The following is a 57,671-nucleotide window of genomic DNA, read 5'->3' as shown; positions in this document are numbered from 1 at the left end:
TTATTCGCTAAAAATCAATAGCGATTATTTCGCTAAGATATTCTTAGTTCGAGGTGAATAAGATGTATCAACGGATTCGAGATTTACGTGAAGATAAGGATTTGACTCAAACTCAAATGGCCGATTATCTGAATTGTAGCCAGCGGATATACAGCAATTATGAACGTGGGGAAATAGACATTCCAACGGAGATTTTAATTAGACTAGCTAATTTCCACCATACAAGCACAGACTATTTACTAAATAGAACGAAACAAATAAAGCCCTACCCGGCGGGATAACATTCCTAAGAAATAAATATAGGCTTAATCTAATTGTGCATTGTTTCAATAAATGTTTTTCAACCAACGCAAAATTCTCTTTTATTGTAGATTTCCCATCCTCCGTAATCAGTTTTACACCAAGAGTATGGGTCATTTTATTGGCTTTACGAAGGAACGAAGAAGGACCATCATAGTATAGTCTATGTACATACCCAACTCCCCTTAGGCGACAAGCCGTTCGCAGACACAGAGCATCAGTTGCTACTAGTTCTGGAGGATGGCGAAGTCGAACTACAGGCTGTCCAGTCTGGTGCGTATTGCACCTCATTTTTATAGTAAGATTGAATGCAAACACAAAGAGCATTGCCCTGTCGACAACATCGGCCTGGACAATGCTCCTTATTTTATTGCAACTGCCCTTGGGACAGCATCTTCTGTGCATTAAAGTTAGAAGTCATAACAAGAAAATTTTAAAAAAATCTCCACTAATTACCATATTACTGTGGAGGGAACGAATACTTTTTGCCACCCCAAGCCACGAGAAGCGCAAGGAATAAGAGTATGAATAACGCCCATGAAAATGATCCCGCACCAAAAGTTTCAAGTAAAATACCCCCAGCCATCCCACCGCCAGCGATAGCCAGATTCCATACGGTCGTGTTAATCGGCATAACCATATCCACTTTGCTCTCCCCTGCAGCCTGAGCAAGCGCCGTTTGCAACAGCGTTGCTGCGCCACCGAAAGTTAAACCCCATACCGTAACAATGATATAGATCATAAGGACATTGGAGTTGCTAAAGCTCATGGCAATAGAAATTAAGACGAAGGAAATAAGACTAATCAAAACAAGCTTACGCAGCCAACGGTCGATGAATACGCCAGTTATCCATATACCTACGAGAGCAGCAATGCCAAAGAAAGCCAGCGCCAGACCCACTCTCTCACCCATCCCATTGGAGGCAAGGAATGGAGCAATATAAGTATAGAGAATATTATGGGCTGTCATCCAGGTCAGAACAACTAATAGTATGGGCCGAATCCCCGGTGTAAGGAAGACTGCATAGATCGAAGTTTGCTTATCGGAGGACTGTCCCGGATAGTCCGGCACCTTCCAAAGCACCCACACAATCAATATAACAGTCAGTAGTGACATAATTCCAAAAACAGAACGCCAACCCATGAGGTTCCCCAGAAACGTCCCCGCTGGGACACCAATAGCCAAGGCGATCGGCGTTCCAACCATGGCAACGGCCATCCCCCTCCCCTTCAATGTAGCAGATACCATGCGGAGAGCGTAACCGCCGATCATCCCCCATAGAACTCCAGCCGAAACTCCTGCCAGTAGACGGGCAGCCAGCGTCAGTATGTAGCTGGAAGAAATCGCGGTGACACTGTTAAAAACCAGGAACCCGCAAATAGCCAGAAGTAACAGCGGACGCCTCCGCCATTGGCGGGTAACTATAGCTACAGGGATGGCAGCCACTAGGGAACCGATGGCATAGACAGTGACCAGTTGACCCGCCATTGCCTCTGAAATATAAAGTCCCTTGCTTATTTGCGGAAGCAAACCAGCCGGAATCGTTTCCGTCATAATACAGATGAATCCTGTCATAGCCAAAGCAAGCAGACCAAGCCAGGGAAAGCGCTCAGAGGAGGCGGAAGAAGCAATCTTTACAGTAGTAGAAGAGTTATTGCTGGACATTAGCGCAGCTCCTTAAAATTGATTTCAAAACAAGTTCAAGCGAAAAATCAAGCATATATGCCAATGATTTGCTCTCCTTTTATTTTACTTATGGATCGATCAATCCACATTTTAAAGATACCTCTCTGTCTTGTCAATTACTTTTGGATCGATTAGTATATAAGTACAAGATATAAGGAGGCGACTCCATGGTTAGAACCGGAAGACCACGTAAATTCTGTCGCGACGAAGCGATCTCCCAAGCTATGATGTTGTTTTGGGAGCATGGATTTGAATCAACCTCTTTGGCTCAACTCAAAAAGGCGATGGGCGGCATCTCCTCAGCCAGCTTTTATGCAGCTTTTGAATCAAAAGACGCATTATTCAAAGAAGCGCTGGACCGGTATTTGGCTACATACGGACAAGTATCGACAAGCCTTACAAACTATTCACTTTCATCGCGCACAGCTATTGAATTAGCCTTAAGAAGTTCAGCAATCATGCAGACTGAGCAGACCCATCCCTTGGGTTGTTTAGTCATATTCTCTGCAAATACATGTTCCCCAGAGAACACTCATATTCGAGAACTATTGATCAGGCAAAGAGCAGTGACTAGGAACAAGTTCTATGCTCGTATTGAGCGAGCTACCAAGAATGGAGAACTTCAAGAATCCACAAATGTTAGCATGTTAACCACACTATTCGTTACCTTTCTGGAAGGTATATCTACGGAAGCCAGAGATGGTGTGTCCCTAGACAACATTGATACAGCCATAACTAAATTGATGGAGCTTTGGGATACTTGTGCCTGAGACTTGAGACTTGAGACTTGAGACTTGAGACTTGCCCAGTCTTCATGAAAATAAGGGCATACAAATAGCAAAAGGCAATCCCCTTAAAAAAGGAGATTGCCTTTTTATTCAGGAAGATTGCTTCTCTCGTAAACGGCTTTATTCAGCTATCCTACACATCAGCTGACCTAATTGAGTATCGAAGTGTGTTTTGAGATAGAATCGATTATTAAATCCCAGTCGTCATAGTGAAGCTCATGCCCGGCACCTTCCAATGTCAGTAAAACCGCACGCGGAATTGCGTTAGCAAGATTTATTCCGTGTTCATAAGGGATAATCGAATCTTCAGTACCGTGTATAACCAGTGTAGGAACGTTTATTTCCCCTGTTCTAGCCAAATAGGATTCCCCGCCTGACAGCATAGCGTGATTATTCATACTGGCCATATTGTTGCTTCTTTTCCATTCTTCTTTTGCTAATTGATAAACCTTTTTCTCATTGAAAGGATGCTTTGAACCGACTAAAATTCTTGATCTACCCACCACAAAATCGACCACCGATTGTTCGTTCGACCAATCTATTGCTCCCATATTCGAGAAATAGTCCATAACCTTTTTCTCCATCGGTGGAAGATCGGAAGCAAAATTTGACGTTGCTAAAAGAGTCACGGTTAATACTCTGTCTGGATGTCGTAGAGCTATCAACTGAGTCAGCATACCGCCCATAGACATCCCTACGATATGCGCTTGCTCAATCTTATAAGCATCTAATACTCGAATCGCATCATCTGCCATGTCTTCGAAGGTATAGTCCGGTTGACCAGGTTCATAGGTTGTAGAACGTCCAACATCTCGGTTATCATAGCGAATGACAAAGCGACCTTTCTCAGCTAAACGCTGACAAAATTCTTGCTCCCACCAGACCAATGAGGATTGAGCCCCCATAATCAGTAATATTGCCGGGTTAACTTGCTCGCCGAAACTCTCACTACAGATTTCTATTCCATCGCTTTTTATGAGTTGTTCGTTCAGTAGAATTCCTCCCCTCAATGATATATAACAAAAAAACACCGAATATTACCTTCATCACTTATCCCCATAAAGTACTTACGGTGCCCCGCCTTAGGCAGACAGAAATTACCGATCTACTCGGTCGCTAGTTTAAATTATTTTGTTGCAAGAAATTCAGAAAATCTCTTTGCATAGAGCCAAGAGTAAGAATTTTTTTGATTATCCTAAACCTACAATGCTGGCCTTTGATTTTAAATGACCATATTGCAGAAGACAGGTGTCCAGAATGATATTTTTGTTCTTGTAAATCAGCAACTTCATATTCAACTTTTTGTACTACTTTTGTGGAAAATAGATTGAGGAAAAGGATAATAATCCTATCATTATTTAAGAGTAATATGGCTCGACTTGTATAAGCCGAAAAGCTCTGTGGAGTTGAATAGCAGACAAGCATGTCAGATTCTCTATAAGGTTCTGCTAGCTTATTGATCGTTTTTTTTGTAATAAATAGCATGATCAAATACCTCTCTATTTGGATGTTTAAATGAATTGATAGAAAAGAATATCCTTCAAAAGTATTATACTACACAAGTAAACTATTCCAAAAAAGGATAGTCATCTGTAGCCTATTTAAACATACTCCCTCCTCCTCACTTTAGATGTGACATATACTCAAATGCTCCAAACGTATATTTCATTGCCTTTTTTGCTCCAAAATGATGCACTGTGGATAATATGACGATATTGGTAGGGCCTGGTGTGAAGGTAGCAATAAAACAATAAATTAAAACTGATGTAATATTCATAAGGAAAACTCCTTTTAGCGTATTCTCATGAAATATTACATCTTAAGATAAATAGCATATAGTATGTTATTGCAGGTATTGTATCCTTCGTAGTCACGTTCTCCCATCATTTTTGCTTTTCCTCATCATACCAAGCCTTCAAAGAAAGAGAATAGCCTTTATCCTCCACCGTTGAAGATGTCATTGACCTTACCGACAACAACGCAATTATGGATTATTGTGGTATTATTTTGGATTATTGTTAATACTACGTATCTGAGGAGGGTGAAAATGAAGTTACATACCAAATTTTCAAGACAATTATGCCAGAATATTGATCTCATTTGTGACTTCATGGGAAACAGTTCGGATTTTGTTGTTCGTGAGATCACGACTGGCCATAAACACGCTGCTCTTTTTTATTTGGACGGCATGACTGACATGCAAAAGGTACAGGATAACGTGATCCGTCCGTTGCATGATCGTGTCTCCTCTGACGAGATCACTTTACCGTTATTGAAAAACGCAATTTTGGACATTGGTGAAGCAAACTTTACTCAAAACTTTGAAGATGCCTTGGAACAGATCCTCTCCGGTGGTCTTCTCCTACTCCTGAACGATATGGATGAAGGATTGGTCATTTCTTTGCCTGGATGGGAAGAACGCAGCATTTCGGACTCGAAGACACAGCCAGTGGTCAGAGGTCCGCAAGAAGCGTTTACAGAAACTTTACGTACGAATACGACTATGGTTCGTCGAAGGGTGAAGGATACAAGAGTACGTCTAACTACCCTAAAAGTTGGCAAAAAAACTAAGACCGATATATCGGTCATGTATTTACATGGGATCGCTGACCCAAAAAAGGTGCAGGACATGATATCCAAGTTAAAGAACATGCATGTGGAAGGCGTGCTTGAAAGCGAATATTTGGAAGAATGTCTCCATGAAGATAAACAATTCACGATATTTCCGCTCTTTTATAATTCTGATCGCCCAGACTCTATTGCAGCAGGAATTATGGAGGGGAAAATAGCGATATTTGTGGATGGATCTCCCTTCGCCATCCTTGCACCTGCGGTGTTTGCAGATTTCCTTCAATCCGCAGAAGACTATTATCAATCCTTTGTTTACAGTAGTATCATTCGAATATTAAGGTACATTTGCCTGGCAATCTGTATGTTGGCTCCGGCCATTTATGTCGCATTAACGACATTCCATCAGGATATGATTCCAACCGTTTTGTTATTAAGCTTATCCGCGCAACGTGAAGGAGTACCGTTTCCAGCATTTATTGAGGCGATGATCATGGAAGTGGTTTTTGAAATTCTGAGGGAGGCAGGTCTTCGTATGCCACGGACGGTCGGTCAAGCCGTTTCTATTGTCGGGTCAATAGTGATCGGCCAAGCAGCTGTAGAAGCAAACATCGTTTCGGCTGTTATGGTCATTGTTGTTGCAATAACTGCCATTTCGAGCTTTGTCATTCCCTCGTACACTTTTGCTATTCCAATCCGGATATTACGTTTCGCTTTCATAGGCATAGCCGCTATGTTTGGTGTGTACGGATTGACTGTTGGTATTCTCATGCTCTTTGTACATCTGAATGGGCTTCATTCATTCGGTGTACCGTATTTGAGCCCCTTTGCCAATTACAAATCGTCGGAGCAGAGGGACGCCATATTGCGTTTTCCATATAGAACTAAAAAACATCGTAAAAACTAAAGGAGTAAACCATCATGAACTCGTATCGATCCACCATTTTATTACTGTTTATGTGCATCTGGCTAATGGTGTTTCTTACGGGTTGCTGGAACAGTAAGGAATTGAGTGCAATTTCCGTCGTGATGGCTCTGGGCATTGATGCCGTTGATGACCAATATGAAGTCAGTTTACAAGTGGTTGACCCATCGAAAATGTCGCAGAATTCCCCCATGGAACGGACGCCAACGATCGTTTTTTCCAAGCGCGCCGATACCATATTTGAAGCTATTCGAAAATTAACAACGGAATCGTCCCGAAAAATGTATATGTCTCACTTAAAGTTTGTCATTTTTGATGAGAAAACGGCAAAAAAAGGAATCAAGGAGCCGCTGGACTTTCTGTTCCGTGATCATGAAGTTCGACCTGATTTCTATTTGGCCGTTGTCAGAGGAAACTCGGCAAAGGAGGCCGTTACTTTTGTAGCTCCAACCGAGATCTTGCCTGCAATGGATATGTATAAGGCATTAAGGCTTTCTGAAAAAGCATGGGCTCCAACTTCCGCGGTCAATGTGAAAGATATTTTAGAGAAATTTACAGAGGATGGCATTGAACCGGTTCTCACCGGTATTCGACTGACAAACGTAGAAAAAGGTCTAACTATTGATAATGTGACAAAGTCGCCCCAACATGTTAAATATTTTTTTACTGGAGTTGGTGTTTTCAAGGGCGACCGACTTATCAATTGGATGGATGATTCACAAAGTAAAGCCTTTACATATATATCCAACCGTGTTTCCAGCACCGTAGCTTCCATCGATTGTCCGAATTCCAAAGGGAAATTTGTTGTTGAAGTAATCCGTTCCAAAGTAAAGATGCGTCCAGAAATAATAGACCATGAGCCGCACATTTCTCTTATTGTGGATACAGAATCCAATATCGGAACGATCTCGTGCAATGCCAACCCTAAGAATGAAGAGACATTTAGAGATCTTCAAGAATCAGCTAAAGAGCATCTGCAACAGTCTTTGAAGAAAGGCATTTCGCACGCACAACAAATCGGTTCCGATATATTCGGGTTTGGAGAAGCTTTTCACCGCAAGTTCCCACGTGAATGGCATAGATGGAAAGAGGATTGGCCACAAAAATTTCAAACGCTTAAAGTGGATATTCAGCTCAACTATCGTTTAGTCCGGTTCGGAGACATTACCAGTCCAATTGATATGGGAATACACAATCAGGAGTGAATGCATATGCTTTATGTGATTCTCGTAACTTCCATTTTAACATCGTTGTATGAGTTTAAAAAATTTAAGGCCAAACAATATGTGCGTGAAATTGTATTCAGCTCGATATTGTTGATTATAGGCGTTATATTGATTATCCTACGGATCGCCAATATTAAACTGCCGACTCCACTGACGGGCATCCAAATCCTATTTCAACCGATAAGCCGGTTACTTACTGAAATATTATCTTAAGGAGGCATTGGGATGAATTCCAACCTGACCGTTCGACAAGCTATTATGTGGTTTGCATTATATCAAATAGGAAGCGCATATCTGGTACTCCCAGCGGCAATTACCGCTGTCGCTAAACAAGATGCCTGGCTCTCCATTCCAGTCTCCTTAGGTTTTCATCTGTTATTGATACCTTTATATGCGTCCATCGCTAGGCAAATACAGGGGAAATCTTTTGTAGAGCATCTCCGTTGCCTCTTCGGTCCCTTGGGCGGGGCGATCAGCATCGTTTTCATTTTTTTCTTTCCCTTTCTTGTGTTCATTATGACACTTCGAAATCTGGGCGACTTTATCACGATAGCTATTATGCCGGAAACTCCCTCCGAAGCGATATATTTCATCATGCTAATAGTCATTTATTTCGCCGTTCGATCAGGCCCTGCTGTAATTGGCCGTTGTGCGGAAATCCTATTTTTTTTCCTTCTTGCTCTGTATCTTTTGGTCAGGATTACCCTCCTTCCTGATACCAACATAGATAATGTGCTCCCTATTTTCGAGTATGGTTTGAACCCTATCGTTCTCGCTTCGTTCAATTTGTTTGCCTTTCCCTACCTTGAAGCAATTCTGTATCTTTTTTTTGCACAGTACATCCCCGATCCAAAAAAGTGGAGAAAGACAGTGATTACCTCTGCATTGATTAGCGGCGGCATGTATTTTTTCATGGTTCTACAAATAATCGCCGTGATGAGTGAAGGTGTTGTATCTAATTTGACATTTCCCACTTATTTTATTAGCCGAACAATCAGTAACGGGGAGTTTCTTCAACGGTTTGAAATTGTTGTTGCAGTGTTCTGGTTTGTCACCATATTTTTTCGACTCGCACTACTTTTATATGTTTCAGCGCAAGGGCTTGCAGATGCTTTTCGTCTTCGAAGCGCTAACTCTCTCTTAGTTCCTCTGATCCTAATCGCATTGGCAATGGTTCACTCTATTTGGCCAAATATGCAATTTTTAATCAAGTTTTTTTCAGTATGGCCTTTTTACGCCATGATTTTCGGTATCGTGTTTCCTATTGTGCTATGGCTGGTGGGTAAGAGGCGGCTCGCTAAAATTTCGTAAAAAGTATCACTAAAGTTGCGTTGGCCGTATGAACATACTGTCCTTCAAATAAACTTTTGTTGTACTTACTCATTATTGCAATTTAGCAAGAAGCAACTCCAGTTCCTCCCTCTCAAGATGTCTCCATTGCCCACGCTCCAGATGATCTAAGCTAATATTCATAATTCGAACACGTTCCAACTTGAGCACCCTGTACCCCAAGGCCTTACACATTCTGCGAATTTGCAAGTTCAGACCCTGCGTCAAAATAATGCGGAACTCGTATTCGCTTGTACGATCAACCTTGCACGGTTTGGTAATAACGTTCAATATTTCAACGCCACAAGACATAGCCTGCGTAAACTCGTTTGTAACAGGTTTGTCTACAGTTACTACATATTCCTTTTCATGACCATGCTCGGAACGCATCATTTGATTGACAATGCTTCCATCGTTGGTTAATAGAATGAGTCCCTCTGACGCTTTGTCCAGCCTGCCAATGGCAAAAATCCGCGAAGGGTAGTTAACATAACTAATAATATTACCAGCAACCTGTTCTGCTGCGGTACAAACAATGCCTATAGGCTTATTCAGAGCCAAATATACAGGTTCACTGGAATTATACGGAATAACTTCCCCATCAATCAGCACGATATCCTGTGGCTCTACTTCCGCGCCCGCTTCACAGACAATGCCATTAATCGTAATTCGTCCTGCTGCAATCAGTCTGTTGGTTTCCCGACGTGAGCAGAATCCTGTCTCACTGATGTACTTGTTAATTCTCACGATTCACCTGCTTCTGATTATAATATGTGAGTTTAAATAAAATAATTAAAAAAACACCTGATTGTTCTTGCTTAATCAGATGTTCGCCGTTTACGACAACTTATACTTTCCCGGCTTATTTGCTACTGTTACCGCCGTTTTTATTCCTTGTTGGTTTGGCAGTGCCGCCTTTTGTGCCACCTGCCGCTTTGCTTCCCGGTGCGCTTGTAGAAGCGCTTTTTGTCCTTACTGGCTTCGCAGTTTTGTTCCAGCGTGTCCATCCCTTACTACCTGTGCCTCTGCCGGTCCCGCCGCCCTTGCTTTTTCCACCCATATGATCACTCCATTACTAGTCGTTCAGATTTAACTAAGCTATCATACCATTACTTTGAATATAATGCCCATTTGTTTTAAAAATTGAACATGTTAAGCCGCAAATACTTTCGCAAAACGGATCTTACTGTATTTTTGTTAGTTTGCAGGTTAATAATGAAATAAGGCCATATAGTATGGAAAAATAATGATCCTTAAAGGAGTGAAACACATGTCTGTTGATGTTTATCTTAACTTTAATGGAAACTGTCGTGAAGCAGCGGAGTTTTACGCAGAGGCATTTGGGACTGAGAAACCACAAATTATGACGTTCGGTGAAGCACCGCCCAATCCCGATTATCCTCTACCAGAAGAAGCCAAAAATCTGGTCATGCACACGCGGCTTCAAATTGATGGTAGTAATGTCATGTTTTCAGACGTTTTTCCTGGTATGCCATTCGTAGCCGGAAACAACATCAGCCTCGCCATCGTCAATAAGGACGAAGAGAAAATTCGATCGTACTTTCATAAATTAAAAGAAGGAGGAACCGTAAACATGGAACTTCAAGAAACATTCTGGAGCAAATGTTACGGTAGCCTTAAAGATAAGTATGGAATTGAGTGGCAATTGAGCTATGACAACGGAATGACCGACAGTTAGTCTGTTATATTACCCTGCGATAGTGAAGCCCTCGCAAGCTAATACTTTGTGAGGGCTTAATATCAGCTTAAAGTTACTCTATACAGCAGCCTTAGAATTCTTCCAAAACCTTGAATTTGTCTCCATGAATCTTATCCAGGTGATCCTCTCCCCAGTAGCATAAATGGTCTAGCGCGGGTTTTAATCCCCAGCCGTAGTCCGTTAACTCATACTCTACTTTAGGAGGGATTTCATTATAAACCTTTCGTGTAACGATCTCATCCTTTTCTAGGCCTCTGAGCTGAGTGGTCAGCATTTTTTGTGTAATGCCGGGTATTAACCGACGAAACTCAGACGTTCGTTTCCGTCCTGTCATCAGATGGTAGATAATTAAAGGCTTCCATTTCCCTCCCATCACCTCTAAAGCGGCTTCCACTCCAACTTGATACTTCTTTTGAACCCTATTTTTTGTCTGTTCAGTCATTTCTTAATCCTCCTTTAGAAGGCTTCGTTTGCTCAGAACAACCCATCACTTCAATTCATTACTCAGATCAGTTTCTAGGGAATCTATCTAGGGCACTTCCATGTTCCTATGGCACCTGTATCATCCTATAGAACTTAGAAGTGCGTACTTCCAGATTATTTTTCTACTGTATATAATAGCATCAAGCATTGAGCATTCCTAGAAGTAAGCTATTGAGAAAGGTAGTGAAGAAGCATGAAAGTATTAACCGTTGTTTCACACCCGAGAAAAGATTCCTTGACCTTTAAGGTTGCTGATCGTTTCGTACAGGGTCTTGCCGATGCAGGCCACGATTATGAGATATTAGATTTGCATGGGATTGGTTTTGATCCTATTTTAAAAGGAGTAGATGAACCGGATTTGACAGTTGCGGAACAGTCCTTTTCCCCTGAAGTAGAAATGGAAATAAGGCGGATGAAGGAGCATGATGCATTGGCATTTATTTTTCCACTTTGGTGGTGGAATTTGCCAGCTATGCTGAAGGGTTATATTGACCGTGTATGGAACAATGGGTTTGCGTACGGTTCGAATCACCTGCATCATCAGCATATCTTGTGGCTTGGCTTGGCCGGCGTTTCGAAAGAACAGTTGAAAAAGCGTAACTATGATGAAATGATTACTCATTTGCTGAATGTGGGAATTGCAGATTATTGCGGAGTTTCCAATTCCAAGGTTGAATTCTTAGATGAGACCCTGAGTTCAAATTCCGGTCATTTTGTAATGCTGCTGGACCAAGCTTATCACTTTGGTTTGAATTATGGCAAGGATTAGGCTTTATTTACAATCCCCTCCGACACGAAGGCCGGAAATCCTAACAGAATGCGAGAAAGAATTATCTTTCCGCAAGGAGACCTAAGTAGTAACGCGAAAAAAGACGTTAACCCAGCCATATTTTGCATGGACAGGGGTAAGCGTCTTTTCATTATTCTGCATTTAACTAGCTTTCGACAGCAAGTAAAGGAAATAAGGGGTAACCAGTATGGTGATAATAATTCCGGTTGGAATATCTGCACCAAAGCTTATCGTCCGAGTAAGTGTGTCAGCAATCAAAATGACGAGTGCACCAACTAATGCTGTCGTAGGTAGCAATAGCTTATGATTGGGCCCTACTAGCTTGCGCGCTAGATGGGGACTGACCATGCCTACAAAAAAGAAATTCCCTCCAAGTGCCACGCTACCAGAAGCGAGCGCAACGGCAGCAATCGTCAAGCCGATAAACTCCCTTTTAATTGCTACACCGAGGCCCGATGCTGTCTGATTCCCCAAATTCAACGTATTGAGTGTGTTAGACCTGTAAAAAACGTAAAAACAGATGATAAACACCCACGGGAGCAGCACCATAATATAGCTCCAGTCGTCCCCCCACAGGTCTCCAGCCTGCCATCTCAGAGCAAAGTCATACTGTTGCTTGTCTAGCCGGAGTGTCAACATCAGAGATAATGCGCTGTAGCCACTCCCCATAGCGACACCGGTTAAAATTAGGCCTGTAGGCGAGATGTCTCTTCCCCGCCTGAAAGCAAACATAAAAATCAAGAAAGCTGCCGTGAGGCCGCCTGCAAAAGCTAACCCTGGAAGAAGAATCGGCGATAGCAATCCTTCACTAGCGAACAACGTAATATACATAAGTACAAATAGCCCCGAGCCTGAGCTGATGCCGAGTGTCCCGGGACTGGCCATGTCGTTTTTGAGCAAGCTTTGCATGATACAGCCTGATATCCCCATGCCAATACCTACCAATATAGAAAGCACAATACGTGGCAGTCGAAAGTCAAACACGATCAGGTTCTGTTTGCTCGTTCCTTCGCCCATGATGACCTTGAAAACTTCGAGTGGAGAAAGGTTCATTTTCCCAACATTCATACTGAGTATAGCCACTAACAGCGTCAGCACTACTAACAGTAAAATAATGCTAATACCCCTGCTATTGCGGGACAGCTTCAACTAAACTCCCTCCTTTGCTTGCGCACAAGGTAGAGAAAATAGGGTACGCCCACCAAGGCAAAAATAATGCCAAGGGGTGTTTCGTGAGGGCGATTGATCAGTCGTCCAAGTAAATCCGCTGCCAACAGAAAGACTGCTCCATACAAAGCTGAGGCCGGGATAATATACCGATAATCCGTTCCGACCAGATGGCGCATAATGTGTGGCACGATCAAACCCACGAAGCCAACAGGACCGACCACAATTACCGATAATCCTGTTAGAATTAATACAATTAGGGTTGAAAACAACTTAATCCTATTGGCACGAATACCCAAGCCTGATGCTACATCCTCCCCGAAGCTCAAAATCGTAATTGAGGGAGAAAGCGCGATGGCACAGACCAAACCCACTACAAACAGTGGAGCAATGAAAGCTAGTTCACCCCACTTGGCACTGGCTGTACCACCAGCAGACCAGTAATCAAGGGCTTGGCCAATCTCATACTTAATAGCGATAAACGTACTAAATGCACCAAAAAGCATGGAGATGGACATTCCTGCCAGTACCAGTCGCTGAGGCGTCATGCCTCGCTTGCCTATAGATGCGATGTAATACGTAATGCCCGTAGTGATTGCTGCACCTAGGCAAGAATACAGCATGGTTTCTCCGTAGGTGCGACCAGGCAAAAAGGCCATACATAACGCAATAGCAAATGTCGAGCCTGAGCTTATGCCAATGAGTCCCGAATCCGCTAGTGGATTACGAGTGGTTCCCTGCATAATCGCCCCACACACAGCCAAGCTACACCCTACCATGATATCTGCCACGGTGCGTGGAAACCGCAAGGTGTGAATAATCTGATGTTCCGTAATGTAGGGATCAAACTGAAATATAGCCCCCCACGCCAGCTTCAAGCTCATTTCAGCAGCACCAAAGGTAATGGATGCTGCGGTAACCACCAGAAGCAGGAACACGCCCACGATCATGCAGCCTATAAAATGAAATATTCCTTTTTTATTTGGTTCTTTGTGAGTAGACATCGATTACACCCTTAGTTGGTCAATTATGCATCATTACTTCGTCTGTTCCAGCAATTTGCTAATCATATAATCTAGCTGTCCCGTCATACTAGCAACGTCCGAATAATAGAACAGTCCTGCATATTTCGCTGGAATTTCGATGATATGTCCGTTTTTAACGGCTGGAATGCTGCTCCAGATTTTTGTCTTCGCATATTCGGATTCCTTGCCTTCCTGCTTAAACCAAAGGACATAATCTCCAAAGTATTCAGCAGCTACCTCGTAGGATAAAGAACCACGATTCTCTCCGGAGTTTTTAACCAATGTGTTGAGCTTTTCCGGTTTGTGAAGTCCAAGATAATTGTAAAGCAACGTTCCTCCGCGTGAGCCTGTTTCATAATAAATTCCGTAGGAGCCACTGCCCCAGTCCTCGAAAATGCTAAACGTTTTGTCCTTGAATATGTCGGAATTTAGTTTTTCTTTGGCCTGACTCAGCTTGCTTTCAAACAGTGAAATCACTTTGTCCGCTTCTGCTTCATGTCCTGTGGCCTGACCAAGAAATTTCAAACGTTCTAGGGAGGTCATTTTATCCTCAGGTATCACAAGAACAGGCGCAATTTTAGACAGCTTATCATAATCCTTTGTATCATATGTAATGATAAGATCAGGATCATACTTCATAATTCCCTCAGTTTCCCACTTTTCAATATTGGGGACGTCGTTAAACTTATCGTAAAAAGGCATCGTTTCTTGTTTCCACCCCATGACTGCGGCCGGCTTAATCCCTAGTGTAAATACATCACCAACATACCAGTTCACGACTACCCGTTGAGGATTAGCGGGCACCTTCACATCTCCTTTTACCGTAGAGACTGTACGTGTATCAGAATCACTGCTTACCTCTTCCTTCGTGGACGACGCGGATTTAGCAGATGAATCAGACGAGCTGCCAGCATTCCCACAACCTGAAATAACGAAAATCACTACGAATAGTGCACATAAAATCATGTGAAACTTCTTGTTCATCATACGATGCATGTTGCAAATCTCCTTTGAAATATAGTAAGTGCAAAGCATACTTAAAATTAATGATATTGATAATCATTATCACTGATATAAAATTGTAAATTTCACCTCACTGATTGTCAACTGTTTCTTGTTTTGTTTTACTTTAATGGGTTCTCCAGTGTTGCTCTTCTATTCGCTTCATGCCATTCCTGATAGATTCCTCCAATTTCATAAAATGCTTTGTTCATTGAAGTTGTCAGCTCCTTCATGATCTCCTTTGTATATTTTAAATGAGTATTTATGTTATCCACTTTATATTTGCGAAGCAGATTCAGATGGGCAATGATGTGAATTGTATCTTCGATGATCCAATAAATCACATCCTCTTCCTCTTTCGTAAGCTTGTTCAGCATCTGTATGCCTCTTTCATACATTTGGAGCGTATAACCCCGCTTGCTCACTTGCACATACGGACTCAGATCATCATAAAAATCCGTACAGAAAGGTCGTCTTACATATTGCTCATACTGCTCTTCATATATTGAAGTTTGTTCAAGCAGTTTAATCGTCATATCTATGAGTTCTTGTTCGCTATATATTTTTTTCATCAGATTTTCCCTTCCCTCTCTCTACTAAATAAATTCAAGTCATATGGACGAAAGCATCGGCTATTCTATGGGTAGTGGTATCCCTGATGTTCAATGGAACGTACGCGCTCGCAGCTTCAGCAACATCAACGTTTATCGTTACGTTTCAACAAGCAACCTTGGTATACAACGATCACGTAGGCACGATTAGGCCATTGCTGTCCAGGTGGCAGGTCAATCCATTAGTGAAGGTAACAGCGTAAAGGCCTCCTCCGTTTCTGCCAAAGGTTCTACCGTTAAGCTAAAAGTGACGATAATAGAATGCTAAAAAATAGACCGTCACTCCCAGGAGCAGCGGTCTTCATATTTACAAGTCGCGGTAACTGGGCAGGTACCATTTCGGTATATAGGATTGAAAGTCATCATATGCCTCCAATACCTCTTCAGCTCGTTGCACCATATCGTCTACCTCTTCTTTGCCAAATGGAATGGCCCAGTGGATCGATGAAAGCTGATTGCTTGCAATATACAGAGCCATTAATCTAAAAAATAAATCAGGTACATTGTTATTAAAATAACCGTGGATTCGGCCCGAAGCGAATAAAGGACTTAATGCTGCACACCAGGTAATTCTATTGAATTCTTCCCAAGGATCACCATAGTCCATTCTATTAAAATCGATGATACCCAGTTCACCAGATGGGGTAACCACCATATTGCCCACATGATAATCCCCATGCTGAAATGTTTGAGGACGATTTTCTAATAGATGACGGTTTTGCTCAATAAAGCTTATGGCTTGATCTGCTCCCTTTAAGAAAATACCGCATGACTTATAGTTTGTAATATACCTGTTGATTTTGCCATTATAATGCTCAGCCCATGGGACTCGATCTGGCTCTGCATGAATCTCATGCATTTTTTTCAATGCATCTCCCGCTTGAACTCCAAGTTGATACTGTTGTGCTGCAGCTAACGTGGGGATCATCTCTTCAGCATCTTTCCCTTCGATCCAGGTGAACAAGGAATATACAGATTGACCCTCATGACAAAGCCCAAATTCAAGCGGCCGGGACATGAACAGATTCTCCACGTGATTCAGCTTTTTTACAGCTTCAAACTCGCGTTTCTTTTTATCATAATGAACCATATCCGCCATTCTTAGCAGCAAGTCTCTACCATCAGTGGTTCGAATATAATATTTTTTGTCACTGGACCAGCCTCTATGAATCTCTTCCACGTTGCTCCACTTGCTGGCACCCGGTATTTCACTAAAGAGTTGATTCACGCTCATCCCCCCACGTTAAAATAGCCTTACTTACTAACTTACTATATGCTTTCCATAGTTTACCTTTGAAATGACAGAGGAATCAATCTTCTTCCAGAAAAAACTCAAATAAAAAAGGCTGAAAAGACAAGCTGTCTCTTCAACCTCAATATTCACTGAGTTGCCATCGTGAACACCCATCACTTATATTATAAAATCAGTAAGAATACGAAAACTCATGTTTAAATTCGTCTACCCGTTGAATGGTTTTGAGAATATTGCGACCTTCACGTGTACCATCAATAATACGACGAGCTTGTTTACTATCCCCAATATTAATAACTTCTACTTGATGTTTTTTACCATATTCGAGCAAGCTGTCCATCAGCGGACTGTATGAACGCATACCCAAGCATACGAATCCAAGATCAAAAGGAATCTCAAACTCCTGTTCTCCATGCTTTACTTTGAAACGGTCGCTACACACTTCTGTCAAAGCTGTTTCCGTATGGACGTTCACTTCCCGCTCCTCTACCATTTTCATCATGGAGATTCGGGTAATCATATCCAGATCTTTACCGAGTAGCGGCATCATCTCAATAATGGAAACCTCTTGTGCTCCACGCTCTGCGTAATATTCGACGACATCCAGTCCCACAGCCCCGCCACCAACTACAGCAATGCGTTTACCTTCAAACTCCTGGAATTTCTCCATGTTGTGCAAAAGATCAAAGATGGAGAACACTTTTGTCCCCGGTTTGCCCAGTTGCTCATGCAAACCTGCAATAGGCGGAAGAAGTGGTATGGCCCCCGTCGCATTGACAATAATATCAGGATTCAGGGCACTAATCATCGCCAAATCGGCTCGGCTCCCTGTTACAATGTTCAGATTGGTTAACTGTTTGGTGCGTTGAATCAGATAATCAGGGAAATCATTGATGCGTGTTTTGTCTGGCAAGCGGGCAATATCACGGGCCAAACCGCCCAACTCTGGTTTCTCCTCAAAGAGGGTTACTTTGCAGCCTACTTCGGCTGCCGTACATGCTGCTTCCATCCCAGCGGTACCCCCACCGATCACAACAACCTGAACATTGTTTTTAACACGTTGTTTCCGGTATTCAGCTTCCTTGAACAGATCCGGATTTACCGTACAGCAAATCGGTTTACTTTTGGAGATACGATGATCGGCACAACCAATGTTGCAAGAGATACATTTTCTAAGCAAATGTTCGTAGCCGTTTTGCACTTTAAGCACCCAGTTCGGTTCTGCAATCAAGCCTCTACCCATTGCCAGAAGATCCGCGTCACCTCTCACCAAAATATCCTGCGCAGCCTGTGGGCTCCGAATATTACCTGAGGTCATCGTTACCTTCCCGAATTTTTCTTTTACCGCTTTGGCCATATATGAGCGCCAACCATCTGGCAGGTTCATCCCGTCAATCTGGAACTGGATGGAATCATTCAGAGCAGCAGAAACATTCAAAATATCTACCTCATCATTAAGATACTCCAATAACTCGAGTGTATCTTCCAGTGTGTTCCCACCTTCTGTGAACTCTTCCGCGCTAAAACGTAAGCAAATAGGGAAGAATGGGCCTACCACTGAACGAATTTCATCAATGACTAATCTGGCAAAACGGGTACGGTTTTCTGCACTGCCGCCAAATTCATCCGTGCGTTTATTATACATCGGCGAAAGAAACTGACTCAGCAAGTAGGAGTGTCCCGCATGAATTTCAACACAGTCAAATCCTGCTCGTTGCGCTCTTCCCGCTGCTTCTCCGTATTTGCGCACAATGGCGTAAATTTCTTCTTTTTGCAAAGGTCTTGGAATCGCTCCGCCCTTTTTAGAAGGAATATTGGAAGAAGATACAGGCTGAATTCCGTTCAGTCGTCCCGCATAAGCTGAAGCACCCGCATGGTTAATTTGTACAGAAACACAAGCTCCATAAGAGTGTAGGGCTTCTGTTAATCTAAACAGTCCGGGAATAAACTGATCGTTATCCATACGCAGCTGGGTTGTTCCGTTTGTACCCATTGGGAAATCCAGACAAACATTTTCTACTGTTATCAAGCCGGTACCACCTTTGGCCCGTTGCACGTAATAGTCAATATGATCCTGAACAAAGCTTCCGTCCATGGCAGCAAAGTTAGTTCCCATTGGGGGCATAACAATCCGATTTTTCAAGGTCATGCGTCGTATGGTTAGAGGTTCAAAGATAGCAGGATAGTGGTTCATTGTTCTTCCTCCTTGCGAGTGTACAAATTTCATGTTCAAGCTTCCATTAAAGCATTCTCATATGTGATTTATTTCACTTTTGGGAATATCGAGATGTTATTGAGTACGATCATTCCTTATGACTTGATTTTATATCATCTAATCCATAAATTCTAATGCTATTTTATGTACTAAATCATAGTTTCAATCTATAGATTAACTGGAGTTATAAATAAAATAAAAAAGGAACAATCCTGTGAGGAATGTCCCTTTGGTGTGGAAAAATCATGCTTATATTCTGGTATCCATCTACCGAGCTGTTCTTTTAAAACCGTTGGGTACACGTACCAAAATCCCTTCCCTAACGTATCTGTCCAGCAGTCCACACATTGTGGTATATCCATTTACTTCGAATAAAGGTGCGTAGGCTGAGGCTTTAGGAGAGGTATTCAGATATTTAAGGAAAAATCCTTCGTCGATGACCTGGGTATCGTAAATATAAGCCTCAATAGATGTATGCCGTTCTGGGTGATGCTCCCCAATATTCATAAACAGACAATGATCACCATGCAAATCAGCTGACCATATTCCATCAATAATCAAGTCTGTTTCTTTCTGTTCCAGCCATTCAAACTGAGTTGGGAACGGGTCGAACTCAGAAGGTCTGAATTGGTGGGTTTCGGTAGCCATTCGTTCACATAAACGCTGAGCAGATAGTGTGTATTCGTCCCACAAGCCCAGAATAGCCATATCTCTTTCATTCGAGTATTCCCACTCTTGATCCTCTTCTGTCGAAGTTGAGAACTGTGCGAGTGATTGGTCTATCCCCTTATGTCTCATTGCTGTTTTCTTTCCTCCTATCCATCACTAGAAGTGCTCCATTCAGAAACCAAAAATCCCCTGCCCGAAAAGCCGGGTGAGTCCAATGAAAGGAAACACCCCGGCTTGACGTCAAGGGAGACTTGTCTATCCGTATCAAGATTATACTTTTAAATCACCATCATAGGTGGCAATCATATTGTACAGTTCAGGACGACGGTCACGGAAAATGCCCCATTCAATCCGTCCTACTTCCAGCTCATCCAGGTCAAATTCAGCAGTAAGCACTTCTTCATCGGTACGACCCGCTTCTGCGATCTTGTTACCTTGATGTCCGGCAATAAAGGATGAACCGTAGAATGTAATACTGGAGTCTTCGTCCGTTTCAGTTCCGATCCGATTGGAAGCTATGACTGGAATCAGGTTGGAAGCCGCATGACCCAGCATGCAAGTCTGCCAGTGATCCTTGGAATCAATGGCAGAATCCTGCGGTTCCGAGCCAATAGCTGTCGGATAGAACAAAAGTTCTGCGCCCATGAGCGCCATACAGCGGGCCGCCTCAGGATACCATTGGTCCCAGCACACGCCTACCCCAATTTTGGCATAACGTGTATTCCATACTTTAAAACCGGTATCGCCCGGATTGAAATAAAATTTTTCCTCATACCCAGGACCGTCCGGGATGTGGCTTTTGCGGTATTTACCTAACACTTCACCGTCTGCGTCAATGACAGCAAGACTGTTGTAGCGCGCGTAGTTTTTCTTTTCATAAAAACTGATTGGCAGCACAACCTGTAATTCTTTGGCGATTTTCTTAAAATGGTTAACCGCTTTGTTGTGCTCCAGCTCAGTGGCATATGAATAATAATCAGACTTTTCCTTCTGGCAGAAATACGGAGTCTCGAACAACTCCTGTAGCAAAATAATTTGTGCGCCCTGCGCAGCCGCTTCACGTACTAACTTCTCTGCTTTACTAATATTTTCTTCGATATTGGTAGAGCAGCTCATTTGAGTTGCTGCAACTTTTACTTTTCTCACTTTAGTCCTCCTTTTAGATGTTGTATCGTTCAACGCTTTACAGCAGGCATCTGCTGGGTCGTACAGTGCACGTTACCGCCTTCACGGATGACCGCCATACCGTCTACAGTACGAATGGTGCGATCTGGGAATACATTTGCCAGCACTTGCTCAGCTGCAAGATCACTCTCAGCGGCAGTGCCGCCAAACACTGGCAAAATAATACCGCCATTCACAAAATAGAAGTTAATATAACTCAGTGTCAATCGGCTGTCTTCATAATCCACACGCGGCGGCTGACCGATTCGAATCACTTCCAGCTTACGGCCTTTGGCATCCGTTGCTTGCTCCAGAATGCGCAGGTTTTCCTGCGTGATTTCGTAATTTTCATCCTCAGGATCATCACACACTTGCATAATGACCTTGCCAGGAGCTGCAAAACAAGCAATATTGTCCACATGACCGTCTGTTTCGTCGCCACTAAGACCACGTTTTAGCCATATTATCTTCTCGGCACCTGTATACTCACATACATGCCGTTCAATTTCTTCTCTGCTTAATTCCGGATTTCGGTTGGAATTGAGCAAACACTCTTCGGTTGTAATCAGTGTGCCTTCGCCATCTACGTGCAGTGAGCCGCCTTCCATCACAACCGGTGCATCAAACCGTGGAACTCCAAGTTTGTCCAAAATTTGCGGTGCAACCTGGTCATCCAGGTCCCATGGGGAGTATTTGCCACCCCAGGCGTTAAACTTCCAGTTAACACCTGCCAACTGACCATGCTCGTCTGTGAGAAAAGTAGGGCCGTTATCACGCAGCCACGCATCGCTGTGCTCAATCGGCAGCAGTTCTACCCGTTCCCCAAGTTCAAGCGTCTTAACGCTTTCCAAATCTTCCGGATTTACGACCACAGTAACTGGTTCAAATTCCGCCATGGCGCGTACAATTCCGGCATAGCCCTTGCATACATCAGCATGCATATCCGGGTAAACCATTGAAGATTTTACAGGCCAAGAAATATACGTGCGTTCATGTGGCGCCCATTCAGGCGGCATCTTATAATGTGAATCCTTAATTTGCATGTATTGAAGCTCTCTTTCTTTTTCATAATGTAGACTCCGCTCCTATCATACAATAATATGATCTTTGTCTCAATCGAAGCGGAAAACTTTCAATAATTTACATTCACATTGGAGTAAATTACTTTGAAAATGTGATTGCTTTCACTGTATTCCCATCAAAATCCTTCACAGTGAATTGTGCCCCCTCCAACACACCGTAAGAGGATGGATAGTTTTCTTTTGGCAGCGAGATCGAACCGGGGTTCAGTATAAAGATCCCATTTTCCACATCCGCTACCGGAATATGAGTATGTCCCTGGATAAACACATCTCCCGCTTCTAGTGGTGGTAAATTTCCGATACTAAAGCCATGTCCGTGCGTGACATAGATTCTCCGTCCTTCATGGTATAGCAAAGCATAATCACCCATCATAGGAAACTCCAGCAGCATCTGATCCACCTCTGCATCGCAATTTCCGCGCACAGAAACCGCAATATGGGACTTGTGCTTATTCAGCAGTGCGGCGACTTCTGCCGGATTATACCCTTCTGGTAACGGATTACGTGGTCCGTGGTACATATAATCTCCGAGCAGGACAAGACGATCGGCTTTCTCCTCCCTGAACTTTTCCAGTGCCAATTGCAACCAATGCAGTGAGCCGTGAATATCTGATATAAACATCAATTTCATAATTATTCTTTCCTTTCTGAATAGGCTGAAAATATTCCACTTAAGCACATTATTGCATTATTCCCTAAACAAATCTGTGCAAAAATGTTCTTTCGTTTGGTCATACTCTTTTTAAGACAATAAACTACAGCTCCGAGTGAGCTGTAGTTTATTGTTATTCCTTTTATATTTGTACTTATCATCTTCGGTGATTTTACGGGTGACCTTGCAAGGGTTTTCAATCGCAATCACACCAGAAGGCACATTACCACCGATCCATCCTCGCTTCGCTTATTTAGATACAGAAGTCAGATTTCTTTTAAAGCTTCATTGTAGGATTCCACATGCTCACTCTTCAGAACTGAAAAGCTACTCACATTGAAATTTCCACCAAATTACCTTCTGGATCTTTAATTACGCTTTCATAATAGCCGTCACCTGTCAATCTTGGCTGACCCACTACTTCATATCCTGCATGCATGAGCTGCTCTGTCTTTTCATTCACCAGTGCTTTACTTCCAACGGAAAATGCCACATGAGCCCAGCCCGTAATATTGATCTGTGGTGAATGATCTACTCCCGTTTTACGCATAACCTCTAACCTTGCTCCATCCTCAAAGGTGATAAAATAGGACTCAAATCCTTTTGTAGCGTTATAATATTTATCGTTAGATTTTCCATCAAAATATTGCTCGTAAAAGCTCTTCATCTTTTCTAAGTCTCTCACCCAGATCGCTACATGCTCAATCTTCATTATTTTCCTCCTTCTGCAGCCCTCATAATGAAAAAATCATTAATTTATACTGGACTCAATTTTCTGTATAGTTATTATTAGTGTTTTAATAAGTCTTAATATATATTAGTAATTAATTTTTGTCCAATTCTAACACTCCTAAAAAATTAGCGGCCGCTTCGTAAAAGAAAAAAGCGGTCGCTATCTATAAGCCTTCATTTATATATAATTAAACACTGGATTATTTATAAATTAACGTTTCAAGCTTTCACCATTCGTAGCAATAACTTCTTTATACCAATGAAACGATTTCTTCGGATATCTTTCAAGTGTACCGCTGCCATCATCGTGACGATCTACGTAAATGTAGCCATAACGTTTCTTAAGTTGAGCGGTCGATGCGCTGACAAGGTCAATACATCCCCAAGACGTATAGCCCAAAACCTCTACTCCGTCCTCAATAGCTTCTCCAACTTGAACCAAATGATCATTCAGGTAGTTGATCCGGTAGTCATCTTCAACCGTTTTTTCGCCTTTTTCATTTGTAATCAGTTCATCAACGGCGCCCAGACCATTTTCAACGATGAATAGTGGTTTTTGGAAGCGATCATAGAACGTATTCAGGACATAACGCAAACCTTGCGGATCAATTTGCCAGCCCCACTCACTTGCCTCAAGATGCGGATTGATGACACCACCAAGGATATTACCTTCACCTTTGACTTTTTTAGCTTCGTCAGCTGTCTCACAAGTACTCATATAATAGCTGAACGAGATAAAATCAACGGTATGTTTCAAATCTTCGGCATCACTTGGTTCAAAGTGAATAGTAATTCCGTTTTCTTTAAAGAAACGTTTCATGTAACCTGGGTATTGACCTCTTGCGTGAATATCGGCAAATGCCATGTTTCTGTGATCAAATTCCATCGCAGCAATGACATCGTCTGGATTTGGTGTCAGCGGATAAGTAGGCATACTCAGCACCATACAGCCAATTTTGAAATCAGGGTTGATCTGATGACCGATTTTTACCGCTCTTGCACTCGCTACAAGCTCATGGTGAATAGCTTGATAAAGATCTTGCTCACTAAGTTGATCTTTTGGTGTGCTAATTCCTCCACTCATGAATGGTGCTTCAAGAATGGAGTTGATTTCATTGAAAGTCAACCAGTATTTAACTTTATCTTTGTAGCGATTAAATACAGTTGTAGCATAGCGCTCATAAAAATCAACAAGCTTACGGTTTACCCAACCATCGTATTCTCTGGACAAATGTAAAGGTGTTTCATAGTGAGATAGTGTAACGAGTGGCTCAATTCCATATTTGTGAAGTTCATCAAACAAATCATCATAAAATTGCAAGCCTTTTTCGTTAGGCTCCAGTTCGTCACCTTTAGGGAAAATACGTGACCATGCGATAGAAGTACGGAATACTTTGAAACCCATTTCCGCGAAGAGTTTGATATCTTCTTTATAATGATGATAAAAATCAATACCGATCAATTTCATGTTATCTTCTGTGGGTACATCCGTAACGGGCCCCCAACCACCACGAGGAGTTACATCCTGAATGGACCAGCCTTTTCCATCTTCTTGATAAGCGCCTTCGAGCTGATTAGCAGCAACTGCTCCGCCCCACAGGAAATCTTTTGGAAACTGTGTACTCATATTTTCTCCGCCTTTGCTGATGTTTTTATTAACTAGGATAGAAACACGTTACCTCTATGCTAATGTGTTATAAAGTACTTCTAATTGAATCTTAAGGTTTGTAACGCGTTTCATGTCAAGTTTTATTTTAAAAACATCCAGAGCTTATCATAGTATTATCTCCAATAATTACTCCCATATTTATAACTCTTCTATATATTGAGTAAAATGACTATTCTTCAAATGGCGGATCTACATGAATATCTCTATCTGGTTCAGTACTTACCCAGCGTGTAAAGATAACCTGAAATCCGGCTCGAGTCGGCGCGCAGGCAAAAGGACCTGCCTGTTGTCCCGTTTCATAAGGAAAACGTGCTACACGTACAGTGCGCCAGCTTTGATTTTCGGTTCGGGCTCTAATGATAACCGCATCCTGTAGTTGTGAAGCACGGATCGTGACATTTTTCCCTACCCAATCGGGTACAGGAGCTAATGACCAATCGGAATAGCCATCTGTGACTACGACTGCCAGCTGAGGAATTCCGTCATTTAATTCGATTCCGGCTTTAATCCACTTTTGTTGTCCTTGATACAGCATTATACCGGCCTGATCGTAAAGCTCCGTAAATGAGCCTAATTGAAACGTGACTTCGATGGCAGAGCCTTCTTCCCAGTCTGTAAGCAGGGAATGTCCGCTACTGCGTTCAAACCCATACAAAGTTTTTTCCCAGTAGTCGCTTCCTTCTCTGGTTTCAACTTTAAGGAACTGGTCTTCTTCTATGGATGATACAGGATGATTAGTCCATGTCCCTGTAGTCCATGCAATCGATTTTTGATTCATTAATCTCATCCTCTCATGCTTTATTGAACGATGCCCTATTTCCTTTTCTCCACCAATTGCAAATTGTACGTCAGACTTTCAAGGGTCACTGAAATCAACCCAAACATGTATTCATCATGAGTATCGTTTTTCACAAAAATTTCGGGCATATGTTCTTTGGGTACATCTTTTAGACAGCCGTTATAAATATCGTCCAACAGATTCGGCTTGGATAACTCTCCAGTCAAAGCGATAGATACAGGGTCTATAATTGCAATAATGGAAGTTATCGTTTGGATCGCCAGAGGAACAAATCCCTCTGTGCTATTTAACTGTTTAAGCTGTTCCTCTCTTGTTAAATCAAAAGGTAAGAAGGAAACTTCCCCCGCAAATTTGGTATTTCCTTTTAACAAATGTCCATCGACAATAAAACCCGCTCCGGGGAAATTGTCTTTTGGAAACGTAACAATAGCAAAGGTTTTATCCTCATCATAATTCTGCATGTTATAAAATCCGTAGACTGTTAAATGCATATCATTTTCAATGGTAACTTCTAATCCGTATTTATCTTGAAGCTGTGGACCTACAGGGACTCCTATGAGCAGGTCGAGATCACAAACATCGATAATTCCTTGATGAACAACCCCGGGGATGCCAATTCCAATGGCTTTGACGTTTCCATAGTTATTAATCAGCTCTCCAATTTTGGTTTCTATGACCTCATAATCAATATGAGGCACAATGGAAGTATTCTCGATGATGATATCACCAAGCAAATTAGCAACAGCATAAGTAAGAGAATGTATACCGCCTTCCGTTTTCACATTTAAACAGATAATATAAGAATAATCAGCGTTATATTTGTAACGTCTAGCCGGACGTCCGCCGTTCGACTCTTCCAATTCCGTCTCTATTACTTCCCCGGTTTGAAGAAGCTCATTCAGAATATTTCCGCAGGTTGCCACACTAAGACCTGTGATACTGGCTATCGATGACTTGGTTGCATATTCCTTGGATTTCAGTGTGTTTTTAACTAACTCTACATTAATTTGTTTAACCCGAATGGTGTTATTGGAGACTGGTTGTATTTGAATACACTCCTTTTCCAGTATTTATTAAAAGGTTTATAATAAGTTGTAATATAACGCTCTGCCTGTAAAAAGTCAATTTGTACGCCTTTTCCTCTTCTCCTCTATCATCATGCTATACTATAAATAAGAAATAAATTTTTAGTGCAGCATTTCTGCGTTGAAAGTCACTTAAATAGGGGGAATTCTGTTGTCAGCTATTGAGTATATAGCAATAATCGCGTTGCTCCTCTCCGTCATACTTTTAATTAAGGTCTACAGCCTTCAATCTCGACTTAATGACTTGAAATCCGACGTGGAGCGGCTTGAAAATCGTTCAGGAATACAAGGAACATCGCTGTCAGGCACCATTGCTGCCACTCCTCCACACATTCTAGATGCAAGAGCTTCAGAAGATATCAATGAAAGGTTGCTCCTGCTAATTAGGGAAGGAAAAAAGATTCAAGCCATAAAAGAACTGAGAACTGCTCAGGATCTTTCCCTTAAGGATGCAAAGGAATATGTGGATCACTTGGAAAAACTCTAAAGAAAGGAAGAAACAAGATGAGTGCCAGTAAAACAAACGCCATGCGCATATTGGACGGGCAACATATACAATACAATATTTTGAGTTATGATCATCAAGATGGAAAAATAGACGGTATGAATGTGGCTGAGAAAATCGATAGAGCCCCGGAGATAGTATTCAAAACTTTGGTTGCACATAGCAAACAAAATTTGTTTGTTTTTGTAATTCCTGTACATAAAGAGCTTGATCTCAAAAAAGCAGCCAAATCCGCGGGAGAGAAAAAAATTGAAATGCTTCCAGTTAAGGATTTGCAAAAGTATACGGGATATATTCGCGGTGGCTGCTCCCCCATAGGAATGAAAAAGCTCTACCCCACTTTTATCGACCAGCCTGCATTGGAACGGGAAGCCATCGTTGTGAGCGGTGGGAAAATTGGGACCCAACTGGAGTTGAGTCCACACGATTTAGCTCAAATCATTCAGGCACAGTTTACAGATCTGACGCATACAGCATAAAACTCACCACATGATCATAAAATCTTTATGCGTATTTTCTCTTATCCCATGCTTCATCAAGCTTCAACCTGGAGAGGAAGATCTAATGATGCATAATGATTACCCGAAAAATGCAAGAATCCCCCAACCCATCAGAAGTGATGGTGCTGGGGGTATCGACAAGGGTCCACGGGATGTGATGAGGGATCTACAGAATCCCGATATGCTGGTTCCCCCCGTAACGGACAATGGTCTCATTCCAAATATGAGATTTTCTTTTTCTGATGCCCATATGCAGCTTAATCATGGTGGGTGGTCAAGAGAAGTAACGGTAAGGGAATTACCTATTGCTACAACCCTTGCCGGGGTGAATATGAGTTTGACACCGGGTGGTGTACGTGAGCTTCACTGGCATCAGCAGGCGGAATGGTCATATATGCTGTTGGGAAGTGCTCGCATTACGGCAGTTGACCAAAATGGACGTAATTTTATTGCTGATGTGGGTCCTGGGGATCTCTGGTATTTTCCTCCTGGCATTCCGCACTCTATACAGGGGCTTGAGGATGGGTGCGAATTTTTGCTGGTTTTTGATGACGGCAGTTTCTCCGATCTGAACACCCTATCCATCTCGGATTGGTTCGCACATACTCCCAAAGATGTACTTTCTGCAAATTTTGGTGTACCAGAAGCTGATTTTGCAGCGATTCCTCAAGACCAAGTATACATCTATCAAGATTCCATTCCCGGTTCAATTCAAAGCCAAGCGGTTCCCTCTCCTTACGGAACGTTGCCCCAATCCTTCAAGCACGAATTATTAGCCCAGCCCCCAATCAAAACGCCGGGCGGAAGCGTACGAATCGTCGACTCCTCCAATTTTCCGATATCCAAAACCATCGCAGCTGCTCTTGTTGAGATTGAACCCGGTGCCATGCGGGAAATGCACTGGCATCCCAATAATGACGAATGGCAATACTATCTTGCCGGGCAAGGACGGATGACTGTCTTTGGCGGTAATGGTGCAGCCCGTACGTTTGATTTCAGAGCCGGGGATGTTGGATATGTGCCTTTTGCTTACGGTCATTACATTCAAAATACAGGCTCCAGCACACTTTGGTTTCTTGAAATGTTTAAAAGTGACCGTTTTGCAGATGTTTCCTTGAATCAATGGATGGCCCTTACGCCTACAGAACTGATTCAGAGTAATTTACATGTAGGTACTGATGTGACTTCTAAATTGCGAAAGGTCAAATGGCCCGTTGTCAAATATCCCAGTTATTCTTATGACCCTAAAAAGAAATAACTATAAGAGGTCCGGTGATTACTATACAAAAAAACACCGTATCGAAATACGGTGTTTTTACAAACTAATTAACAAAAACTATTCCTCAGAGTCTACATTGTGGTAAACCTGCTGAACATCCTCCAAATCTTCTAATGCATCAATCAATTTATCAAATTGAACCTGTGCATCTTCTGGAAGTGAAATATCATTTTGGGCAAGCATGGTGAGCTCAGCAACGGTAAACTCAGTTACTCCTGCTTGTTTGAAAGCTTCCTGCACAGCATGGAATTGATCAGGCTCTGCATATACGATGACGGCTTCATCTTCTTCAATGATGTCACGCACCTCTACATCTGCCTCCATCAGCAGCTCCAGCACTTCATCTGCGGTTTTACCCACCAGACCAATAACTGCTGTTGAATCAAACATGTAGGCTACAGATCCGCTCACGCCCAGGCTACCGCCATTTTTAGTAAAAGCAGAACGCACATCCGATGCTGTACGATTAACGTTATTGGTCAGTGCATCTACAATGACCATGGAACCGTTCGGTCCGAAACCTTCATAACGAAGTTCTACGTAGTTTTCATCGCCAGCACCTTTTGCTTTTTCAATAGCACGGTCAATGATTGCTTTGGGTACATTGTACGTTTTTGCACGTTCTAGAACTACTCTTAGTACCCGATTGGATTCAGGATCAGGTTCGCCTTGTTTGGCTGCCACATAAATTTCCACGCCAAATTTAGCATATATACGACTCGTATTAGCATCCTTGGATGCCTTCTTTTCTTTAATGTTATTCCACTTACGTCCCATAATATCCCGCTCTCTTCCTGTATGAATATACACAACGAACTTCATTATATCCTTGTATATTATATCTCCTAAAGGACATACGAACAAGTTTAAACAACTCTGTTATGGAAAAATAAACAATTCTACCTAATTAGGGATGCTTGAAAATGTGTACTTTCATTTCTCCTCATCTATGGACAATCTCCCTATCCATGTCTAAGATGAAGAGGAAGTCTGACTTGAAGGAGATCATTCACTTGGATGTCTTGTACAAAAAGTTGAGCCATAATCATGAAATCACAGTATACGAAACCACCGAGCTGTATGGTGAAAAGGGATTATTTCGGGTGATGCAGTTTTCAAATACAGCCGTCCAAGGCGCGGTGGACTTGAATCATCCACAACGCATTTTGTTCGAATATCCGAGAGCAATTATCCATCTTATGGAGCTGAACGATCCATCATTTGAAGATGTATTTGTTATCGGGCACGGTATAGGTACAATAGCGGGTCATTTTACAGATAAACGTTTTAAGATTGCCGAGCTGGATGCACAAGTTGTAGAGTTCAGCCGAACATTCTTTGGATACGATCAGGATAATGTGACTGTTGGCGATGGACGACGCCTTCTGGAGAAGGAAGCGCCGGATGCTTATGACTATGTTATTTTGGACGCCTTCACGGAGCTGGGTACGCCCTTGCATTTAGTATCCTGGGAATTTTTCAAGATGGCCAAAGAAAAGCTGGATTCCGAAGGCTCCCTGATCATGAATTTAATGGGCAAAAGTGAACACGACCATTTGATCCATGCCATTCATACAACGTTACGTGAAGAATTTGCCTATGTCTCAACTTTCTCGCTCCCCTCGGAAGGCGCTGCCGACGTTCAAAATATCATTATGATAGGTCGGGACAAGCCAATCCGGTTTCAGGCACGTCAGATGGCGGACTTTCATGAGATTACACTCGGAGAAGGCCATATTCTACGGGATATAGATGCTTAGTGTAGTTCCAATATTCGTCTCTCTACATCTTCAATACGAATCGTCTCTTTGTTGCAGCTTTTTCGTTCCACTAACTCTACTTTCCCGTGTTCGGCATCTTTACCTACGATGATGCGCACGGGAATACCTACTAAATCGGAGTCTTTGAATTTAACCCCAGGCCGTTCCTCCCGATCATCCAGCAGCACCTCCACACCGCGATCTTGCAGCTGGTTGTGTAATTTCTCGGCTATTTGCATCTGAAGCCTGTCTTTCACAGAAATCGGAATAATATGAACTTGAAACGGGGCTAGTGCATAAGGCCATATCATTCCGTTCTGATCGTGATTTTGCTCTACAATGGCAGAAAGGATCCGGGATAAGCCAATGCCATAGCAGCCCATAATCATCGCTTGCTCAGCTCCAGACGCATCCAGAAAGGTCGCACCCAGCTTCTCACTATATTTGGTGCCCAATTTAAATACGTGTCCGATCTCAATTCCACGATGAAGTTTCAATTCCCCTTCGTCACATCGAGGACATCTATCCCCTTCTATGACATTGCGCAAGTCAGCCACATGCCGAAGATCTATATCGCGCCTTGGGTTCACATGTCGATAATGGTAATCCAGCTCGTTCGCGCCTGCGATACCGCTGGACATTTGGACAACGGCGTAATCCACCCACACAGGGATTGTCAATCCGCATGGGCCTATGAACCCCGAGGGGGTTCCAGTCGCCTTTGACACGATGTTTGTACTTGCTATTTCGAATTTTTCACTACCTAAAATATGTTTAATTTTCACTTCGTTAACCTCATGATCCCCCCTAACAACTACAGCAATAGGTTGATCGTCAGCCATATAAATCAGTGTTTTGATGATTTCTTTGGGCTCTATGTGAAGCGATTCAACCAGTTGATCTATTGTACACAGGCCTGGAGTATGGAATTTTTCCATTTTAGCTGTATCAAAAGAAGGAGGGCTGACTTGTTCATTTTTATATGAGACAGGAGATATTTCTATTTTTCCCGTCGATCGCGCCACGGCTTTTTCAAGATTAGCTGCATATTCACAGCAGGTACATGCTACAATGGTGTCCTCTCCAATATCAGCTAGAGCCATAAATTCATGGGTTTCACCTTCGCCACCAATGGCACCCGCATCTGCTTCTACTGCACGAAAGTTTAGACCACAGCGAGTGAAAATGCGATGATATGCCTGGAACATGGTCGAATAGGTATGATCTAGTCCTTCCCAATGTGCATCAAACGAATAGGCATCCTTCATCAAAAATTCTCTACTGCGAAGCAGGCCAAATCGCGGACGTCGTTCATCCCGAAATTTGGTTTGAATTTGATACAACGTTACAGGCAATTTGCGATAAGAATTCACTTCATTTCGTATTAAAGACGTAATGACCTCTTCATGTGTAGGCCCCAAAGCAAACTCCCGACCATGCCGATCTTGCAAACGCATCAACTCAGGACCATAAACATCGTATCTTCCTGATTCTTGCCACAGCTCCGTTGGCTGCAATACAGGCATCAGCAGCTCCCCAGCCCCTACGCGATCCATTTCATCCCGTACGATTTGCTCTACTTTTCTGAGCACCCGTCTGCCCAGGGGCATATAGGTGTACATTCCAGCCGCCAGTTGGCGGATAAATCCTCCCCGCAGCATAAGCTGATGACTGATCACTTCAGCTTCTGCGGGTGCTTCACGCAAGGTTGTCAGTAATAATTGGCTTTGGCGCATGTGTAGCTTCCTCCTTGTTGGACGATAAAATGTACGCAAAAAGACACATCCGTCAGGGACGAATGTGTCGTGGTACCACCCTTCATTTGACCGTAGCCATACACGGAACGGTCCTTCATTAGATTACGGCGTCTAGCCGGTAACGGTTTATCATACAAACCGCTACAGCTCGCAAGGCAGGGAAACGTTCATTCGCGGCGAGAAACCTTTCAGCCCATGAGTTTCTTCTCTGTACAGCGAGTATTGAACCTTTGATCCTTGGTCTACACTATTCCTATATATTACAATTTTCACCACTTTACACGAAATGTAATTTCTAGTCAAGGAGATAATCTTCTGCAACACAGCAAGAAACTCGTTACCCTGCTCTGCCTGTAAGGGCCGCATAGAATAGATCAGTCTGTCCATCATACAACATGCTCCTTTTACAAATTCAATAATTGAGGCCATTACATACGTGAAGCTCCAAATATGCGCTGTTGTAGGTTAGAGTTCTCTTGATTAATTATGTATCATTCTTTTTAAAATACACGCCCTTGAAAAACACAAAATTTTGCGTATGTGTGCCATACAGCTCCTGAAACCTAGAATGAAGTTTATTCATAGAAAGAGTCTCTGAGACCGTCCGATCCGTTTGCAGGGTCAAGTCGACACAGCTAATTCCAAATTGGCACACTTGCTCCATAGGATAACCTTGGGTAATTCCATATATCATCCCGGCAATAAAAGCATCATCTGCGCCTGTGACATCAATGACCTCTTGAACGGGATGAATGGGAATTTGGCCATGAGTTCCATCCTGAGAGGCGTACAAAACACGATCAGCACCGCAGATAAAAATGACATTCTGAACTCCAAGTTTGTGAAAAATTCGGGTGGCATCCAACATATGCTGATCATCTGTAAGTTCTAGCTCCAAATAGGCTTCAGCCTCCACCGGTTTACATACCAGCCACTCCACTCCATGCAAATTTCGGGGAAGCTTTCTCATCTTCGAGGCCGATACCGAAGAAACGACAATCGGAATCCGATGCTCATGACAGACATGTATGGTGGCTGCAATTACGTTCATAGAGAAATTAGTGTCCAGCAGAACGAGTCGGGATGAGGCAATTAAAGGAGCATTTTCAAAAATTACTGAAGGACGAATCTGATCATAAATCTCCATTTCTGCTGTCGCTACAATCAGTTCACCACGCTCGTTCAGCAAGGCAGTATAAACCCCAGTTGACGGTTCACCTTTGACTTGCAGAGGAACCACGTGCATGTAACGGCTGGACTGTTCGATAATAAATTCACCTTCCGCATCGTCCCCAACTGCGGTCAGCAAGCTGACCCGCTGGCTCAACCTCCCTAAATTTTCGGCTACATTTCGTGCTACCCCACCGCAAGATTGCAGTCTTGTACTGCTCGGATTGGAGGTATGAAGCTGAAATGTACCTTTAATCATGATTTTACGATCCAAATTGGCCCCCCCGATACATAGTATTGGTTTGCTAGAGGGCCAAGGCTCGTCCTGTTCATTTTGGTGGATTTTTTTTAATTTCATCATTTGACTCCTTTCTCGAGTCTATTCGTTAAAATGATTTAAATTTGTACAGAAATAGGCACTATATAAAATTAACACGTTCCAAATGTCATATTCCCAAGAATAATGTCGAGTTCGTTAAAATATCCTAAAGTTACACATGCAAAAAAACACCCTATTGTAAAGATATCTTTCACTTTTACGATAGGGTGATTGGGTTGGAACTACAGCATAGTTCTTCCTTACATTATGTTATTCAGGATTTTTGCAAAATCCTCTATTTCAAAATAAATAGAGCTGCTCCGTGAGGAGGTAAATCTGTGGACAGCTCTTGTGCTAAAACACCTAAATCTACATGGTTCCATAAATCTCTGGCATTTGCCTGACCTTCAATACCAAGGTCTTTTAAGGATACACGCACCTTTGAAGATTCATCCCCAGCATTAAACAAAGCTGCATATACATGCCCTTTCCCGTTATGTGAAGTCCAAACGATATGTTCATCCTTTCTATACACCTGCCGTGCATTCAAACCGTTGCGATGAGCATTTAACACTTCTTCATTAGTCAGCAAAGAAAGAGTCCATGCATCATTATCCCGCAGTTCGCCTCCGAACATCAGGGGAGACCGGAAAATGCTCCACAAGGTCATCATCGTTAGCTGCTCATCCTTAGTAAAGCGTGTCCATCTGTCATGGCTGCCGGAATCTACCGAATCTACCGAACGAATACCCAGATGACCCAGTGGCAGCATGTCGCAATCCGGCCAGTGACCTGGACCTACATGTTCTGCCCATTTCTCGCAGCGCTCAAACATACCATACAGTAAAGGCCATACATCCCAGAAGTCATCAGTCATACGCCACATATTCGCGTTTGCGATTAAATCAGATGCATACTCCAGCGGTGCAGGACCAGGCGATAGACTCAACACCATCGGACGTCCGCATTGGGCGATAGCCCGCCTAATCAATTCAATTTCCGCCAAATGAATACCATAGAGACGTGATGCAGCAATGTCATCTACTTTGACAAAATCCACACCCCATTCCGCATACAGATCAAACAACGAATTATAGTACTCCTGTGCGCCTTCCTTGGATGCATCTACCCCATACATATCTGTGTTCCAGGGACAAATAGAGTTGGGATGCGCAATTTGTCTCGCCGTGGCTGTGGTTCCCAAAATCGGGGTATCCTGATGCACCGCCTGGCGGGAGATGCCTCTCATAATATGTATACCAAATTTCAATCCCAGACCGTGTACATATTCCGCAAGAGCTTGGAAGCCTCGTCCATCTGCTGCCGAAGGAAACCGATTCACCGCTGGAATAAGACGTGAAAATGAATCCATTGCCAATGGGACAAACGGGCGATACTGTGAAGATACTGCTCCTGACTCATACCACTGAATATCTACCACGACATATTCCCAACCATATTCCTTCAGATGCTCCGCCATATATTGAGCATTTCCCCGTACTTCCTCTTCCCGTACTGCTGCACCGTAGCAATCCCAGCTATTCCACCCCATAGGTGGTGTATGCGCTGTCAAATGATGCTTCATTTCATTCATCCTTTCATCCAGTAGATCTCATCCTGCTACCAAAAATCCCCTCATCAGTACGTAACTATTATAATGTAAACCCTTACTTTTGTCGCTCGTCTCCTTTTTCATTTCCACTTTTTATACATTTAAGTTGACTAACTAAAAGAATGTGGTACATTTAAAATTGCTTTTAAAAAACTTTGACTTGAATCAGAGGGTGATTTTACATGTGTGAACATACTTATCGAATTTTGTTGTTTTACAAATATGTCAACATTGAAGATCCTGCCACCTTTACGGCAGAGCATCTGGCTTACTGCAAGGAGCTGGGCGTCAAGGGAAGAATCTTGATTGCTGCGGAAGGAATCAACGGAACACTGTCTGGTACAGTAGAGCAAACGGAGCAATATATGCGTGATTTGCGCGCCAATCCGAAATTCCACGATATCGTTATTAAAATAGATGAGTCTGACGGTCATGCGTTCAAGAAAATATTTGTACGCCATCGTCAGGAGCTTGTTACGCTGCGTCATGAAGATGAGCTGGACCCTAATGAAATTAGCGGTAAGCGTCTGTCACCAAAGGAGTTTTATGAACAGCTTCAAGATGAAGATGTAGTTGTTCTGGACGGACGTAATGACTATGAATATGACATCGGTCATTTCCGCGGGGCTATTCGCCCCGAAGTCGAATCGTTCCGTGAATTTCCACAATGGATTCGCAACAATATGACTCAGTTCAAAGACAAGAAAATTCTGACGTACTGCACCGGAGGTATCCGTTGCGAAAAGTTATCGGGTCTTCTGATCAAAGAAGGATTTAACGATGTAGGCCAGTTGGATGGCGGCATTGTGACTTACAGCAAAGACCCGGAAGTACAAGGACGTTTGTTTGACGGTAAATGCTACGTATTTGACGAACGAATCTCGATTCCGATCAATCATACGGATGAGGACGTCATTGTCGGCAAGTGCTTCCATTGTGAAACGCCGAGCGATCATTATATCAACTGCCCAGTGTGCAATCTCCAGCATATTGCATGTCCGGATTGCGAAGAACAGCATCAGCACTATTGCTCTGACGATTGCCGAACCAAAGCGGAAACCGTAGCTACTGCATAAATTGGCAGTATCATTGGTTCATTATAATAAAAGGGATGCCCTATTAGCCGTTCATCATGGCTGTGGGCATCCCTTTTATTGTTTTCACAATAAGTGTCGTAGGCTTCATAGTATATACCTATGGCCTTGATTGTATTTTCATCTTGGACGGGCTCGAAAGTAGCGTCTTATAATGGAAAATGTCATTACAGAAAGGATGGGTGGAATTCATGATTCAAATCGTACTTTCAACTCTATTATCGGTTATCGTTCCGCTGTCCATTCCGGTGATCGCCGGATTTTTACTTGGAAAATTCATGAAGCTGGAAACGAAACCGCTCTCGACTTTGTATTTATATTTTTTAAGCCCCGCCATGATTCTGGACACGCTACTCAAAGCACAGCTTACCTGGCATGATGTGGCGCAGACTGCCGCTTTTTCAATATTAAACCTGCTGCTGTTGTGGGGAATTGCACAATTAGCAGGGAAAATCTTTAGACTGAGCACTCCGGAAACGGCTGGACTTACCTTAATCTCCACACTCACCAATAGTGCAAATTATGGCCTGCCCCTAATTTTACTTGCCTTTGGGCAGCTCGGTCTGGATAAAGCCTCCATGTATGTCGTCATCCAGATAATTATAGTCAATACCATTGGCGTTTATTTTGCAGCCCGCTCTGAATTTTCTGTTCAAAGTGCTGTTAAGTCGGTGTTTTCACTTCCTGCGATCTATGCAGCTCTACTCGCCATGGGACTGCGGCTACTGGACTGGCATCTTCCCTCAGGGATTCAATCAGGCGTCTCGATGATTGCTGCTGCCTATTCTCCGGTCGTGCTGGCGATTCTGGGTACCCAGATGGCTTATGTAAAAATATTTAAGTTGGAGTCGTCTATTAAAAAAGCCAGCTACGCCGGACTAACAATTCGGCTTCTACTCTCCCCACTTGCGGCTTGTCTTGCTATGCTGATACTGGGAATTTCAGGTCTTTTGTTCTCCGTTCTCTTCATTCTGGCCTCAATGCCGGTTGCTGTAAATGCTGTCATTTTAGCAGAAAAATTTAATGCATCGCCAAAACTGGTTTCCACCTGCATCCTGTGGAGCACGCTTGCCTCATTCCTGATATTGCCTATTCTGATTATGTTGGTGGCAGGTTAGCGAGAAAAAAAGACTCTCTACACCATAGAGAGCCATGCGCGATTCTGTCTCCATTCTACTTGCACAGGCGTTTCAAAAAAAGCACTAAGCGTTTCACTGCTTAGAATATCAGTCGTTTTACCTTTAGCAAATACCGTGCCCCGGCGGATTAAAATCGTATGCGTGTACATCGGTAGAATTTCTTCGATATGATGTGTAACATACAGTAAATTCGGCGAAGCCGGCGACTCCGATAACTGGCGAATGCTATCCAGCAATGCTTCCCGGGAAAAAAAGTCCAAACCATTACACGCCTCGTCCAAAATCAGTAGCTTGGGCGAGGCCATTAATGCGCGGGCGATAAGCACTTTCTGCTTTTCTCCCTGTGAGCATCCCTGATACAACCGATCCACGAGATGAGCACACCCCAGTTGCGTCATAAGCTGAACGGCCTGTTCATAATCTGTATCCGTCGTCTGATCATAAAGTCCAATGGAGGCAAATTTGCCACTAATAACAACATCCTGCGTACGCTGACTCCCATTAATTCTTTCCTGTAAAGAGGAACTGACCCAACCAATAGATTTGCGCAGCTCCCTCAGATCCACATCCCCAAAGGTATGGCCCAATACACCAACACTACCTGTGGTTGGCCATATGTAACCGTTAATCATATTGAGCATCGTTGTTTTACCTGACCCATTCAAGCCGAGTACAGCCCAGTGCTCTCCCTCAGCTACCTGCCAATTGATTTGATCTAGTATGGTGCGGTTATCTCTCTTCCAGCTTACATTGTTAAGTTCAATGACAGAATTCATGGCTGTACATCCTTTCTATTCGTCGTATCATCAGATGTTTATACGCATAGTAAAGATCATCATTAGTACGTCTAGCTTCTCTTTCATGTAAGCATAGCACAGGGTCACAGGTTGTTCAATTTTAAATAACCCACTCCATTGTTCATATAGGAGTGGGCTGGCAATGAAGCAATCCACTAATCAAGATACTTTTTCTTTTTTAGAATCCTTAATTACATTCTTATCTTTGTTCTTATCTTTATTTGTGTCTTTGCTTGGGACCCTAACCTTCCTTCTTTCATTAGCCAGTCGCCAATAGCCTAATACTTTACGGTACATGGACTTATCTGATAATTGGTTAAAAATATATGGGTCTGGCTTCGTATTCACCTCAATAATCCATGGGGTAAAGCGATGATCCAGTCCAATATCCACACCAATTTGCCGGAAATTTGGATATGTTTTTTGCAGTTGTTTGGCGATGGTAAGACCCAGTTCATTTAGTTTCTTGACCAGCTCCGCCTGTTTGCTTTGCGATAAATGGGATTTTAGTAACTGCTCCAAGGCCATCGGCTTGCCACCACTATGATAGTTAGTCACGATTTTACGGGGATGACCCAGACGTCCAATAATTCCAGTAGACTCCCATAGCCCTTTTTCATTACGCTGCACCATGACCCGAATATCAAAATAACGCATTTGATGGCGTAGTAAATGGATTCCCTTTTGAATAAGATAACTTTTCTTCCCCGTATGTTTCGATAGGCTGGTATATAGTGCATCCAAATGTTTAAATTCTTGACGCGTTTCCTCATATTGATAGGCGAAACGCTGGCCAGCCTCCTGCTCTACTCTCATTACACCTTTACCAAAGGTACCTCGCTCGGGTTTTACATAGACCATACCGTATTTCTCCAGCATTGACTTCAAATTTGCTTTGTTATATTTGCGAGTTTCTGGTACATAAGGTTTGATGCTTCCATTCTGAAGCAACAATTGGGTTTTATGCCATTTGCTGCGCGACGCCTGCGCTTGTGAAGAATTCACTTGCCCCTCTCCTCTCTACTCTCAGGTAGAACGCTCTTGTTAAAAAAGATCAATCTATCGTATGCGCTAACTCCCCATTCGAAGCTTCATCAGCCCTGTCCTGCATAGAAATGGACGTTTGACCTTGCCCGGTCGAAAGCGCCTGTCCAAGCATACGATATTGGGAGACGCTGGGAGCGTATATTTGCACATATAGGGAGTGAATAACATGTCAGCGCAATCGGATGGTCCACGGAAGGGTTCCCTTACAATCGATGTTCTGATTCCCGCAATTGATAAAGATATTGCCACACTACCGCTGGTAATTGACAGTCTGCGCCGTCACGTGCAGCACCGAATTGGAAATATTTATATCGTTTCACCGCAAAGCACCGGGATTCGCCGTCTGTGCGTAAACAAGAAATGTACATTTATAGACGAAAAAACGGTGCTGCCCATTACCAAAAAACATATCCATTACGGAACAACGCGCTGGGACCGTTCAGGCTGGCTGTATCAACAATTGCTCAAAATGAATGGCGACAAAATCAGTAAAGCCTCTTTTTTCCTCGTCATTGACGCGGACACGGTTTTGATTCGTCCACATACGTTCCGTAAAGACGGAAAAACGATTTTTTACTACCGCAGCTGGAGCCAGCCTGAGTATTTTCGCACCCATCACAAGCTGATGGGCGTTAAAGCTCCCTCACCAAAGTCCTTTGTTACTCATTATATGCTTTTTGAAAAAGCGCGGCTTACCCAGCTCAAGCAAGTTATCGAGGCCCGTCATGGAAAACCTTGGTACAACGCAATTATCCACAGTATAGACCGGACAAAACAGTTTGGGTTTTCCGAATATGAAACGTATGCCAACTATTTATACAGTAATCAGCCCTCTCGGATGATTTTGCGCAAGTCATTGAATAAAGCGCTTCATCGTCGGGCTTCTTCCCTGTCGCAAAAACAATTGGATGTCTTGGCTAAGAGCTATCGCTCCTTATCTTTTCATCAACGCAAGGTGTACCAGCTTACTCCAAAAACAAAGATTGAATCATCGCTAAAATAGTTTTTAAAATCCTGCAAAATGATGCAGTCCAAAATAGATCTGCATTGAAGGAGGAAACGTCCGTGCGCATCGTATTATTATGCGGTGGTGCCGGAAAACGGCTATGGCCACTATCCAACGAAATCCGGTCGAAGCTGTTTCTCCGGTTGTTGTCCGCTCCTGACGGGCATAAGGAATCTATGCTCGGTCGGGTGTACCGTCAGCTTACCTTAACCGGGCTGGATTCCTCTGCCCTGCTTCTGGCTCATCGGAGTCAGGTAAATCTAGCCTTTCGCCATACAGAAGGTCGTCTGCCCGTTCTGGGCGAGCCTGCCAAACGTGGAACCTTCACCGCTGCTGCACTGGCAGCTGCTTATTTTCACACCAGAGGCACAGGGCTGGATGAAGTTCTCTGCATTGCCCCAGCGGACATGTTTGCAGGAGAGGATTTCTTCCATAGCATAGCAGCGCTCTCCGGCATATTGTTTGAGAGCGGAGCCGATCTGGCTATGCTTGGGACAAGGCCCACTCATCCCTCCGACCAATACGGCTACGTCGTTCCGGGTCTGCAAATGATACGGGAAGGGAAAACTTCCTATGCGCAAGTTGCTCGCTTCACAGAAAAGCCGGATCTCCCCGGAGCACAACAGCTTATTCATCAGGGCGCGCTCTGGAACTGTGGTGTTTACGCTTTTACATTACGGTATATGTTGTCCTGTATGGAGCGAAGTGATCTGCCGCTGAACGATAAAGCATTATGCGCGATGTATGATAGCCTCCCCGTTCGCAGTTTCGACGAAGAGATTGCAGAGCGTGCCGAACATGCCATCGTCCTGCCCTACGATGGCGAATGGCACGACATCGGCAACTGGCAGGCTCTAACAGAGCAGCTAAACAGTCAAGTAATCGGGCGTGGACAGATTAGTGGGCAGACTCACGGCACGCATATCGTTAATGAGCTGCCCTATCCACTTCATGTCATTGGTGTGGAAGATATTATTGCTGCCGCGAGTCCCGATGGCATTCTCATTGCGTCCAAGAGCCATGCCCACGTAATCAAGGAGCAGCTAGGTAAACTTCAACTTCACCCCATGCATGGTGAAACCTCTTGGGGCAGTTACCGAGTGCTGGACGAATTTGATCATCGGAGTCTGAGCGATATACTGGCCATACGGCTGACGGTACTGCCAGATCAACGTTTGAATGGCCGTATTCACGGCAGTGGACTTAAAGTATGGACGATCGTGTCCGGCCGGGGAGAGGTCATGCTGAACGGAGAACGTTTTGCTGCGGCAAGCGGTTCTGTATTTAGCATTCCGGTCGATACGCATCACACAATCCGTGCCGATCTGGATACACCACTGGAGCTAATTGAGGTACGTCTGGGAAACAGCTTGGTGAACGCCTTCTATAAATCCGAGTCCTGACAACACATAGATCAGGATTTTGCAAAATTTGATTCCAGTCGCTCCAAAGTGCAATATATAGACGAACTAGACCATTTCGATCTATATATTGTTCATTGGAAGTCGCTTATTGGATTTTTGCAAAATCCTCAGATATAATGCACGCTACGGATTCTGAACGAAGGTCGCAGGTCGCACATAAAAAATCGCTCCTGAGCAAGGTGAAAAAGTCCTTGCTCCAGAAGCGATTTTATTTTGTGATGCAGTTACCTTTGACTATTCCGGCTTCTTTTAAAAAATGCTGAACGATCTCCAACTGATAGTGTATGCGTACTTTCTTGGGCAGGCTCCAACCCGTTTCCACGGTAACCGCGCGTGCACCTAAAATACGGGCTACAGCGGTGCGGGAGGAACCTGGAAGCTCATGCAGCCGAAGGTTGAAATGTCGGTCGCTCACCTGTATGGAGCGATTCATTCGCTTAATAACCCGACGAACCGCAGGAACCACCGGGTTGGCCTTGTTGGAGATTAGCGTTTGACCAAGCACCTCGGCATCCTTTTGTGACAATCCATTGGCCTCATGCAAGTCAAGATACCATTCAGGTTGATGCTTTTGTGTTAATTTGAATAGAGCAGCGGAAAGTGGTTGTGTTGCCAGCTGCTTTTTTTTGCGCGGAAAGGTTCGATTAAGATCAGGTATTCCTCTAATCCGTTTGCGGTAAGCCTTTTGGTTTACAATCGGTACAATTATAAGCTTACCCTGGCTAATTCGCAGTTTTTGCTGATTCAAAAGCTTCACCAGTTTCTCAGCAGCTCGTATGCTAGCTATTTCATTACCATGTATCCCCGCGACCACCATCACACACGGACCTTTCTGCCCCCCTGTGACTATATAATAAGGAGTTGCCCAAGAGCCATTTCCGAGCATATATCGTTTGACCTGCATCCCCTTCACCTCCGTATAGGCTGTCGTTGTCCTCTCTTCTGTTCTCGCCGACGGATGATTTCACGGTATAGTCTTAAGTAGTTACTGGTCATCTGTTTGTTGGTAAATCTTTGGTTGACATATGAACGAAGCTGCGCTGGTGACGGATAATTTTTTTGCTGTGCCTTTCCTGCCATTTGGCTAACTGATTTGCAAATCAACTGTGGAAAGCCCAAGAGTACCTCGGGAACGGAGCCATTTTTTAATGCCAGCACCGGTGTTCCACAAGCCATGGCCTCGACCATTACGAGTCCAAATGGCTCTTCCCACAGTGTCGGAAACAGCAGACACTCTGCATGTTTCAGCAGCTTCTGTTTCTGAGCACCTCCAACTGCACCTACATAGCGTATATTCGGATTACGCTGAATTCGTTTCTGAATCTCTTTACGGAAAAATTCTGGAGCTTTGATAGGACCTGCAATAAGCAGTTTTTTTCCTGTTCGTTCTGCAACCTGAATGGCCTGCAATACACCTTTATCTCGTATGATTCTGCCCATAAACAGCAAGTAGCCACGCTTCTCACTGCTGAACTCGTATTCATGGGTGTTGATACCATTATAGATATAAAAACCTTTGCCCCTGCCCATCAGCTGACGCGCTCGTTTACTGACATATACCGGGTTTTTACCGTGTCTCTTCACTGGAAGATGAACGGTGCATACTGATGGACAAGGCAGCTTCCTACGTCCCACAGAAGAACGAAAAGTATGATCATGAATGATATGTGTGTTGGAAGGCATATGCCGGAGTACATATTGGGGGATCTGACTTTGTTTCAAACCCTTGGGGTAGGTAATCAACCGCGCACTGCTCCTGCTCCCACGGGCGGCAAACAGCGATACATGATGCCCTCGTCTCACCAATTCCTCAGTTAATTCATGCACGACCTTTTCCGTTCCGCCTTTGTTAGAGGGTACCGGCTGTGCATCGGGATAGTTGGAAATGACCTGAACAATGGTTAGACGCCGTTTTTTGAGTGCTTTATTCTGCCTTGAAGCCATACGAATTCCCCTTCCTGACCGGAAATACGGTGTGATCCTTACGATGTCAACGGGAATCAGAGCATACTCCCGTACAAGTTATAAATTGTAGTATATAGGTATGTATATTTTGCGTGATTGCTTGTGCCAATCGTCTGCAAGTCGTTTTTTGCCATACGAGCCTATCTATAAGGGGAGTCTATACAATTTGTCAAGCTAAAATTAAGGAGAAAATTCTCATCGTTTTCTAATAAATGAGGACAAAGCGTTGGGGTAACAGGTTTGTAACCATGAGTGGTAAATTCCGGACATTTTATTTGTGTTATTGTCATTTCAGGACATCAACACAATACGAATAACGGAGGAATTTATATATGAAACGTACTTCAAAAAAATTGTGGATGGGTATTTGCTTTACTATGACTTTGGCATTGAGCGCAGGGAGCTTCGTCGTTGGGCCAGCCACCACTCATGCCGCTTCGGCAAGTAAAGCTGATCAGATTATTTCTAAAGGTTCCCAGTTTATGGGTGTGCGTTATGAGCATGGAGCCCCAGCAGGCAATACAAGATCTTTTGACTGCTCTTCGTTCACTCAATATGTATTTGCACAAAATGGCATCAAGCTTCCACGTTCGTCCAGACAGCAATCAACTGTTGGCACTTTCGTACCGCGTAGTCAGCTGAAAAAAGGCGATTTGGTCTTTTTCTATGCGCCAATTCATCATGTAGCCATTTACATGGGGAACGGCAAAATTCTGCATACGTATGGTAAAGGCGGCGTAACGGTTACAGATCTAAATTCGGGCTGGTGGAGCCGCAATTACACAACAGCACGTCGTGTCCTCTAGGATAAATTTTAGTTGATTCCCATCCACCGAATGCTTAACTTACAAATAACAATAAAAAGGGCTGTTCCGCGAGTAGATATTTCTACTGGAGGGACAGCCTTTCCTTTTGTCTTTGGGGCAGCGTGACGATGACTACCGTTCCTTCTCCTTCTACGCTCTCCATACGTATCGTACCCTGATGAGCATCTGTAATTGCCTTGGCAATCGGCAACCCCAGCCCGGTCCCTCCAGTTTTACGATGCCTGGAGCTATCTACCCGATAAAATCGTTCGAAGACCCGCTTGATCTCGCCCTCAGGTATTCCGATCCCATAATCCTTAACCCGGATATAGACATCCTTTTTATCTTTAGATAAGCCTATTTCAATCTCATCCGAGCTGTATTTTAATGCATTATCCAGTAGGATCACTAGCAATTGCTTCATTTTTGTCAGGTTGGCATCCAGCCAAATTTCTTTCTCTTCGGTTAAAATAGAAATTTGACGATCATGTACAGGCTTGAGATGCGCTACTACCTGTTGACAACAACCGATCATTTCTATCCGCTCATGCGGCTCAGGGTCTTTCTGCTGTGAGGAGGCAAGAGTCAGCAACTGCTGTGTCATCGTACGCATTCGCTGAGTTTCTTCATAGATCGATTCAATGGATTCCTTATGAATGTCCTCATCACGCGTGCCCCACCGCCGCAGCATGTTGGCATAGCCCTCAATAATCATAAGTGTGGTATTCAGTTCATGTGAGGCATCTGAAACAAACTGCTGCTGGCTCTGAAAGCTTTCTTCTAATCTCTCCATCATTCGGTTAAAAGTAGCGGTCATTTGGGACAATTCATCTTGATTATGACTGCCAGCGGGGATTTTTTTAAATTTTAAGCTTCTCTCAATTTCCTGCATCGTTTGAATACTACTGGAAATCGGCAGCAATATGGCATTCGCCAAAATCGTGCTCCCTACCAAACTTAGCATCATTGCTCCTACAGTCGAAGTGATGAGAATCGTATTTAAAATATCGAGATTGGTTTCGAGTGCATCCCATTTTTCCACGATCTCCAGCGTTCCCTTCTGATTGCCCTCCGGAGAAAGCACGGGGAGATGGATTACCAGAATTTTATGACCCTGTACATCAGTCAATTGAGAGCTTTGAGAAGTGTTAAAACGAATATCGCCCAGCTTAAAGCGTGACTGGCGACTTACTTCATACAGAAGTCGGGATTGCTGATCAAACACCCTCAGAATAGTATCTCCGGAAAGCTCATCTTTCAATTTTGGACTCCATGCATTCTTCAGAATCATGGTATGTCCGGTTTCGGCAATGATTTCAGTCCACTTATTTTGCAGCACTTCTCTTTCATTTCGCGTAGCGATTTTGACGAACAACAAATGAACCGTGACATCCACAAACAGGAGTATTATCATCACTAAAATAGAACTGAGCAGGGTGATTTTGGTCCGCAGCTTCAATGTTCTTCCTCCCTGATGCAGTACCCCACACCACGTACGGTTTTAATTAATTTCTTTTTGTATCCATGATCAATTTTTTTGCGAACATACCGGATATACACATCTACGACATTCGTATCACCAACAAAATCAAACCCCCACACGTTCTGAATCAATTCATCCCGCTGCAATACCTGATTTTTGTGCTCCATCAGATAGAGAAGCAGATCATATTCTTTGGGCGTCAGTTCGATTCGGTTTCCTTCCCGCACCACTGACCTAGTCTTGCGTTCCAACACCAAGCTATCCACTTGGAGCCTGGACGACAACTTGTCCTCTTTTTGTGAAGCGGTAGCTGTTGGCTCCATTTGATGCCTCATACTGGCCCGCATCCGCGCTAATAACTCCTCAATCTCAAAAGGCTTCGTAATGTAATCATTGGCACCTTCATCCAGACCTGAAACCTTATCAGGAGTCGTGTTACGTGCAGTGACCATAATTACTGGTGTATGATTGTTCACTTTTCGAATCTGCTTCAGCACCTCGACCCCGTTCATTTCCGGCAGCATGACATCCAGAATGATGATATCCCATGTACGTGCTAGAGCTTTTTCCAATCCTTCTCTGCCCGTTTGTGCGATTTCAACTGCATATCCTTCATGGGATAACTCCAACTGAAGCAATCTGGATATCTTCTCTTCATCATCAATGACCAGCACCGACTTTTCCATCGCAAAACCACCTATTTCTATAGAAAAAGCAAATGAGTAACGGAAATACATTCATTTTTTATTTGATTTTAAGCTTTTATCCGTGTAGTCGCTCTATAATATAACTTTGTTATTCAATTTTTTGATGTTAAGGAGTAATTTATTCATGTTAATTAATGTAGACTATGCTTTATTTCACTGGATCAATGAACTCGCTAATTCCCTCGCCTTTTTGAATGGAACCATGCGTTTCTTGGCGCAATATGCACCGTATTTATTCGGAGTGGCTTTGCTGATTTACTGGTTCACCTTTAAAATGCCGCATCGAATGATGGTTTTAGAAGCCGTTATAACGGTTTGTATCGGCTTTGTAATTAGTTGGGGTCTTGGACATTTGTTTTACAGAGATCGGCCTTTTGTCGGACATTCAGTCATTCAGCTTATTCATCATGATCCCAATGCTTCATTCCCGAGTAACCATGCACTTGGAGCGTTTTCTCTGGCTGCCATTTTATGGCTTCATCATCAAAAATTTCGTGTTCTCTGGGTTATTTTAGCTGTACTCATCGCAGTATCCCGCGTATGGACCGGAGTGCATTATCCCTCGGATATTTTGGCAGGTGCGCTTATTGGTGCAGGTTGTGCCATCGGCGTTCATCAATTCATTCGAAGTCGGAAGCTACCTGGCATCTTTATGCAGGCGGCTATTATATTTTATGAAAAATGGGAGCAGAAGCTGGGGCTCAAGCCTGGTGAACAGGCCAGAACCAAGATGACTGAACACACTTCCTCTGTCCAAATGAAAAGCAGACGCTAAAGCGTCTGCTTTATTTAGAAACTTCATTATTTATGCAACCCGTTATGCTGTGATTTAGAGCGAAGTGACAACATTCGTCGTTCTTCGTACCGCTGATAAAACCAAATACAAGCTGCCATCCAGCAGCCACTCATAAAATAGCCACCCACAACGTCGCTCGGATAATGTACGCCCAAATAAATGCGGCTCGTCCCGATTGCTACAATCAGCAGGCTGCTGAGTACAATAAGAAGGATACGCCCCAGCCTAGAAGGAACATGCTTCCACACTAAAAATGTCAGCGCCGCATACATGCTGAAAGCTGTCATGGAATGTCCGCTTGGAAAGCTGTATCCATTCTCTTCAATAATACGGTGAATCTCCGGTCTCGCACGCTGAAAAAGTACTTTCAGTATCGTATTCAGCATTACCGATCCCAATACACCAGCCGCCAAAAAAAGCAGTTCTCTGCGGTGTCCCAATACTCTATAGAGCACGAACATGGCCATTAAAACAATGATCACAACTGGAATTCCGCTGCCGATCATGGTGAAAAATTTCATTACACGGGTCATGGCGGGCGACTCCAGTTGTCCAATAGCCGAAATAATTTCCTGGTCAAAATGCCGAACTTGATGGTCACTCACCCATAATGCGATTAAGCCAAAACCGAATGCACATACTATACATGTGAGCAGAGCCAAGGAAATGGGCAGCTTTGTTGATGTTTGCTTCATTTTCTGTAGTTCCTCCATAATATTCATTGCGTGATAAAACAAAGTGCAGCATTAGCTTAGATATAGGTCTTACTTTGCCCACTTTTCCCTTATCATTTCATTAAAAGAATTAGTTGCATCCTCCACATAATGAAACCCGTTTTCAAAAAATATCACTTTCAGAATCATTTTATAATATAAGAAATTCATATTGACTACAAAATCGCAAGCGGACTGTAGCGAAAAAAGCAGCAACAAAAAAGGACGCCATTCAAGCCTTATAAACGGCTCGAATGACATCCTATGATTACACGTGGCATACTACAAACGTAATTCCCAAGTTAAACAAGCATCATCTACTAATTAGGTTGGTGTGACTTCTCCAAGTTTAACCTTACTCTCTGCTTCCTCTATTGGATAGCGTCTGCGGAACCACAGCGACTGAAGCAGCAAGAAGGTGCCGCTTACTGTCCAATATAATGGCATGGCAGCAGGGGCATTGAAGGAAAAGACCGCCATCATAATCGGTGAAAGATAGCCCATGATCGCAAATTGCTTGCGCTGGTCAGGCGTCATCTGAAACTGAGAAAGCTTGGCCTGTGCCAAGTATACAATTGCGACGACGATTGACAAAATCCAGTCCGGCTGTCCGAGCCGGAACCATAGGAAAGAGTGAGATGCGAGCTCCGGGGTTAAGCGGATTGCTGTATACATACCGCTCAAGATCGGGAGCTGAATGAGAATAGGCAGACAACCGATATTAAGCGGATTGAATTGATGTTCTTTGTAAAGCGACATCATTTCCTGCTGCATACTCTGCTGGCTGGTGGTATCTTTCTTGTTTTCATACTTCTTCTTAATTCGGTCCAAGTCGGGCTGCATAGCGCTCATCTTGCGCTTCATACCCTGCTGGGCACGCGTTTGACGCATCATAAGAGGCAGTAAGGCCAGACGGACAATGAATGTCAATGTCATAATCGCCAGCCCAAAGCTTCCACCAAACCATTGCGCCAATTGCTGAATAAGCCAAGAAAGCGGGAACACCACGTAATGATTAAAAAATCCGGGTGTCTGTGCATTTATCTCCGCAGCATTCGCACCACAACCAGACAGTAGCATGACCACCGCCAACGCTACCATTAATCCAAATATCCGTTCTTTTTTACCCCAAAAGGTGAATCCCTTGAATCGTTTCATATGTTCCTCCTCGTTGATTGGCTGTGCCATCGTTCAACGAGGGAGAACAATCGGATGCATCTTCATCCGGCGCTTCTTTACGCCGGATATGTCGGGCCAGCCGGACAGGCATGTCCTGTCCACGGGCAGACATCGGCATCTGCGGAGAGGCATGAGACCTCACGGGCCCACCTTCGACCCAGCATTCGGGTACATTGCCGTGCAAATGAGCGAGATACGTATAAGTCACTGTGCACAGCAAACCGATTGTAAATAAATAAGGGAGTAGGTCTTGAAGCTCAAACAAGGGATTCACCTCCTTCGGTTTGTTGCTACAATTATAGCACGAAACCGGACAAGCGACTAATCTTTAATTAGAGATACGGGTTGGATCACAAGCAACTGAAATAATTATTTCTGCTCCTTCGGTCTAATGCTCAAATCCGGTGGAAGGACGCTCTATATTACGGTAAAAACTTAACGGATAGCAAGCATACGATTCAATGCTAGTACAGCATCCTGTCTGATCTGAGCATCCACACGAATCACACCCACAGGCTCACCCCGGTCAAACTGTTCCATTGCCCACAGCAAATGGGGAAGATCGATCCGGTTCATGGTCAGGCAGGGACACATATCTGGATTGAGCGATTCAATGTGCTGTTCAGGGTACTGCTGCTTGATTCGTTGCACGAGATTCATTTCTGTGCCAACAGCCCATTGGGTCCCTGGCTCTGCCGCACGGATGGTATCGATGATGAATTTTGTGGAGCCCGCGCAATCTGCGAGCTGTACGACTTCATAAGAGCATTCGGGGTGAACGATGACCCGGACGTTCTTATCACGCTCGCGAACGTTGCGAATATGATCTACTGTAAACTTTTCATGAACGGAGCAATGCCCTTTCCATAAAATAATTTTTACGGTTGCTGGGTCCTGTTCAGTCTCAAGCTGATCTGTCATTGGATTCCACACGGCCATTTCATTTAGCGGAATTCCAAGATCGTAAGCTGTATTGCGACCTAAATGCTGATCCGGCAAAAACAAAATACGTTCCTTTTGCTTCAGCGCCCACTCCAGCACTTGCTTAGCATTCGAAGAAGTCACGGTAGCCCCACCATGCCGTCCTACAAAGGCTTTGATCTCTGCTGTGGAATTTACATATGTTAACGGAATGATCGTATCTCCTACCAACTCCTGTAAATGCTTCCATGCTCGTTCTGTCTGTTCCACATTCGCCATATCTGCCATCGAGCAACCTGCACGCATATCCGGCAGGACAACAGTCTGTCGATCGGTAGTCAGCATATCCGCTGTCTCCGCCATAAAATGTACCCCACAAAATACAATGAACTCCGCTTCCTGATTTTGTGCAGCCATTTGAGCAAGCTGTAGAGAATCTCCTGTTATATCAGCAAACTGAATAACCTCGTCCTTCTGATAGTGGTGGCCCGGTATAAGCAGCTTGGGTCCCCATTTTTGTTTCAGTTCGGCCACTCGCTGCTCCATTTCAGCAACCGTCAGTGTCTTATAATGCTCTGGCATAAGCCCTCGATTTCCTTGTAAAACGTCAAGCATAGACATTAGAATCCCTCCATATCGATGCGGCTGATCGTTCCGCTCTCAGCGAACAGATAACCGCTTTGTGTACATTCATATTTACAAGTGTCTTGACACTTATATTTACACATGCCTACAATAATCTCAAGAGTTTTTGAATGGAATTATTTTTAAGCAGGGAGGATTTGGTGTGATTTATCTCGACTATGCCGCTTCTACACCTATGTGTGGTGAAGCTTTAAATATGTTTAACGTATTAAATAAGGAAATGTTCGGAAATGCCAGCAGCCTTCATGATGCGGGCGGTCAAGCAGCCTACACGCTGGATTACAGCAGGCAACGAATAGCAAATATGATTGGCGGGCAAAAGGAAGGCATCTATTTTACGACAGGGGGAACAGAATCCAATATGCTGATTGTGCAATCGATCCTGAATGGGTTGCCGCAGCATAAAAAGCATTGGATCATGAGCGCTTTGGAACATCACTCGATGTACAACCTTGCCACTTTGCTGGAACGTCAGGGCTATGAGCTGACCATTGTGCAACCGGATCGGGAAGGACGAGTGACTCGTGAAGCTCTTTTACCTCACCTGAGAGAAAACACCGGACTTGTATCCGTACAACACGCCAATTCGGAAACGGGATTGGTTCAGGACCTTGCTGCCTTATCTCCCCTGCTACGCGAACGGGGTATTTTGCTGCATAGTGATGCGGTACAGACATTTGGGAATATTCTCGTAGATGTAGAAGCCATGGGAGTAGATGCACTCTCTGTATCGAGCCATAAAGTGTATGGCCCCAAAGGCGTCGGAGCTGCATATCTCAAACCCGGAACTCCTTGGCGTCCCGTGTACCCTGATACAATACATGAAAACGGATTTCGTCCTGGAACGGTTAATGTTCCCGGGATTGCAGCCTTTGTCGCGGCGGCAGAAATGATGACCGAACAGATGGAGTCGCATCAGGAGCGATATGCTTCCCTGAGAAGACACTTTATTACGAAAATTCGGGAAAGATCCATTCCGTTACGTTGGGTGGTACAGGAAAGCGAGAATAAAGCAGCGCTTCATCATATAGTAGGCTGTTTTTTTCACGGTTACGAGGGACAATATGTTATGCTGGAATGTAATCGCAGAGGTGTCTGTATATCCACTGGAAGCGCATGTGCTGCCGGACACCACGATCCTTCGCCTGCCTTACAGGCGCTTGGAGCATCCGGCCGTGAAGCGTTACAATTTATCCGTGTTTCTTTCGGAAGAACGACCACCATCGAGGAATTGAATGTATTGGTAGATATTTTGACAGACCTGACGCATCGAAAAGAAAGGAGCTTATCCCGTTGACTGAATCTTTAAAACGGTCAGGTACGGATCGCCGCGAACAGCTACTATTGTGGCTCAAGAGCGAATCACCACTGACCGGGAGCGAACTGGCGCGCAGATCCTCCGTCTCCCGACAAGTAATTGTACAGGATATTTCCCTGTTAAAAGCAAGCCAAGAGCCTATCCTTGCAACGAGTCAAGGATACATTTATATGGAGCCTGCGGGTCAGGCAACTCCCTTAGCCTCACGTATTATTGTGTGTAAACATCGACCTGAACAGACAGAAGAGGAACTAAAGCTGATTGTGGACTACGGTGTAAGTGTGCAGGATGTTATTGTTGAGCATCCGGTATACGGGGATCTGACTGCTCCGATACGGGTTGGAACTCGCAAGGAAGTGGACGATTTTATCCGTAAAATCAGCTCCACCCAGGCCACTTATTTGTCCCAGCTGACGGGAGGCATCCACCTGCACACCTTGAATGCCTCGGATGAAGATAAAATTAATGATGCCTGCGCTGCATTGGAGCAAGCAGGCTTCCTAATGACGGACTAACTTAGTGCACTTAGCGGAGTAAAGAAAATCCTGTCCAGTGTATGTGGAGTGCAACTGTGCTCCACATGGACGGTATGTAAGCAGCGAGAAATAAAAAAAACCCGGCCCCCTCATATAAGGGAATCGGGAATGAACTATGTGAGCTTAATTTCAAGCAGCTCATATTTAATTACAGCCATGGGTGCATCCACATGAATGATACTGCCCACTTCTTTTCCCAAAAGTGCCTTGCCTAAAGGACTCTCATAGGAAATTTTGTTATCAAGAACATCCGCCTCAGCAGGACTTACAATTTTGTATTCCATCTTTTCTGAAAATTCGATGTCATTCAAAATGACAGTCGATCCAATACTAACGGTTCTAAGGTCTAAATTACTCTCATCCACGACCCGGGCTTTGGTCAGCATCTTCTCCAATATGAGAATGCGGGTTTCCATAAACGCTTGGTCGTCCTTGGCTGAGTGATACTCACTATTTTCTTTCAAATCGCCGTAGCTGATAGCCAACTTAAGGCGTTCGGCTAGCTCCTTGCGTTTTACGGTCTTCAGTTCCTTTAGCTCATCCTCCAGCTTGGCCAATCCCTCTTTAGTTAACAATACTTCTTCATTCGACATATTTTATCTACAACTCCTATTTCAGCATTTTGCTTAATTCCAATTCAACGCTCAAAAATACAATAAACGAACTAAACCGTTTTAGTCTAAACATTGCTGATTGAAAACGCTCTGGGATTTATGCAATTGATCATTTGGCTTGCTTTATTGTAGTTTACTCTAAATCGGACCAACATGCGAAATAAATTACTGGATAACAGTAGCCAACTGCCTTCAGCCAGGGTGATTCTTATAGTAACCAATGCTCTCTTATTCGCATATCGTATGATCATAACGTATTTTGATGAGCACTGTAGTGCCGCTGTCCTTGTCCCGAATTTTCATAAAAACCAGGCAAGAACAGTATATGGCGGGAGGAAGATTCAATGGCTTCCTTAGGAAAGAACGGCAATGGGAATGGCAATGGAAACGGGAATCGTAAATCCAAATCCCCACCTAACGGTCAAAAGAAAAATGGATTAAACAGTAATTCGGCTATCTTTTCCGCGCTTCAAGGAAAAAATGTGGAGGTCCTTGTGGCAGCCCTCCTACTAACAGGAAAACTAAACGTCGATTCGGTGACTTTATACAGACAAGCAACATTGTTTTTAGGACTCACAGGAAAATACAAAACACTAGCATCCACTCCATCCAATGTCGATAATATGGTGAAATTTTTAAATGATAACGGGAATATGACACTGGACCAGGTGATACAAGCCTTTTCACAGAAAATAAATAATTAACAAGTGGCGAAAGGAGACTTATGTGGTGAGTGAGTTTGATGGAGAATATTTTGCAGAGGTTGTCATTATTGTGATTCTAGTTGCCATGTTCTTCTATGGCTCCTCAGATATAGAGGGACTTTCCGCTTCGCCAACCCAATCCTAAAATGATAATTCCCGCTTCGTAAAAAATAAAAAAGCATCTATAGACTCTCACGAGGTCAATAGATGCTCTTACTTTTTAACGGCCCATCATTTCTACTTCATGGCCCTTTACTTCTACACTTATCGTTTGACTAGAAACTTCTCCTGAAGCATTGACTAACTCGGCCCGGTACTCATATGTACCCGGCTTTTGATTTTGGATGCTGGTCACTGCACTTTGGGCCTGCGGACTTTGGCTCAGCAGATCCTGCGCGTCGATCAGCTTTCCGTTTTCATACAAGTTGTATTTCGTCGCATTTGTGCCCCACCACATGTTCATAGCAAGAGTATAGGCACCATCACCATCCCAATTGTCATGAGACAGCACTGGAATGCCAGGAGAAGCATCGGTCACTTCGACAGTTAACGGGTCGCTGGTCGTTTTACCAGAAGCGTTGATCAGTTCTGCAGTATACGTGTAGGTACCGTTGGTCTTACCTGTAACAGGAATGACTGCATGCTGTGCTCCAGGAGAAGCCGCTTGCAACGATTGAGTGCCAATCAGCTTGTCATTTTCGTACAACTTGAGTTCATCACCATTCGTACCCCACCACAGATCCATAGTGATGTTGTAATTGCCATCCTTCAGCCCAGTGTCCTGCCCGTTATCATGCGACAGCACAGGTTTACTCGGCACTTCACCTACACCAGTCTTTTCGACTCTAACAGTTACAGGATTGGATACGACCGTTTTACCATCCAAGGTAACGCTGGCTGTAATCTCCGCGCTCCCCTCTTTTAGGGCCTTAAGTTCTCCATACGTATCCAGCGAAACGGATTCATGACTGCTGACATACTGAACAGAAGCGCGGTTTAAATCTGCTTCGCTGCCATCTGTCAGCGTACCCTTGAGATGTGTCACTGCCGTATCCCCAATGTTGAGGGTCGTTTGATCCAGTGAAAGCTCTACTTCTTGCAACTCTGCACCTGCCTGAGCTGAAAAATCATCCAGTCCACGCGGTTTCAACTGATAATTCCCTTTGAAAATCGCCGAAATTCCTTTTAGCTTCACGTGCTGTCCTTCTTGATATGGAAAAGTTGTCCGTGTTAAGCCTGTACGTGCATCGACACGCACATGGTGACTTACTTCACCTGATACTGCATCAAATTCAAACGAACCTACGGGAGTCGCGTCTATCACATTACGAATCATTGCCGTAGGAAGCTCAACCAACTGTCCTTGGCTCGCATCACTGAGTTGGGTGACTTGTACAGCTTCTGGAAGTTGTCCTTCTCCCGTTTTTTCAATTGCCACTGGATCGGTTAACTCTAGCTCACTATTAAACAGTGCCAAGCTTGCTGTAAGCTTTACTCGATCCCCTTGGTGAAAGCCGCTTTGGTTCTGATATACATAAATACCGCCACTTTCATCCTGCATGTAAAAGGCTTGACCACCGAATACACCTGGTTCTGTCGTCACAACACCCTCTAAGGTCACGACTTTACCAGCCGGGAGACTCCGTGCTTCTGCGACACTGATACGAGCTGGAACCGTATTGCCTTCCTCAGGCAACGGCTGGGCCGGGACATCAGCCAACACGACGGATTGAGTCAGCAGATTGCTGCCGTTTTGCCTCAGTCTAAGATTAGCTGAACCACTGGTTCCCGGCTTGATTCGCACCGTCAAGTCCTTATAGGCATGCCCTTTGCCGTTGGACTCCAGACTAAATGTTCCGCTATAGCCGTAAGAGGTTGGCCAGCTTCCATCCGGATTTTGAATCTGGGCTACTTGATTGCCGCCCTCTATATAAATACCTGTGCTGAATCCGCTAATCGTACTATTGGGAGCCAGCTGATCGGCAGTAACTCGAATTTGAAAAGGCTGTGCATTGGGCAGCTGCTCTTGACGAACGATGTTGTACACAGGCTGCGCACTGGCTGTAGGTCCGCCATAGGACCCTGCTTTGAAGGTTCGCTGATCCCACCATTTGTAGCCAGCTGCGGGAGCGGACCAAGGCTCGGCTTGTGGTTCCGTGGAAGCCTGTGGCTCTTCAAAAGGCAGTAATGCCGTCGGCTGGTCCAGCTGTAAGCTTTTCACTTCCGTCAGGCTGGTATACTCCTCCTTCTTGGACAACCAGTCTACGATATTGACCAGTAACTCGGCGTCATCCTGCTCCTTAAAGCCGTCATAGGTTGTCTTCTTGGTTCCTGTCTCTTCGCGCAAATATTTTGGCGTTGCATCTTCGACAGGAGACGAGTCCCCAATGAAAGCAGCTTTGCCTAGTCCTACTTTCGATACAACTGCATAAGGTCCTTCCGGAATGCCGCCTCCATTATACACGCCCTGATCTACCGCGTTGCCCCAAGCCTGATTGGTTTTAGGTAGATATACGATTCCCTTGGCTTTCGCTGGGTCGATAATTGCGAGTGTTGATCCTGCATGCATTGCCACATTACTCACTCCAGCTGTAATGCCGAACGCCTGTGCTGGCTCGACAATCTGATTGGCCGTGATATCGCCTAATGCATTGTAGCGAAAGCGCACACCAAACTGGCTGCCCAGCCAATCTGAGCTGACTACGCCCTGCATTGCTGCCGAGCTTTTTTCTTCCGCACTCATTCCCTTCGCAGGGTCTTCCCATGCACCACGACGATAGCCATTAATGCTCTCCGATCCGTCCCAGCGATTCTTGTTGCGGTCCGCGTTATAATGATCTCCAATGAAAAAAATACTATTGCCTGCTTTTACATACTGCTCCATTGCAGCCTGTTCGCTCTGTTTAAAAGGAATATTCGGCTCTGCTGTAACAAA

Annotated in this window: 59 protein-coding genes and 1 pseudogene (1 of these 60 only partly in view); 23 read left to right on the top strand and 37 right to left on the bottom strand. The window is 43.8% G+C overall.

Going from position 1 to position 57,671, the window contains the following annotated elements; all coding sequences use genetic code 11:
* The first annotated feature begins 62 nt into the window (after nucleotides 1–62).
* Nucleotides 63–281 (top strand): helix-turn-helix domain-containing protein, encoded by a 219-nt coding sequence (locus MKX46_RS01615; protein ID WP_250262078.1) that lies wholly within the window; start codon nucleotides 63–65, stop codon nucleotides 279–281.
* A 259-nt stretch (nucleotides 282–540) separates the two neighbouring features.
* Nucleotides 541–708, top strand: a complete 168-nt coding sequence (locus MKX46_RS01610; protein ID WP_341070801.1) for a hypothetical protein — start codon at nucleotides 541–543, stop codon at nucleotides 706–708.
* Nucleotides 709–760: 52 nt separating this feature from the next.
* Here the strand turns inward: MKX46_RS01610 and MKX46_RS01605 are convergent, their stop codons facing one another.
* Nucleotides 761–1,966 (bottom strand): MFS transporter, encoded by a 1,206-nt coding sequence (locus MKX46_RS01605; RefSeq protein WP_341070800.1) that lies wholly within the window; start codon nucleotides 1,964–1,966, stop codon nucleotides 761–763.
* 188 nt (nucleotides 1,967–2,154) lie between these two features.
* On the opposite strand from MKX46_RS01605, the gene MKX46_RS01600 reads away from it, so the two are divergent.
* Nucleotides 2,155–2,757: a TetR/AcrR family transcriptional regulator gene (locus MKX46_RS01600; protein WP_340957754.1), complete on the top strand. Its 603-nt coding sequence runs from the start codon at nucleotides 2,155–2,157 to the stop codon at nucleotides 2,755–2,757.
* A 167-nt stretch (nucleotides 2,758–2,924) separates the two neighbouring features.
* Here MKX46_RS01600 and MKX46_RS01595 read toward each other — a convergent pair whose 3' ends face one another.
* The 3 genes and pseudogenes from MKX46_RS01595 to MKX46_RS01585 form a co-directional block, all read right to left on the bottom strand.
* Nucleotides 2,925–3,767 (bottom strand): alpha/beta fold hydrolase, encoded by an 843-nt coding sequence (locus MKX46_RS01595; RefSeq protein WP_341071891.1) that lies wholly within the window; start codon nucleotides 3,765–3,767, stop codon nucleotides 2,925–2,927.
* Between the two features lie 124 nt (nucleotides 3,768–3,891).
* Nucleotides 3,892–4,260 carry a hypothetical protein gene (locus MKX46_RS01590; RefSeq protein WP_029515073.1) on the bottom strand — a complete coding sequence of 123 codons (369 nt, stop codon included), beginning with the start codon at nucleotides 4,258–4,260 and terminating at the stop codon, nucleotides 3,892–3,894.
* Between the two features lie 163 nt (nucleotides 4,261–4,423).
* Nucleotides 4,424–4,552 (bottom strand): annotated as a pseudogene (locus MKX46_RS01585) (LysE family translocator); the annotation flags it as partial.
* A 270-nt stretch (nucleotides 4,553–4,822) separates the two neighbouring features.
* Between MKX46_RS01585 and MKX46_RS01580 the strand changes: the two are divergent.
* The 4 genes from MKX46_RS01580 to MKX46_RS01565 are packed head-to-tail and all read left to right on the top strand — an operon-like array spanning nucleotide 4,823 to nucleotide 8,805.
* A complete protein-coding gene (locus MKX46_RS01580; RefSeq protein WP_029515074.1) occupies nucleotides 4,823–6,250 on the top strand; it encodes a spore germination protein in 1,428 nt (475 codons plus the stop codon).
* A 14-nt stretch (nucleotides 6,251–6,264) separates the two neighbouring features.
* Nucleotides 6,265–7,473 (top strand): Ger(x)C family spore germination protein, encoded by a 1,209-nt coding sequence (locus MKX46_RS01575; RefSeq protein WP_318628355.1) that lies wholly within the window; start codon nucleotides 6,265–6,267, stop codon nucleotides 7,471–7,473.
* Nucleotides 7,474–7,479: 6 nt separating this feature from the next.
* Entirely contained in the window at nucleotides 7,480–7,707 is a 228-nt protein-coding gene (locus MKX46_RS01570; RefSeq protein WP_029515077.1) for a hypothetical protein, read from the top strand.
* Nucleotides 7,708–7,719: 12 nt separating this feature from the next.
* Nucleotides 7,720–8,805 carry a GerAB/ArcD/ProY family transporter gene (locus MKX46_RS01565; protein WP_340932126.1) on the top strand — a complete coding sequence of 362 codons (1,086 nt, stop codon included), beginning with the start codon at nucleotides 7,720–7,722 and terminating at the stop codon, nucleotides 8,803–8,805.
* Between the two features lie 72 nt (nucleotides 8,806–8,877).
* On the opposite strand, the gene MKX46_RS01560 is transcribed toward MKX46_RS01565, so the two are convergent.
* Nucleotides 8,878–9,570 (bottom strand): pseudouridine synthase, encoded by a 693-nt coding sequence (locus MKX46_RS01560; RefSeq protein ID WP_039274564.1) that lies wholly within the window; start codon nucleotides 9,568–9,570, stop codon nucleotides 8,878–8,880.
* A gap of 115 nt (nucleotides 9,571–9,685) precedes the next feature.
* A complete protein-coding gene (locus tag MKX46_RS01555; RefSeq protein ID WP_029515083.1) occupies nucleotides 9,686–9,883 on the bottom strand; it encodes a DUF3934 family protein in 198 nt (65 codons plus the stop codon).
* A gap of 210 nt (nucleotides 9,884–10,093) precedes the next feature.
* On the opposite strand from MKX46_RS01555, the gene MKX46_RS01550 reads away from it, so the two are divergent.
* Nucleotides 10,094–10,522 (top strand): VOC family protein, encoded by a 429-nt coding sequence (locus tag MKX46_RS01550; RefSeq protein WP_318628353.1) that lies wholly within the window; start codon nucleotides 10,094–10,096, stop codon nucleotides 10,520–10,522.
* Nucleotides 10,523–10,613: 91 nt separating this feature from the next.
* Here MKX46_RS01550 and MKX46_RS01545 read toward each other — a convergent pair whose 3' ends face one another.
* Entirely contained in the window at nucleotides 10,614–10,985 is a 372-nt protein-coding gene (locus tag MKX46_RS01545) for a winged helix-turn-helix transcriptional regulator (protein ID WP_029515086.1), read from the bottom strand.
* Nucleotides 10,986–11,219: 234 nt separating this feature from the next.
* Here MKX46_RS01545 and MKX46_RS01540 point away from each other — a divergent pair, with 234 nt between their 5' ends.
* Complete coding sequence (locus MKX46_RS01540) at nucleotides 11,220–11,795, top strand: NAD(P)H oxidoreductase (protein ID WP_029515088.1); 576 nt, start codon at nucleotides 11,220–11,222, stop codon at nucleotides 11,793–11,795.
* 162 nt (nucleotides 11,796–11,957) lie between these two features.
* Here MKX46_RS01540 and MKX46_RS01535 read toward each other — a convergent pair whose 3' ends face one another.
* The 4 genes from MKX46_RS01535 to MKX46_RS01520 all read right to left on the bottom strand — a co-directional run bounded on the left by MKX46_RS01535 (nucleotide 11,958) and on the right by MKX46_RS01520 (nucleotide 15,582).
* A complete protein-coding gene (locus MKX46_RS01535; RefSeq protein ID WP_029515089.1) occupies nucleotides 11,958–12,965 on the bottom strand; it encodes a FecCD family ABC transporter permease in 1,008 nt (335 codons plus the stop codon).
* Entirely contained in the window at nucleotides 12,962–13,987 is a 1,026-nt protein-coding gene (locus MKX46_RS01530; protein WP_069011182.1) for a FecCD family ABC transporter permease, read from the bottom strand. The genes MKX46_RS01535 and MKX46_RS01530 overlap by 4 nt, the downstream gene beginning before the upstream one ends.
* Nucleotides 13,988–14,020: 33 nt before the next feature.
* Nucleotides 14,021–15,004, bottom strand: coding sequence for an ABC transporter substrate-binding protein (locus MKX46_RS01525; protein WP_341070799.1), 984 nt, complete (start codon nucleotides 15,002–15,004; stop codon nucleotides 14,021–14,023).
* Between the two features lie 128 nt (nucleotides 15,005–15,132).
* Nucleotides 15,133–15,582, bottom strand: a complete 450-nt coding sequence (locus MKX46_RS01520) for an Imm63 family immunity protein (RefSeq protein ID WP_029515094.1) — start codon at nucleotides 15,580–15,582, stop codon at nucleotides 15,133–15,135.
* 86 nt (nucleotides 15,583–15,668) lie between these two features.
* Here MKX46_RS01520 and MKX46_RS01515 point away from each other — a divergent pair, with 86 nt between their 5' ends.
* Nucleotides 15,669–15,824: a hypothetical protein gene (locus MKX46_RS01515; RefSeq protein ID WP_245231687.1), complete on the top strand. Its 156-nt coding sequence runs from the start codon at nucleotides 15,669–15,671 to the stop codon at nucleotides 15,822–15,824.
* 104 nt (nucleotides 15,825–15,928) lie between these two features.
* Here the strand turns inward: MKX46_RS01515 and MKX46_RS01510 are convergent, their stop codons facing one another.
* The 10 genes from MKX46_RS01510 to MKX46_RS01465 all read right to left on the bottom strand — a co-directional run bounded on the left by MKX46_RS01510 (nucleotide 15,929) and on the right by MKX46_RS01465 (nucleotide 26,778).
* Entirely contained in the window at nucleotides 15,929–16,849 is a 921-nt protein-coding gene (locus MKX46_RS01510) for an aminoglycoside phosphotransferase family protein (RefSeq protein WP_341070798.1), read from the bottom strand.
* Between the two features lie 196 nt (nucleotides 16,850–17,045).
* Nucleotides 17,046–19,067 (bottom strand): NAD(P)/FAD-dependent oxidoreductase, encoded by a 2,022-nt coding sequence (locus MKX46_RS01505; RefSeq protein ID WP_029515097.1) that lies wholly within the window; start codon nucleotides 19,065–19,067, stop codon nucleotides 17,046–17,048.
* A 288-nt stretch (nucleotides 19,068–19,355) separates the two neighbouring features.
* Nucleotides 19,356–19,886, bottom strand: a complete 531-nt coding sequence (locus MKX46_RS01500; RefSeq protein ID WP_029515099.1) for a hypothetical protein — start codon at nucleotides 19,884–19,886, stop codon at nucleotides 19,356–19,358.
* 141 nt (nucleotides 19,887–20,027) lie between these two features.
* Complete coding sequence (aguB, locus tag MKX46_RS01495) at nucleotides 20,028–20,903, bottom strand: N-carbamoylputrescine amidase (protein ID WP_025721082.1); 876 nt, start codon at nucleotides 20,901–20,903, stop codon at nucleotides 20,028–20,030.
* A gap of 29 nt (nucleotides 20,904–20,932) precedes the next feature.
* Complete coding sequence (locus MKX46_RS01490; RefSeq protein ID WP_341070797.1) at nucleotides 20,933–21,964, bottom strand: agmatine deiminase family protein; 1,032 nt, start codon at nucleotides 21,962–21,964, stop codon at nucleotides 20,933–20,935.
* Between the two features lie 118 nt (nucleotides 21,965–22,082).
* Nucleotides 22,083–22,634, bottom strand: a complete 552-nt coding sequence (yfcE, locus tag MKX46_RS01485; RefSeq protein WP_029515104.1) for a phosphodiesterase — start codon at nucleotides 22,632–22,634, stop codon at nucleotides 22,083–22,085.
* A 352-nt stretch (nucleotides 22,635–22,986) separates the two neighbouring features.
* A complete protein-coding gene (locus MKX46_RS01480; RefSeq protein WP_029515106.1) occupies nucleotides 22,987–23,367 on the bottom strand; it encodes a VOC family protein in 381 nt (126 codons plus the stop codon).
* Between the two features lie 231 nt (nucleotides 23,368–23,598).
* Complete coding sequence (locus MKX46_RS01475) at nucleotides 23,599–25,014, bottom strand: glycoside hydrolase family 1 protein (protein ID WP_029515108.1); 1,416 nt, start codon at nucleotides 25,012–25,014, stop codon at nucleotides 23,599–23,601.
* Between the two features lie 211 nt (nucleotides 25,015–25,225).
* On the bottom strand, nucleotides 25,226–25,834 hold the full coding sequence (locus MKX46_RS01470; RefSeq protein WP_029515109.1) for a DUF1349 domain-containing protein: 609 nt from the start codon (nucleotides 25,832–25,834) through the stop codon (nucleotides 25,226–25,228).
* Nucleotides 25,835–25,869: 35 nt separating this feature from the next.
* Entirely contained in the window at nucleotides 25,870–26,778 is a 909-nt protein-coding gene (locus MKX46_RS01465) for an ROK family protein (RefSeq protein ID WP_341070796.1), read from the bottom strand.
* Nucleotides 26,779–27,091: 313 nt separating this feature from the next.
* On the opposite strand from MKX46_RS01465, the gene MKX46_RS01460 reads away from it, so the two are divergent.
* The 3 genes from MKX46_RS01460 to MKX46_RS01450 all read left to right on the top strand — a co-directional run bounded on the left by MKX46_RS01460 (nucleotide 27,092) and on the right by MKX46_RS01450 (nucleotide 29,203).
* The gene (locus MKX46_RS01460; RefSeq protein ID WP_341070795.1) at nucleotides 27,092–27,427 is read left to right on the top strand and encodes a ribosomal protein L7/L12; all 336 of its coding nucleotides are present in this window, start codon (nucleotides 27,092–27,094) and stop codon (nucleotides 27,425–27,427) included.
* A 17-nt stretch (nucleotides 27,428–27,444) separates the two neighbouring features.
* Nucleotides 27,445–27,924 carry a Cys-tRNA(Pro) deacylase gene (gene ybaK, locus MKX46_RS01455; protein WP_341070794.1) on the top strand — a complete coding sequence of 160 codons (480 nt, stop codon included), beginning with the start codon at nucleotides 27,445–27,447 and terminating at the stop codon, nucleotides 27,922–27,924.
* A gap of 88 nt (nucleotides 27,925–28,012) precedes the next feature.
* A complete protein-coding gene (locus MKX46_RS01450) occupies nucleotides 28,013–29,203 on the top strand; it encodes an oxalate decarboxylase family bicupin (RefSeq protein WP_341071889.1) in 1,191 nt (396 codons plus the stop codon).
* A 78-nt stretch (nucleotides 29,204–29,281) separates the two neighbouring features.
* Here MKX46_RS01450 and MKX46_RS01445 read toward each other — a convergent pair whose 3' ends face one another.
* Nucleotides 29,282–30,001 (bottom strand): YebC/PmpR family DNA-binding transcriptional regulator, encoded by a 720-nt coding sequence (locus tag MKX46_RS01445; protein ID WP_013310214.1) that lies wholly within the window; start codon nucleotides 29,999–30,001, stop codon nucleotides 29,282–29,284.
* A gap of 218 nt (nucleotides 30,002–30,219) precedes the next feature.
* On the opposite strand from MKX46_RS01445, the gene MKX46_RS01440 reads away from it, so the two are divergent.
* Complete coding sequence (locus tag MKX46_RS01440) at nucleotides 30,220–30,984, top strand: spermidine synthase (RefSeq protein ID WP_340957767.1); 765 nt, start codon at nucleotides 30,220–30,222, stop codon at nucleotides 30,982–30,984.
* On the opposite strand, the gene MKX46_RS01435 is transcribed toward MKX46_RS01440, so the two are convergent.
* The 3 genes from MKX46_RS01435 to MKX46_RS01425 all read right to left on the bottom strand — a co-directional run bounded on the left by MKX46_RS01435 (nucleotide 30,981) and on the right by MKX46_RS01425 (nucleotide 35,815).
* Nucleotides 30,981–32,720 (bottom strand): proline--tRNA ligase, encoded by a 1,740-nt coding sequence (locus MKX46_RS01435; RefSeq protein ID WP_341040468.1) that lies wholly within the window; start codon nucleotides 32,718–32,720, stop codon nucleotides 30,981–30,983. The genes MKX46_RS01440 and MKX46_RS01435 overlap by 4 nt on opposite strands.
* 505 nt (nucleotides 32,721–33,225) lie before the next feature.
* Entirely contained in the window at nucleotides 33,226–34,269 is a 1,044-nt protein-coding gene (locus MKX46_RS01430) for a carbohydrate kinase family protein (RefSeq protein WP_039274589.1), read from the bottom strand.
* 256 nt (nucleotides 34,270–34,525) lie between these two features.
* Nucleotides 34,526–35,815, bottom strand: a complete 1,290-nt coding sequence (locus MKX46_RS01425; RefSeq protein WP_340932115.1) for a glycoside hydrolase family 27 protein — start codon at nucleotides 35,813–35,815, stop codon at nucleotides 34,526–34,528.
* Nucleotides 35,816–36,024: 209 nt separating this feature from the next.
* Between MKX46_RS01425 and trhO the strand changes: the two genes are divergently transcribed.
* Both trhO and MKX46_RS01415 read left to right on the top strand, forming a co-directional pair.
* Entirely contained in the window at nucleotides 36,025–36,918 is an 894-nt protein-coding gene (trhO, locus tag MKX46_RS01420) for an oxygen-dependent tRNA uridine(34) hydroxylase TrhO (protein ID WP_209950193.1), read from the top strand.
* 209 nt (nucleotides 36,919–37,127) lie between these two features.
* On the top strand, nucleotides 37,128–38,054 hold the full coding sequence (locus MKX46_RS01415) for an AEC family transporter (protein ID WP_341070793.1): 927 nt from the start codon (nucleotides 37,128–37,130) through the stop codon (nucleotides 38,052–38,054).
* 17 nt (nucleotides 38,055–38,071) lie between these two features.
* Here the strand turns inward: MKX46_RS01415 and MKX46_RS01410 are convergent, their stop codons facing one another.
* The gene (locus tag MKX46_RS01410; protein WP_029514871.1) at nucleotides 38,072–38,851 is read right to left on the bottom strand and encodes an ABC transporter ATP-binding protein; all 780 of its coding nucleotides are present in this window, start codon (nucleotides 38,849–38,851) and stop codon (nucleotides 38,072–38,074) included.
* Between the two features lie 180 nt (nucleotides 38,852–39,031).
* Nucleotides 39,032–39,877 (bottom strand): YheC/YheD family protein, encoded by an 846-nt coding sequence (locus MKX46_RS01405; RefSeq protein WP_069011669.1) that lies wholly within the window; start codon nucleotides 39,875–39,877, stop codon nucleotides 39,032–39,034.
* Between the two features lie 208 nt (nucleotides 39,878–40,085).
* Here MKX46_RS01405 and MKX46_RS01400 point away from each other — a divergent pair, with 208 nt between their 5' ends.
* Nucleotides 40,086–40,922: a DUF6492 family protein gene (locus MKX46_RS01400; RefSeq protein ID WP_029514869.1), complete on the top strand. Its 837-nt coding sequence runs from the start codon at nucleotides 40,086–40,088 to the stop codon at nucleotides 40,920–40,922.
* Between the two features lie 62 nt (nucleotides 40,923–40,984).
* Nucleotides 40,985–42,328 carry a sugar phosphate nucleotidyltransferase gene (locus MKX46_RS01395; RefSeq protein ID WP_029514867.1) on the top strand — a complete coding sequence of 448 codons (1,344 nt, stop codon included), beginning with the start codon at nucleotides 40,985–40,987 and terminating at the stop codon, nucleotides 42,326–42,328.
* A 229-nt stretch (nucleotides 42,329–42,557) separates the two neighbouring features.
* Here the strand turns inward: MKX46_RS01395 and MKX46_RS01390 are convergent, their stop codons facing one another.
* Both MKX46_RS01390 and MKX46_RS01385 read right to left on the bottom strand, forming a co-directional pair.
* Nucleotides 42,558–43,253, bottom strand: coding sequence for a succinylglutamate desuccinylase/aspartoacylase family protein (locus tag MKX46_RS01390; protein WP_069011670.1), 696 nt, complete (start codon nucleotides 43,251–43,253; stop codon nucleotides 42,558–42,560).
* 5 nt (nucleotides 43,254–43,258) lie between these two features.
* On the bottom strand, nucleotides 43,259–44,293 hold the full coding sequence (locus MKX46_RS01385; protein WP_029514864.1) for a glycosyltransferase family 4 protein: 1,035 nt from the start codon (nucleotides 44,291–44,293) through the stop codon (nucleotides 43,259–43,261).
* A 353-nt stretch (nucleotides 44,294–44,646) separates the two neighbouring features.
* Between MKX46_RS01385 and MKX46_RS01380 the strand changes: the two genes are divergently transcribed.
* The gene (locus tag MKX46_RS01380) at nucleotides 44,647–45,120 is read left to right on the top strand and encodes a C40 family peptidase (RefSeq protein WP_029514862.1); all 474 of its coding nucleotides are present in this window, start codon (nucleotides 44,647–44,649) and stop codon (nucleotides 45,118–45,120) included.
* A gap of 82 nt (nucleotides 45,121–45,202) precedes the next feature.
* On the opposite strand, the gene MKX46_RS01375 is transcribed toward MKX46_RS01380, so the two are convergent.
* Both MKX46_RS01375 and MKX46_RS01370 read right to left on the bottom strand, forming a co-directional pair.
* Nucleotides 45,203–46,579: a sensor histidine kinase gene (locus MKX46_RS01375; RefSeq protein WP_029514860.1), complete on the bottom strand. Its 1,377-nt coding sequence runs from the start codon at nucleotides 46,577–46,579 to the stop codon at nucleotides 45,203–45,205.
* Nucleotides 46,576–47,289: a response regulator transcription factor gene (locus MKX46_RS01370; RefSeq protein WP_069011671.1), complete on the bottom strand. Its 714-nt coding sequence runs from the start codon at nucleotides 47,287–47,289 to the stop codon at nucleotides 46,576–46,578. The genes MKX46_RS01375 and MKX46_RS01370 overlap by 4 nt, the downstream gene beginning before the upstream one ends.
* A gap of 145 nt (nucleotides 47,290–47,434) precedes the next feature.
* Between MKX46_RS01370 and MKX46_RS01365 the strand changes: the two genes are divergently transcribed.
* Complete coding sequence (locus MKX46_RS01365) at nucleotides 47,435–48,085, top strand: undecaprenyl-diphosphatase (RefSeq protein ID WP_029514856.1); 651 nt, start codon at nucleotides 47,435–47,437, stop codon at nucleotides 48,083–48,085.
* 26 nt (nucleotides 48,086–48,111) lie between these two features.
* Here the strand turns inward: MKX46_RS01365 and MKX46_RS01360 are convergent, their stop codons facing one another.
* The 4 genes from MKX46_RS01360 to nadA form a co-directional block, all read right to left on the bottom strand.
* Nucleotides 48,112–48,801 (bottom strand): phosphatase PAP2 family protein, encoded by a 690-nt coding sequence (locus tag MKX46_RS01360; RefSeq protein ID WP_341070792.1) that lies wholly within the window; start codon nucleotides 48,799–48,801, stop codon nucleotides 48,112–48,114.
* A 342-nt stretch (nucleotides 48,802–49,143) separates the two neighbouring features.
* On the bottom strand, nucleotides 49,144–49,977 hold the full coding sequence (gene yidC / locus MKX46_RS01355) for a membrane protein insertase YidC (RefSeq protein WP_069011673.1): 834 nt from the start codon (nucleotides 49,975–49,977) through the stop codon (nucleotides 49,144–49,146).
* The gene (locus tag MKX46_RS01350) at nucleotides 49,943–50,272 is read right to left on the bottom strand and encodes a hypothetical protein (protein WP_223830783.1); all 330 of its coding nucleotides are present in this window, start codon (nucleotides 50,270–50,272) and stop codon (nucleotides 49,943–49,945) included. The genes yidC and MKX46_RS01350 overlap by 35 nt, the downstream gene beginning before the upstream one ends.
* 161 nt (nucleotides 50,273–50,433) lie before the next feature.
* Complete coding sequence (gene nadA / locus MKX46_RS01345) at nucleotides 50,434–51,540, bottom strand: quinolinate synthase NadA (protein ID WP_165150061.1); 1,107 nt, start codon at nucleotides 51,538–51,540, stop codon at nucleotides 50,434–50,436.
* A gap of 166 nt (nucleotides 51,541–51,706) precedes the next feature.
* On the opposite strand from nadA, the gene MKX46_RS01340 reads away from it, so the two are divergent.
* The gene (locus MKX46_RS01340; RefSeq protein ID WP_069011676.1) at nucleotides 51,707–52,861 is read left to right on the top strand and encodes an IscS subfamily cysteine desulfurase; all 1,155 of its coding nucleotides are present in this window, start codon (nucleotides 51,707–51,709) and stop codon (nucleotides 52,859–52,861) included.
* On the top strand, nucleotides 52,858–53,397 hold the full coding sequence (locus tag MKX46_RS01335; RefSeq protein WP_029514848.1) for a transcription repressor NadR: 540 nt from the start codon (nucleotides 52,858–52,860) through the stop codon (nucleotides 53,395–53,397). The genes MKX46_RS01340 and MKX46_RS01335 overlap by 4 nt, the downstream gene beginning before the upstream one ends.
* Nucleotides 53,398–53,531: 134 nt before the next feature.
* On the opposite strand, the gene greA is transcribed toward MKX46_RS01335, so the two are convergent.
* The gene (gene greA / locus MKX46_RS01330; RefSeq protein ID WP_013310174.1) at nucleotides 53,532–54,011 is read right to left on the bottom strand and encodes a transcription elongation factor GreA; all 480 of its coding nucleotides are present in this window, start codon (nucleotides 54,009–54,011) and stop codon (nucleotides 53,532–53,534) included.
* 365 nt (nucleotides 54,012–54,376) lie between these two features.
* Between greA and MKX46_RS01325 the strand changes: the two genes are divergently transcribed.
* A complete protein-coding gene (locus MKX46_RS01325; protein ID WP_029514846.1) occupies nucleotides 54,377–54,736 on the top strand; it encodes a hypothetical protein in 360 nt (119 codons plus the stop codon).
* Between the two features lie 220 nt (nucleotides 54,737–54,956).
* On the opposite strand, the gene MKX46_RS01320 is transcribed toward MKX46_RS01325, so the two are convergent.
* A protein-coding gene (locus MKX46_RS01320) for an endonuclease (protein WP_069011680.1) crosses the window boundary here: on the bottom strand, nucleotides 54,957–57,671 show its 3' portion. Its footprint extends 342 nt past the window's final position; 2,715 of the gene's 3,057 nt are visible here — the last part of the coding sequence; the start codon falls outside the window, past its right edge; its stop codon occupies nucleotides 54,957–54,959.

Origin of the sequence: Paenibacillus sp. FSL P4-0113 (genome assembly GCF_038009305.1) — a bacterium.
GTDB classification, from domain to species: domain Bacteria; phylum Bacillota; class Bacilli; order Paenibacillales; family Paenibacillaceae; genus Paenibacillus; species Paenibacillus polymyxa_D.
Note: the sequence above shows the minus strand (reverse complement) of the source record. Positions and strands in the feature narration are given on the sequence as shown.

Bases quoted from the DNA above. Each gene is read 5' to 3' on its own strand.
- nadA (WP_165150061.1), bottom strand. From the start codon at position 51,540: ATGTCTATGCTTGACGTTTTACAAGGAAATCGAGGGCTTATGCCAGAG.
- MKX46_RS01415 (WP_341070793.1), top strand. From the start codon at position 37,128: ATGATTCAAATCGTACTTTCAACTCTATTATCGGTTATCGTTCCGCTG.
- MKX46_RS01365 (WP_029514856.1), top strand. From the start codon at position 47,435: ATGTTAATTAATGTAGACTATGCTTTATTTCACTGGATCAATGAACTC.
- MKX46_RS01480 (WP_029515106.1), bottom strand. From the start codon at position 23,367: ATGAAGATTGAGCATGTAGCGATCTGGGTGAGAGACTTAGAAAAGATG.
- MKX46_RS01385 (WP_029514864.1), bottom strand. From the start codon at position 44,293: ATGGCTTCAAGGCAGAATAAAGCACTCAAAAAACGGCGTCTAACCATT.
- trhO (WP_209950193.1), top strand. From the start codon at position 36,025: ATGTGTGAACATACTTATCGAATTTTGTTGTTTTACAAATATGTCAAC.
- MKX46_RS01390 (WP_069011670.1), bottom strand. From the start codon at position 43,253: ATGCAGGTCAAACGATATATGCTCGGAAATGGCTCTTGGGCAACTCCT.
- MKX46_RS01400 (WP_029514869.1), top strand. From the start codon at position 40,086: ATGTCAGCGCAATCGGATGGTCCACGGAAGGGTTCCCTTACAATCGAT.
- MKX46_RS01545 (WP_029515086.1), bottom strand. From the start codon at position 10,985: ATGACTGAACAGACAAAAAATAGGGTTCAAAAGAAGTATCAAGTTGGA.
- MKX46_RS01590 (WP_029515073.1), bottom strand. From the start codon at position 4,260: ATGCTATTTATTACAAAAAAAACGATCAATAAGCTAGCAGAACCTTAT.
- MKX46_RS01425 (WP_340932115.1), bottom strand. From the start codon at position 35,815: ATGAAGCATCATTTGACAGCGCATACACCACCTATGGGGTGGAATAGC.
- MKX46_RS01605 (WP_341070800.1), bottom strand. From the start codon at position 1,966: ATGTCCAGCAATAACTCTTCTACTACTGTAAAGATTGCTTCTTCCGCC.
- MKX46_RS01370 (WP_069011671.1), bottom strand. From the start codon at position 47,289: ATGGAAAAGTCGGTGCTGGTCATTGATGATGAAGAGAAGATATCCAGA.
- MKX46_RS01470 (WP_029515109.1), bottom strand. From the start codon at position 25,834: ATGAATCAAAAATCGATTGCATGGACTACAGGGACATGGACTAATCAT.
- ybaK (WP_341070794.1), top strand. From the start codon at position 27,445: ATGAGTGCCAGTAAAACAAACGCCATGCGCATATTGGACGGGCAACAT.
- MKX46_RS01490 (WP_341070797.1), bottom strand. From the start codon at position 21,964: ATGCAAATTAAGGATTCACATTATAAGATGCCGCCTGAATGGGCGCCA.
- MKX46_RS01445 (WP_013310214.1), bottom strand. From the start codon at position 30,001: ATGGGACGTAAGTGGAATAACATTAAAGAAAAGAAGGCATCCAAGGAT.
- MKX46_RS01475 (WP_029515108.1), bottom strand. From the start codon at position 25,014: ATGAGTACACAGTTTCCAAAAGATTTCCTGTGGGGCGGAGCAGTTGCT.
- MKX46_RS01515 (WP_245231687.1), top strand. From the start codon at position 15,669: ATGTTCAATGGAACGTACGCGCTCGCAGCTTCAGCAACATCAACGTTT.
- MKX46_RS01380 (WP_029514862.1), top strand. From the start codon at position 44,647: ATGAAACGTACTTCAAAAAAATTGTGGATGGGTATTTGCTTTACTATG.
- MKX46_RS01505 (WP_029515097.1), bottom strand. From the start codon at position 19,067: ATGAACCACTATCCTGCTATCTTTGAACCTCTAACCATACGACGCATG.
- MKX46_RS01550 (WP_318628353.1), top strand. From the start codon at position 10,094: ATGTCTGTTGATGTTTATCTTAACTTTAATGGAAACTGTCGTGAAGCA.
- MKX46_RS01360 (WP_341070792.1), bottom strand. From the start codon at position 48,801: ATGAAGCAAACATCAACAAAGCTGCCCATTTCCTTGGCTCTGCTCACA.
- MKX46_RS01435 (WP_341040468.1), bottom strand. From the start codon at position 32,720: ATGCGCCAAAGCCAATTATTACTGACAACCTTGCGTGAAGCACCCGCA.
- MKX46_RS01525 (WP_341070799.1), bottom strand. From the start codon at position 15,004: ATGCATCGTATGATGAACAAGAAGTTTCACATGATTTTATGTGCACTA.
- MKX46_RS01530 (WP_069011182.1), bottom strand. From the start codon at position 13,987: ATGTCTACTCACAAAGAACCAAATAAAAAAGGAATATTTCATTTTATA.
- MKX46_RS01500 (WP_029515099.1), bottom strand. From the start codon at position 19,886: ATGAGACATAAGGGGATAGACCAATCACTCGCACAGTTCTCAACTTCG.
- MKX46_RS01430 (WP_039274589.1), bottom strand. From the start codon at position 34,269: ATGAAATTAAAAAAAATCCACCAAAATGAACAGGACGAGCCTTGGCCC.
- yfcE (WP_029515104.1), bottom strand. From the start codon at position 22,634: ATGAAATTGATGTTTATATCAGATATTCACGGCTCACTGCATTGGTTG.
- MKX46_RS01615 (WP_250262078.1), top strand. From the start codon at position 63: ATGTATCAACGGATTCGAGATTTACGTGAAGATAAGGATTTGACTCAA.
- MKX46_RS01520 (WP_029515094.1), bottom strand. From the start codon at position 15,582: ATGAAAAAAATATATAGCGAACAAGAACTCATAGATATGACGATTAAA.
- MKX46_RS01610 (WP_341070801.1), top strand. From the start codon at position 541: ATGGCGAAGTCGAACTACAGGCTGTCCAGTCTGGTGCGTATTGCACCT.
- MKX46_RS01540 (WP_029515088.1), top strand. From the start codon at position 11,220: ATGAAAGTATTAACCGTTGTTTCACACCCGAGAAAAGATTCCTTGACC.
- MKX46_RS01410 (WP_029514871.1), bottom strand. From the start codon at position 38,851: ATGAATTCTGTCATTGAACTTAACAATGTAAGCTGGAAGAGAGATAAC.
- MKX46_RS01325 (WP_029514846.1), top strand. From the start codon at position 54,377: ATGGCTTCCTTAGGAAAGAACGGCAATGGGAATGGCAATGGAAACGGG.
- MKX46_RS01570 (WP_029515077.1), top strand. From the start codon at position 7,480: ATGCTTTATGTGATTCTCGTAACTTCCATTTTAACATCGTTGTATGAG.
- MKX46_RS01565 (WP_340932126.1), top strand. From the start codon at position 7,720: ATGAATTCCAACCTGACCGTTCGACAAGCTATTATGTGGTTTGCATTA.
- MKX46_RS01555 (WP_029515083.1), bottom strand. From the start codon at position 9,883: ATGGGTGGAAAAAGCAAGGGCGGCGGGACCGGCAGAGGCACAGGTAGT.
- MKX46_RS01580 (WP_029515074.1), top strand. From the start codon at position 4,823: ATGAAGTTACATACCAAATTTTCAAGACAATTATGCCAGAATATTGAT.
- MKX46_RS01575 (WP_318628355.1), top strand. From the start codon at position 6,265: ATGAACTCGTATCGATCCACCATTTTATTACTGTTTATGTGCATCTGG.
- MKX46_RS01450 (WP_341071889.1), top strand. From the start codon at position 28,013: ATGCATAATGATTACCCGAAAAATGCAAGAATCCCCCAACCCATCAGA.
- yidC (WP_069011673.1), bottom strand. From the start codon at position 49,977: ATGAAACGATTCAAGGGATTCACCTTTTGGGGTAAAAAAGAACGGATA.
- MKX46_RS01600 (WP_340957754.1), top strand. From the start codon at position 2,155: ATGGTTAGAACCGGAAGACCACGTAAATTCTGTCGCGACGAAGCGATC.
- greA (WP_013310174.1), bottom strand. From the start codon at position 54,011: ATGTCGAATGAAGAAGTATTGTTAACTAAAGAGGGATTGGCCAAGCTG.